This window comes from Dendronalium sp. ChiSLP03b, from assembly GCF_034531165.2.
Lineage (GTDB): Bacteria > Cyanobacteriota > Cyanobacteriia > Cyanobacteriales > Nostocaceae > Dendronalium > Dendronalium minutum.
The window spans coordinates 115,343-160,716 of the sequence record NZ_JAVRBR020000027.1; the positions used below are offsets into that span (position 1 = coordinate 115,343).

The 45,374-nt window shown below is 42.9% G+C and carries 42 protein-coding genes (1 of these 42 cut by a window edge); 17 read left to right on the top strand and 25 right to left on the bottom strand.

Annotation, left to right across the window (positions count from 1 at the left end; all coding sequences use genetic code 11):
• The 3 genes from RMY31_RS07220 to psb34 form a co-directional block, all read right to left on the bottom strand.
• Positions 1–1,539: the 5' portion of a tetratricopeptide repeat protein gene (locus tag RMY31_RS07220; RefSeq protein ID WP_322657842.1), read on the bottom strand. Its footprint begins 651 nt before the window's first position; only the first 1,539 of its 2,190 coding nucleotides appear in the window; it begins with the start codon at positions 1,537–1,539; its stop codon lies beyond the left edge, outside the window.
• Between the two features lie 25 nt (positions 1,540–1,564).
• The gene (locus tag RMY31_RS07225) at positions 1,565–1,711 is read right to left on the bottom strand and encodes a hypothetical protein (protein WP_322657843.1); all 147 of its coding nucleotides are present in this window, start codon (positions 1,709–1,711) and stop codon (positions 1,565–1,567) included.
• A 489-nt stretch (positions 1,712–2,200) separates the two neighbouring features.
• Positions 2,201–2,380: a photosystem II assembly protein Psb34 gene (psb34, locus tag RMY31_RS07230; protein WP_322657844.1), complete on the bottom strand. Its 180-nt coding sequence runs from the start codon at positions 2,378–2,380 to the stop codon at positions 2,201–2,203.
• A 132-nt stretch (positions 2,381–2,512) separates the two neighbouring features.
• On the opposite strand from psb34, the gene RMY31_RS07235 reads away from it, so the two are divergent.
• On the top strand, positions 2,513–2,698 hold the full coding sequence (locus RMY31_RS07235) for a hypothetical protein (protein WP_409877555.1): 186 nt from the start codon (positions 2,513–2,515) through the stop codon (positions 2,696–2,698).
• A 114-nt stretch (positions 2,699–2,812) separates the two neighbouring features.
• Here the strand turns inward: RMY31_RS07235 and RMY31_RS07240 are convergent, their stop codons facing one another.
• The 3 genes from RMY31_RS07240 to RMY31_RS07250 all read right to left on the bottom strand — a co-directional run bounded on the left by RMY31_RS07240 (position 2,813) and on the right by RMY31_RS07250 (position 5,795).
• The gene (locus RMY31_RS07240; protein ID WP_322657845.1) at positions 2,813–4,903 is read right to left on the bottom strand and encodes a thiazole synthase; all 2,091 of its coding nucleotides are present in this window, start codon (positions 4,901–4,903) and stop codon (positions 2,813–2,815) included.
• A 97-nt stretch (positions 4,904–5,000) separates the two neighbouring features.
• Positions 5,001–5,435 (bottom strand): hypothetical protein, encoded by a 435-nt coding sequence (locus RMY31_RS07245; RefSeq protein ID WP_322657846.1) that lies wholly within the window; start codon positions 5,433–5,435, stop codon positions 5,001–5,003.
• Positions 5,436–5,471: 36 nt separating this feature from the next.
• Positions 5,472–5,795, bottom strand: a complete 324-nt coding sequence (locus RMY31_RS07250; RefSeq protein ID WP_322657847.1) for a 2Fe-2S iron-sulfur cluster-binding protein — start codon at positions 5,793–5,795, stop codon at positions 5,472–5,474.
• 75 nt (positions 5,796–5,870) lie between these two features.
• Here RMY31_RS07250 and cimA point away from each other — a divergent pair, with 75 nt between their 5' ends.
• Positions 5,871–7,589: a citramalate synthase gene (cimA, locus tag RMY31_RS07255; RefSeq protein WP_322657848.1), complete on the top strand. Its 1,719-nt coding sequence runs from the start codon at positions 5,871–5,873 to the stop codon at positions 7,587–7,589.
• A 155-nt stretch (positions 7,590–7,744) separates the two neighbouring features.
• Here cimA and RMY31_RS07260 read toward each other — a convergent pair whose 3' ends face one another.
• The 7 genes from RMY31_RS07260 to RMY31_RS07290 form a co-directional block, all read right to left on the bottom strand.
• Positions 7,745–7,900 (bottom strand): hypothetical protein, encoded by a 156-nt coding sequence (locus RMY31_RS07260; RefSeq protein WP_322657849.1) that lies wholly within the window; start codon positions 7,898–7,900, stop codon positions 7,745–7,747.
• An 86-nt stretch (positions 7,901–7,986) separates the two neighbouring features.
• Positions 7,987–8,220 carry a hypothetical protein gene (locus tag RMY31_RS07265; RefSeq protein ID WP_322657850.1) on the bottom strand — a complete coding sequence of 78 codons (234 nt, stop codon included), beginning with the start codon at positions 8,218–8,220 and terminating at the stop codon, positions 7,987–7,989.
• Positions 8,221–10,011: 1,791 nt separating this feature from the next.
• Positions 10,012–10,221 (bottom strand): hypothetical protein, encoded by a 210-nt coding sequence (locus RMY31_RS07270; RefSeq protein WP_409877573.1) that lies wholly within the window; start codon positions 10,219–10,221, stop codon positions 10,012–10,014.
• A gap of 346 nt (positions 10,222–10,567) precedes the next feature.
• Positions 10,568–12,166 carry a hypothetical protein gene (locus RMY31_RS07275; protein ID WP_322657852.1) on the bottom strand — a complete coding sequence of 533 codons (1,599 nt, stop codon included), beginning with the start codon at positions 12,164–12,166 and terminating at the stop codon, positions 10,568–10,570.
• 536 nt (positions 12,167–12,702) lie between these two features.
• Entirely contained in the window at positions 12,703–14,205 is a 1,503-nt protein-coding gene (locus RMY31_RS07280) for a hypothetical protein (RefSeq protein WP_322657854.1), read from the bottom strand.
• 67 nt (positions 14,206–14,272) lie between these two features.
• Positions 14,273–15,043 carry a TIGR03943 family putative permease subunit gene (locus tag RMY31_RS07285; protein WP_322657856.1) on the bottom strand — a complete coding sequence of 257 codons (771 nt, stop codon included), beginning with the start codon at positions 15,041–15,043 and terminating at the stop codon, positions 14,273–14,275.
• A gap of 71 nt (positions 15,044–15,114) precedes the next feature.
• Positions 15,115–16,167 (bottom strand): permease, encoded by a 1,053-nt coding sequence (locus RMY31_RS07290; RefSeq protein WP_322657857.1) that lies wholly within the window; start codon positions 16,165–16,167, stop codon positions 15,115–15,117.
• Positions 16,168–16,940: 773 nt separating this feature from the next.
• Between RMY31_RS07290 and RMY31_RS07295 the strand changes: the two genes are divergently transcribed.
• Both RMY31_RS07295 and RMY31_RS07300 read left to right on the top strand, forming a co-directional pair.
• On the top strand, positions 16,941–18,299 hold the full coding sequence (locus tag RMY31_RS07295; protein ID WP_322657858.1) for a sensor histidine kinase: 1,359 nt from the start codon (positions 16,941–16,943) through the stop codon (positions 18,297–18,299).
• A 710-nt stretch (positions 18,300–19,009) separates the two neighbouring features.
• Positions 19,010–20,128 (top strand): hypothetical protein, encoded by a 1,119-nt coding sequence (locus tag RMY31_RS07300; protein ID WP_322657859.1) that lies wholly within the window; start codon positions 19,010–19,012, stop codon positions 20,126–20,128.
• Positions 20,129–20,147: 19 nt separating this feature from the next.
• On the opposite strand, the gene RMY31_RS07305 is transcribed toward RMY31_RS07300, so the two are convergent.
• The 4 genes from RMY31_RS07305 to RMY31_RS07320 all read right to left on the bottom strand — a co-directional run bounded on the left by RMY31_RS07305 (position 20,148) and on the right by RMY31_RS07320 (position 21,412).
• Positions 20,148–20,294, bottom strand: coding sequence for a WD40 repeat domain-containing protein (locus RMY31_RS07305; RefSeq protein WP_409877561.1), 147 nt, complete (start codon positions 20,292–20,294; stop codon positions 20,148–20,150).
• A 45-nt stretch (positions 20,295–20,339) separates the two neighbouring features.
• Positions 20,340–20,474, bottom strand: a complete 135-nt coding sequence (locus RMY31_RS07310; RefSeq protein ID WP_322657890.1) for a hypothetical protein — start codon at positions 20,472–20,474, stop codon at positions 20,340–20,342.
• A gap of 89 nt (positions 20,475–20,563) precedes the next feature.
• Positions 20,564–21,001 carry a hypothetical protein gene (locus RMY31_RS07315; RefSeq protein ID WP_322657860.1) on the bottom strand — a complete coding sequence of 146 codons (438 nt, stop codon included), beginning with the start codon at positions 20,999–21,001 and terminating at the stop codon, positions 20,564–20,566.
• Between the two features lie 180 nt (positions 21,002–21,181).
• Positions 21,182–21,412 carry a hypothetical protein gene (locus RMY31_RS07320; RefSeq protein WP_322657861.1) on the bottom strand — a complete coding sequence of 77 codons (231 nt, stop codon included), beginning with the start codon at positions 21,410–21,412 and terminating at the stop codon, positions 21,182–21,184.
• A gap of 357 nt (positions 21,413–21,769) precedes the next feature.
• Here RMY31_RS07320 and RMY31_RS07325 point away from each other — a divergent pair, with 357 nt between their 5' ends.
• The gene (locus tag RMY31_RS07325) at positions 21,770–22,117 is read left to right on the top strand and encodes a PAS domain S-box protein (RefSeq protein ID WP_322657862.1); all 348 of its coding nucleotides are present in this window, start codon (positions 21,770–21,772) and stop codon (positions 22,115–22,117) included.
• 11 nt (positions 22,118–22,128) lie between these two features.
• Positions 22,129–25,740, top strand: coding sequence for a PAS domain S-box protein (locus RMY31_RS07330; protein ID WP_322657863.1), 3,612 nt, complete (start codon positions 22,129–22,131; stop codon positions 25,738–25,740).
• 261 nt (positions 25,741–26,001) lie between these two features.
• On the opposite strand, the gene RMY31_RS07335 is transcribed toward RMY31_RS07330, so the two are convergent.
• From RMY31_RS07335 to RMY31_RS07370, 8 genes are all read right to left on the bottom strand, one after another.
• Complete coding sequence (locus RMY31_RS07335) at positions 26,002–26,151, bottom strand: DUF6760 family protein (RefSeq protein WP_322657891.1); 150 nt, start codon at positions 26,149–26,151, stop codon at positions 26,002–26,004.
• Entirely contained in the window at positions 26,145–26,525 is a 381-nt protein-coding gene (locus RMY31_RS07340; RefSeq protein ID WP_322657864.1) for a phage tail assembly protein, read from the bottom strand. The genes RMY31_RS07335 and RMY31_RS07340 overlap by 7 nt, the downstream gene beginning before the upstream one ends.
• Before the next feature lie 74 nt (positions 26,526–26,599).
• Positions 26,600–26,908: a hypothetical protein gene (locus RMY31_RS07345; RefSeq protein WP_322657865.1), complete on the bottom strand. Its 309-nt coding sequence runs from the start codon at positions 26,906–26,908 to the stop codon at positions 26,600–26,602.
• 47 nt (positions 26,909–26,955) lie between these two features.
• Positions 26,956–27,447 carry a phage tail protein gene (locus RMY31_RS07350; RefSeq protein WP_322657866.1) on the bottom strand — a complete coding sequence of 164 codons (492 nt, stop codon included), beginning with the start codon at positions 27,445–27,447 and terminating at the stop codon, positions 26,956–26,958.
• 133 nt (positions 27,448–27,580) lie between these two features.
• Positions 27,581–28,045 (bottom strand): phage tail protein, encoded by a 465-nt coding sequence (locus RMY31_RS07355; protein ID WP_322657868.1) that lies wholly within the window; start codon positions 28,043–28,045, stop codon positions 27,581–27,583.
• A gap of 63 nt (positions 28,046–28,108) precedes the next feature.
• Positions 28,109–28,597 (bottom strand): phage tail protein, encoded by a 489-nt coding sequence (locus RMY31_RS07360; protein WP_322657869.1) that lies wholly within the window; start codon positions 28,595–28,597, stop codon positions 28,109–28,111.
• 327 nt (positions 28,598–28,924) lie between these two features.
• Positions 28,925–30,598, bottom strand: coding sequence for a phage tail sheath family protein (locus tag RMY31_RS07365; protein WP_322657870.1), 1,674 nt, complete (start codon positions 30,596–30,598; stop codon positions 28,925–28,927).
• A gap of 80 nt (positions 30,599–30,678) precedes the next feature.
• Positions 30,679–31,209 (bottom strand): Pvc16 family protein, encoded by a 531-nt coding sequence (locus RMY31_RS07370; RefSeq protein ID WP_322657871.1) that lies wholly within the window; start codon positions 31,207–31,209, stop codon positions 30,679–30,681.
• A 419-nt stretch (positions 31,210–31,628) separates the two neighbouring features.
• Between RMY31_RS07370 and RMY31_RS07375 the strand changes: the two genes are divergently transcribed.
• The 11 genes from RMY31_RS07375 to tilS all read left to right on the top strand — a co-directional run bounded on the left by RMY31_RS07375 (position 31,629) and on the right by tilS (position 44,897).
• A complete protein-coding gene (locus tag RMY31_RS07375; protein WP_322657872.1) occupies positions 31,629–32,807 on the top strand; it encodes a sensor histidine kinase in 1,179 nt (392 codons plus the stop codon).
• A 195-nt stretch (positions 32,808–33,002) separates the two neighbouring features.
• Complete coding sequence (locus RMY31_RS07380; RefSeq protein WP_322657873.1) at positions 33,003–33,683, top strand: response regulator transcription factor; 681 nt, start codon at positions 33,003–33,005, stop codon at positions 33,681–33,683.
• Positions 33,684–34,052: 369 nt separating this feature from the next.
• Positions 34,053–34,427 (top strand): four helix bundle protein, encoded by a 375-nt coding sequence (locus RMY31_RS07385; RefSeq protein WP_322657875.1) that lies wholly within the window; start codon positions 34,053–34,055, stop codon positions 34,425–34,427.
• A 69-nt stretch (positions 34,428–34,496) separates the two neighbouring features.
• Positions 34,497–35,762, top strand: coding sequence for a DUF4255 domain-containing protein (locus RMY31_RS07390; protein WP_322657876.1), 1,266 nt, complete (start codon positions 34,497–34,499; stop codon positions 35,760–35,762).
• A 32-nt stretch (positions 35,763–35,794) separates the two neighbouring features.
• A complete protein-coding gene (locus RMY31_RS07395; protein WP_322657877.1) occupies positions 35,795–37,840 on the top strand; it encodes an ATP-binding protein in 2,046 nt (681 codons plus the stop codon).
• Positions 37,841–37,969: 129 nt separating this feature from the next.
• Complete coding sequence (locus tag RMY31_RS07400) at positions 37,970–41,260, top strand: DUF4157 domain-containing protein (protein ID WP_322657878.1); 3,291 nt, start codon at positions 37,970–37,972, stop codon at positions 41,258–41,260.
• An 18-nt stretch (positions 41,261–41,278) separates the two neighbouring features.
• Complete coding sequence (locus RMY31_RS07405; protein ID WP_322657880.1) at positions 41,279–41,797, top strand: YbjN domain-containing protein; 519 nt, start codon at positions 41,279–41,281, stop codon at positions 41,795–41,797.
• A 65-nt stretch (positions 41,798–41,862) separates the two neighbouring features.
• Positions 41,863–42,423 carry a Uma2 family endonuclease gene (locus RMY31_RS07410; RefSeq protein WP_322657881.1) on the top strand — a complete coding sequence of 187 codons (561 nt, stop codon included), beginning with the start codon at positions 41,863–41,865 and terminating at the stop codon, positions 42,421–42,423.
• Positions 42,402–42,635, top strand: coding sequence for a hypothetical protein (locus tag RMY31_RS07415; RefSeq protein WP_322657882.1), 234 nt, complete (start codon positions 42,402–42,404; stop codon positions 42,633–42,635). The genes RMY31_RS07410 and RMY31_RS07415 overlap by 22 nt, the downstream gene beginning before the upstream one ends.
• Positions 42,632–43,780, top strand: coding sequence for an alanine--glyoxylate aminotransferase family protein (locus RMY31_RS07420; RefSeq protein WP_322657883.1), 1,149 nt, complete (start codon positions 42,632–42,634; stop codon positions 43,778–43,780). The genes RMY31_RS07415 and RMY31_RS07420 overlap by 4 nt, the downstream gene beginning before the upstream one ends.
• 94 nt (positions 43,781–43,874) lie before the next feature.
• Positions 43,875–44,897: a tRNA lysidine(34) synthetase TilS gene (gene tilS / locus RMY31_RS07425; protein WP_322657884.1), complete on the top strand. Its 1,023-nt coding sequence runs from the start codon at positions 43,875–43,877 to the stop codon at positions 44,895–44,897.
• The last annotated feature ends 477 nt before the right edge of the window (positions 44,898–45,374 follow it).

The window sequence follows — 45,374 nt, forward strand, 5'->3', positions numbered from 1 at the left end:
CGCTTGCTGCAAATGCACAATTGGTTGATGGTATTGTGCGAGATGCCAATAAGCAGTACCTAAATTATTCTGACAAGCAGCATACTTTAATGGGTCAGTTTCGGCTGTACGGTAACGCAGTGCTTCGCTGTAAGCTGAAACTGCTTGCTGCCAATTCTCGGCTGGGTGAGAAAAACGGGCTAAATCACCGTAAGCTGTTCCCAAATTATTTTGCACCCGTGCGTAAGTTTCGGCGTGTGTCTGAGGTGAAATCAGCTTTAAAGCCAACTGATAAAATTCAATTCCCTGCTCTATGTAAGTTTGTCCCTCTTCGGAACTGTGTGGTGTGCGATACAGCATCCAGTAAAGTGTACCTAAATCATTTAAAATATCTGGCAGTTGTGGTGAGGCTTCATCGTGAGCGATCGCCTCTTGATAAGCAAGAATTGCCACCATTAAATTTTCTATGGTTGACTGTCCTTGCTCAATGCGAAGGCGATATAAGTTTCCCAACTGATGATAAGCTGCTGCTAGCGTTTCTTGTGAAGCTTCTTGTGAATGTAATTCCTCAATTTGCAACAAAATTTCTTGCGGTTGCCAGTTATCTTCTCTGTCTTCAGCCTTTGGATTAATCGTTGCTGTTACTAGCTGTGCTAATTCTTTACTAACATAAGACAACGACGATAGCGATAAGCTCTTATTCTCACTTGCTCTGTTAGCTACATATTCCTGCTGCTGTGGCTCATTTGCAGGTGCAGTTTCTTGTCTACCTGCTGTTGTCGGTATTTCTGACGACAAATTAAAATCATCTGCAAACTTGAGATTTGTGGCTGCTGCTTCTTTGAGTTCTGCTTCAATCGCTGATTCTTCCAAAATAGATTGCTCAAAATTCCCTAAGTCCAAACTTCTAGAAGTGGAAAAACGCTCCGGATAGTCTGAATTATGCGTCGTTGGTGTAGGTTCTCCAGCAAATACAAATATACCAGTACGCCAACGCCAAAACTGTGGAGCCGACTGCTGAATAGCAGACAACCAAGGACGCGATACCCACAACAGTAGGCTAGACTCAAGAAATCGGCTAAATTCTTGGCTAGAGAAATACTGTTCGCTTAAGCGCAAATTGTGTAAAAATAAACGCTGTACTGCTACAGGCTGCTTAGTTAGCTGTTCCACACCAACAATCTGAAATGTTGGTATTGGTAAAGGTCGCCCAGGCGTATCTTTTGATGCACCAACAATTGGTGGTGGATAGTTAGCTAGCCATTGATTTATCTGAGCTATGGGATTAGGCTCGCTTAAATTCAGCCGTAGAGTAACTAACCGCGGGTAGGCTGGAGTGCTAGTTGCCTGTCCATCTAATGGCTGATATAAAATTTGCCCAACTGGATAAGCTAAAGTGGAATGCAAACGAGCCGCCACTTGATTTCTCAAGTGTAAATCATCACATACCGCCAAAAATATTTGTCGCCGTAAGTCGAGACTAAGGGCAAGTTTTAGACGGTGATAAACTTGGCGGTTCCAAGCGAAATTATCGGAGTGTGCAGTATCATTCACGCTCATGGCGGCTAAAGAGCCAAAACAAAGTTTACATCCCCTCATACCAATTTTGGATTTTGCGAAAAGTTGAGCCAGTGCCTTGGACGGGTTTCCCGGCTTGAAGCAACTGGCGTTGCGTGCGGTGAGGGGGTCGCAGTCTTGGCGGTGAGGCAGTCCGATCTTGGGGAAACCCCAAGTGGAGGAACTGCCGAACCCGTAAGGGTTTCCGTCGATTGCGATAGCGCAGCGAAGCGCGAGTCTTTTCCCAAGGGGAGACGCTACGCGAACGAGCGTCACCCCCGAACCCGGAGGGGGGTTCCCCCGTTGAGCAAACTTTTCAAGACAGATTTTGGAGCCACGTATAGTTTCCCGGCTTGGGCAAAGTGGCGCGATGTGGATTAAAAGTCTTGATTACAAGGCTATTCCACAAATCTTAAACAATACTATTTACGCCATTTTGGTATGATAGAGCGCATTCAAATAAGCTAACAATCTTACTATGACTGTTATCAAGTAGATGTTACTCTACTCTGGATATATTGAGCTTTTCAGATTATGCAAAAATTAAGTATATAATTATACTTTAATATTATTGTAATTCTAACAAAAAATAAAAAACCAGGCTCCTACCAAAATGGGAACCTGAAAAATTAACAAAATTAAGTTTTATTAAAAAAGTTTTTGCTCAACTAAGATTAGAAACCGAGAAAGCGACAAAAATTAAGCCACCAACCAAAGCTGTGGCGGCCACTCCTAAGTAAATATAGGTACGTTTTTGCACCTCTGTAGGAGGTTCTGCTTGATAAATTTTTGGTTCCTTAGCAAAATTATTTAGAAGACCGCCTTCTTCCTTTGTATAGGGCATGAACCAGTTCCTTATTTCCTTTATTTATTTAATGTTACAGAAACATATATATTATGCTCTCATACTAGGGGACGAAATCTTTACATTAGTCAAAAGTCCAGATTCAACAATCCATAGTCTAAGCATTAGCTGTTGACTATTGAACGCCAGTTCGCTCAATGGGGAACCCCCAAAGTTCGCTTGGAGGGAAACCACGCCAGTTTACACAATCAGGAGGCAGTCCGTTCGGTCGCCAGACTTGTAGACGCGTCTACCCTGGGGAACCCTCTTCGAGGGAACGAGACCGACTTTGCCGAACAAGTTCTCCGTTCGCGTTAGCGGCGACCCTAAAAGAAGGAGTACCCGCAGGGTAGGAACTGCCGTGGGAACCCTCGCAAGCGGCTCCTCATGGCGACTTCTTTTTGCACGCAACTGGCTCCTGTTGACTATTGACTAACTAGTAATCGTGCCGGTGAGTGGTGAACTAGCACTTGCATAGTCTTTAATAGGCATCCTGCCGGCAAGGTATGCCAAACGTCCGGCGACTGTGGCTAAATTCATGGCATGAGCCATAACTGCTGGATTTTGGGAAAGAGCGATCGCACTATTAATCAATAAGGCATCTGCCCCTAATTCCATCGCCTGTGCAGCTTCTGATGGCGAACCAATGCCAGCATCTACCACCACTGGCACGCCAGCATTTTCAATGATGATCTGAATATTGGCGGTTGTCTTTAGCCCTTGTCCCGAACCAATGGGCGATGCTAGAGGCATGACTGTAGCACAGCCTACATCTTCTAAGTGCTTAGCTAACATTGGGTCAGCGTTGATATAGGGCAACACCACAAAACCTTCTTTCACGAGTTGTTTTGCGGCTTCCAATGTCCCAATTGGGTCGGGAAGTAAATATTTCGGATCGGGTATTACTTCTAACTTCACAAAATTATTATCTTCCTGTCCCAATAGCTTCGCCATTTCTCGCCCCAAACGAGCAACGCGAATCGCCTCGTCTGCGGTTTGACAACCTGCGGTATTAGGCAACATCCAGATTTTTGTCCAATCTAGTGCTTCGGCTAAACCTTCGTGTCCCGGTGCTTTGGTTTGCACTCTTCTTACTGCTACGGTGACAATCTGGCAACCACTAGCGGTAATGCTTTGCTGCATTTCCTCAATACTACGATACTTGCCCGTTCCCGTCATCAAACGAGATTGGAAAGTTTTACCAGCAATTACAAGTGTTGAGTCCTGAGTGAGAAGTGGGGGGTTTTCTGACGATACAATAGGGTGATGTCGATGTCCGTTGGAGAAATTGGCAGAGTGAGTGAGCATGGAGGTGGAAGTAGATGGCTGAGTATGGAAGCGAGAATAGTGAAAATTAGACAGTAGAGGATCTGATTTTTGTTCCCAAATTAAATCGGCAAGCAAAACTGCGGTTATGGGCGCAAGCAAAATGCCATTGCGGTAATGACCTGTAGCAAAGGTTAAATTTGGACAATGGCTAGCACCAAGGATAGGTAATTCATCGGGTGTGGTTGGGCGAAATCCCCACCAAAATTCTTGGATAGGATAATCCTGTAATTGGGGATATAGGCGAATTGCTCGTTGGAGTAAGCTTTGAATACCTGCGGGGGTGTTGTGGGGGGTAAAACCGACATCTTCGCTAGTTGCACCAATAATGAGCGCTCGCTCGCTCCTGGGCACGATGTAAATGTCTTGACCAAATAAAATTCGCTTTAAAGGCAATTCTGGTAAAAATTCTGGTACGCGCAAGCTGAGCATTTGCCCTTTGCGAGGGCGCACGGGTAACGGTAATAATTCATTTGACCAAGCACCTGTGGCTAAGACATAATGAGCAGCGCGAATTACTCCGGCATTCGTTTGCACGCCCGTCACTTGTCCTTGCTGCTGTAAAAATGCTTCTACTGTAATGCCGTCTTTGAGTTCAACACCAACAGACTCAGCGGCTGTCCAAAGTACATGTGCTAAAGCGCGATTATCAACTTGTGCATCTTCTGGATACCACCAACCACCAACTACTTCATCTCCCAATCCTGACTGATATTGATGAATAGCTGCTCGGTCTAACCAGTAAGCAGGTGACTCACGGGCGTGAGGAGAGGGAAATGAGGGAGATAAAGGGGATGAGGAGGAAATTGCTTCCCCTGCTCCTCTGCTCCTCTGCTCCCCTGCTCCTCTGCTCCTCTGCTCCCCTGCTCCTCTGCTCCTCTGCTCCCCTGCTCCTCTGCTTTCTTCATAAATGGGTGCTAAAATGCCACAGGGTCGATAACCAGTATTTAAACCGATCAAATCTTCTAGTTTGCGCGTCCAGTCTGGATATAATGAACGCGATCGCCAACATAAAGAATACATTGCCTCATCTGGGATGTTTTCCGCATCTGGTGCTAGCATCCCAGCGGCAGCATGAGTGGCAGCAGCTTGAAAATCACGGCAAAGCACGGTGACATGTGCCCCGCGCAGTTTGAGTTCAATGGCGATCGCCAAGCCAATAACGCCGCCACCGATAATTAAAATGTCACTAGTCATTAGTCACCGATCGTCAATCGTTAGCTATTTCTTATTAGTACATAACTAATAACTCATAACTAATAACTCATAACTTGTAACTAACGACTAGTAACGACTACCACAAAGCTCGAATCGGTTCGTTGTTTTGATTTGTTTCACTTGACGTGTCTGTTGATTGCACGTCGGTAGCGCTGGTATCTGGTGTATTCTCAGGAGATGAGAATGAATCATTGGGAGCGTTGTTTTGGGCAACGCTAGTCCTGTTTTCGGTAGAGTCGTTATTTTCTTGGGTAGAACTCGTTCTGTCTTCATTAGTGCTGAGTTCATCCTGGGCAACACTAGTTCTACCTTCAGTTGACGTATTATTACTCCTATTCCTGCTGGGAGCAGAGCTATTAACATTAATATTAGCTGGGAGGACTTGTGATTTTTTGCCAGTGGGAGTGTTACTGGCAGTTTGTTGCCCCATGGGAAAGTTGATGCCTAGCAATGTACCTAACAAAATCGCCAAGCCTCCAGCCATTAGAATTAGCGGTGTCCATCTACCCATTTTGTTTTGCTCCTTTGTAACCTAACCTTTTAGTTTCTATACTGTTTGAGAACCTTGACCCCAAAATCCGTCAAATTTTGTTACTGTCACATCGCCTAAAACCTTAGTTTGGCAGGCTAAACGCAGGTTTCTTGTAGGAGAATGGGGAGGAAGCGAACGCCGCGCTCGATCGCGCCAATTCACCACAGAAACTTCACCCTCTACTTTGACAGCACAAGTACCACAACTGCCAATTCCTCGACAGTTTATTACCTTAGCACCGCCATTGTAGAGGTCAATGCCATTTTGCAGCAAAATTTTTCGTAAGTTAGCTCCGCGAACGCACTCAATTGTTTTACCTTGAGCTAGTATCTTGGGCATTTTTCAATTACCAAACTGGCTTGTTGTAGTATCTTGGCACATTGCCTTAAAAATTGTCTCGAAAGTCCCTGTCTTATGACCACAAATCCCACACCTCAAATTTGGCTCTATGACACCACGTTACGGGATGGCACGCAGCGCGAAGGGTTATCAGTTTCTATAGAAGATAAGTTACGCATTGCTAAAAGACTCGATCTACTAGGAATTCCCTTCATTGAAGGTGGTTGGCCTGGGGCCAATCCAAAGGATGTTCAATTTTTCTGGCAACAACAAGAAGATCCGCTCAAACAAGCAGAAATTGTTGCTTTTTGTTCAACTCGACGACCCAACACCATTGCTGCTGACGAGCCGATGCTGCAAGACATCCTCGCTGCGGGCACGCGTTGGGTAACAATATTTGGCAAATCTTGGGATTTACATGTCACCACAGGTCTAAAGACGACTTTAGAAGAAAATTTGGCAATGATCCGCGATACCATCGAGTTTTTTTGCTCTCAAGGTCGTCGCGTCATTTACGATGCAGAACACTGGTTTGATGGTTACAAGCAGAATCAAGATTATGCTTTACAGACATTAGAGGCAGCATTCAAAGCTGGCGCTGAATGGCTAGTCCTCTGCGATACAAACGGCGGTACCTTACCCCACGAAGTTAGCCAAATCGTGCAACATGTAGTACTGGCGACTGGCGACTGGCGACTGGGAACTGGGAAAGGAGTAAGGAACCAAGGAAAACAGGTAGAGAGCGGAAAAGTTACCCGATCCCCGATCCCCGATCCCCAATCCCCAATCCCCAATCCCCAAATCGGAATTCACACTCATAATGATTCGGATATGGCAGTAGCTAATGCTTTAGCTGCTGTGATGGCAGGGGCAAGGATGGTACAAGGGACAATTAACGGTTACGGCGAACGTTGTGGTAATGCTAACCTCTGTTCGTTAATACCCAATTTACAATTGAAGCTAGGTTACAGTTGTATCGGAGAACACCAGCTCAATCAGCTTACAGAAGCTAGCCGTTTCGTTAGTGAAGTGGTGAACCTTGCTCCTGACGAACATGCCCCTTTTGTCGGACGTTCGGCTTTTGCTCATAAAGGCGGTATTCATGTCTCAGCAGTAGAACGCAATCCCCTCACTTACGAACACATTCAACCAGAACAAGTCGGTAATCGCCGACGCATCGTAATTTCCGAACAGTCTGGACTCAGCAATGTTTTAGCGAAAGCCCGTACTTTTGGGATTGAACTGGATAAACAAACGCCCCAAGCCCGGCAAATTCTCCAGCGCCTCAAAGATTTGGAGAGTGAAGGATATCAATTTGAAGCCGCAGAGGCAAGTTTTGCCTTGTTGATGCATGAGGCTTTGGGCGGTCGCCAGCAGTTCTTTGAAATCAAAGGCTTTCAAGTTCACTGTGACTTGATTGAGGGCAAAGAAACTAACAATGCCCTAGCCACAGTTAAAGTAGCTGTCAGCAGCAAGAATATTCTGGAGGCAGCAGAAGGTAATGGTCCAGTTGCAGCTTTGGATGCAGCTTTACGCAAAGCTCTGGTCAACTTTTATCCACAAATCGCTACTTTTGAGTTGACAGATTACAAAGTGCGAATTCTTGACGGACATACAGGCACCGCAGCGAAAACCCGCGTGCTAGCAGAATCAGGTAATGGTTATCAACGCTGGACGACTGTAGGGGTTTCGACCAACATTCTGGCAGCTTCTTATCAAGCAGTGGTAGAAGGATTGGAATATGGTTTATTGTTACATTCCCAAGCTGAAGCGGCGTTGAGAGCTTCGAGTTGAGGAGTAGAGGGGATGAGCAGGATGATGGAGATGAGGGAGGATTAGAGGTCAAGGGAAAAAATCTCTTTCTCCCTTTCTAGTCCCTACTCCTTACTCCCTATTCCCCATTTTCTAGACAGTGTTGGTTGGTCGGCCAGAAATCTCAAAACAGTAGCTCAATTGACAATCCCAGACAGATATTTATTGTCATTCTCACACCGAAAAAAGCGATGTCTAATAGCAAACCCTACGGGTGACACTCCTAACGTCGCTACCGCTACGCTAACGCCAGTTCCTTTATGCCGGGGAACCCGTCCACCGGACTGGCTCACGGCTTTGCGTCTAAGCAATTTGAGCCAAAATTTCTAAAAATTAATACACTTACACTACAGATAACCAGACACTTTCTACTTTGCATTTATGGAAAACTTTCCCAAGCTTGGCTAACCAATTTACTTAGCCAGCGTCGTTGCTGCTGATCTAGCACTGTGTCATCAGCTAGCACTTGAGCGGTTAATTCTTCCAATGATTGACCTTGAGAGCGAACAATTTTAATAACACCAGCGATCGCTGAGGCAACTAATTCTTCATCAATCGGCTTTTGTTGTAAGGCAAAAATTTCTTGAGGACTGTCTGGGATAGGATAATTCATGGCGTGGGTTTACAGAAATTCAAAATGAACAATAAATTAGACAAACTATTAAAAATTCTTTACTGAATCTTTACTCAAGTATTAGGGCGGAGTTTACCGCAATTTCTGCCTTTTTAAAATCTGTCTTAGTGAGTAGATTAATCGGAGATATCAGCAAAACATGAAAGAAATACTTTATTTAGAAGTTCCGATTCCGGATATGTCGGCTGTACGCAGCTGGCTACAAGCAGATTTTGAACCAGGAAATGGTGAAAAAGTGCTGACTCCAGATGGCTTTCGCCTCAGAATAACTACTGAAACTACAACTGCTGGTGCTGCCATTTCCGAAAAATTACCGACAGAGCTTTCTGTATTTGTCTGGTCAGTGCAGCGCACCACATATCTGAAAGTTTTCCGTTGGGCAGATCGACCCTTTTCTGGAGAAGGGCAAATCCTGCAACGCCTGAGCGCTGAAATCAGAAAGCGCTTTCCGCATAATTACCCAGAACCACCAAAGCTTGATTCTAGGCAATCAATTTTTGAATCACTATCGCCTTATTACCCCCTCACCGTCAAATATTTTCAGCAAATGCCCAACGGGGAATATGACCTCAAGCGTGCCTACTGGTGGGAGCAAAGATGGCGCGAAGGAGTACGTAATCCTCGACAGCCCCGGCAGGTGGTGTTTTCTGGTAAAGGGCACTGGGGACTGGGGACTGGGGACTGGGACAAAGAAAATCCCAATCTCCAATCCCTAATTCCTAATCCCCAATACGACCTGATCTACATCGGTGGTGCATTAGGTGCTATCCATGCGGCAGTCATGGCCAAATTGGGATATAAAGTGCTACTGGTGGAGCGAATGCCTTTTGGGCGCATGAACCGAGAATGGAATATTTCTCGTGATGAAATTCAAAGTTTAATTAATCTTGGTTTGGTGACATCTGCCGAGCTGGAAACTGTAATTGCTAGAGAGTATAAAGATGGATTTAATAAATTTTTTGATGGCAATAATCCAGCTAAACTGCGATCGCCTGTTTTGCACACACCCACAGTCCTGAATGTAGCTTTAGACTCTGACAAATGGCTGCAAATGTGCGGTCAAAAGCTGCGGGCAGCAGGCGGAGAAATTTGGGATGAAACAGAATTTATTTGTGTGGATATTGATGCATCACAAGTTGTTGCTACAGTCAAGCATTTACCCAGTCAAAAAGAGCAACAAGTGAGGGGGCGGCTGTTAGTAGATGCCATGGGAACCGCCTCCCCCATTGCTTGGCAATTAAATGGGGGTCGTGCCTTTGATAGTGTCTGTCCAACGGTGGGAGCGGTTATTGAGCGCGGGTTTGAGCCTGGAGTTTGGGATTCCCAGTATGGAGACGTGCTTTACAGTCACGGAGATATTTCGCGGGGAAGACAGTTGATTTGGGAACTGTTTCCTGGAGTGGGTGAAGAAATGACGATTTATTTATTTCACTACCACGAAGTCAATCCCGACAATCCTGGTTCCTTGCTGGAGATGTACGAGGATTTTTTCACGATTTTGCCAGAGTATCGCCGTTGCGATGTGGACAAGCTGGTGTGGAAAAAGCCGACATTTGGGTATATTCCGGGTCATTTTAGTGTAGGAAGTAGCGATCGCACAATTGCCTTTGATAGATTGATTGCGATCGGTGATGCTGCATCTCTCCAGTCACCTCTTGTCTTCACGGGCTTTGGTTCTCTAGTTCGCAACTTAGAACGCTTAACAACGCTATTAGATACCGCCCTCGAGCATGACTTGCTGAGTTTTCGTCACTTGAACCGCATTCGCGCTTACCAAAGCAACGTTTCCGTAACTTGGCTATTTTCCAAAGGCATGATGGTACCGATGGGGAAATTTTTACCACCCCAGCGGATTAACTCTATGCTCAATACCTTCTTTGGACTGTTGGCAGACGAGCCCCCAGAAGTAGCAGATAATTTCATCAAAGATCGGTGTGATTGGTTAACCTTCAACCGCCTAGCACTCAAAGCAGCTCGCAAAAATCCTGCCTTGTTGTTATGGATTTGGCAACTTGCCGGGCCAAAAGATTTAATACGCTGGCTTGGTAATTATTTCAACTTCGGTCGTCATGCTTTAGTTAGCGCTTTATTGAGTAAATGGTTCCCGCGCTTCCTGAGCGAAATTAAACCTTGGCTCGAACCCCGCTATCCCGGCTTATGGTTGCGGCTGTTAGTTATTCGCTACGCGATCGCAACTGGTAGACCGCGATCGCGAAATCAAGTAACAACAGTCAATTCAGAAGCCATAATTCAAAAGTCTAAAGCGAGAATTCTCAATTAGATATTAGTCAGTGGTCAGTGGCAAAACACAACTGACAACTGACAACTAACTATTAGGACGAAAATTCGGCAATTCCACTGATGATAATGATGTGCGTCCCTTAGGTGGACGCTCTGGATAAACTACTGGTGAAGGCGATTGATTTTCGTAGGTAGAGTTATCATCTGATTCTTCAGGCAAATCAGTCTCCGATAATTCCATTTGATTCAATTGCAAGGCTTCAGACAAATCATTCTCTGGTTCTTCACCAGTTTTCTGAGTCAGAGGCAAAGTGAAGGATAGTGATGAGTTATTTATTGGTGAAAGTGTAAAATCTTCCGCTAACGAAGGATAAGTAGTTGTGGGTGTGACTTCTCCTTCAGATGCTGCCAATTGCCCTTTTGGTGAAATTTCTGCTTCTTCGTCATCCTCAAGGGTTGTTGCCCAAGTCTCCCAGACAGGCGTATCAGGTTGATTGCTGTCTAAATTTATTTCAACAGTAGGCGATGCTGATGATGCAGCTGAAGGCTGGGAAGTGAAAAACATTTGGATGAGACTATCTAGTTGCTCATCTAGTTTTGATGACCCAAAAGATGAAACAGTTTCTGGTGTAGTCGGAGAATCGTCTTCTGGTGTAGTCGGTTTATCAGTTTCTAAAGAAGTGGGTGGTTGAGAGGGAGTAGGCGTGTTTTCTTTATTCGGCCAGCTCCAAGGAGATGATGGATTAGGAGTGGGATAATTGCTTCCATATGAGGATGGTGTAGAAGATTTACTCCAAGGATGCTCGATTTTATTAGTAAAGGATTCTGGTTCTGCTGACCAAGGTCTGATGGGTTGCACGTTGGGAAACAAAGACCGAGCTTTTTTAGAGAATCTTGTTTGATGACTGGCTGTGTGGGCGGTATTATTTGCTGTTTCGTCTAGGGAGTCATAGCTGGGAACAGTTGTATCTAAACATTTTTCCAGCGCTGCCTTAAATTGCAGGGTCTGGCGTTGTTGACGCATCAGCCTAGTACGTAACTCTCGACAAGCATTTTCTGATTGCAATACCTGCTGAGATTGTTCGTTATAGTTAGTTTGTAGTAACGCACATTCCCGTTCTAACTGAGCAAGGCGCTGTTGGCTAATTTGTAATTGTGCTTTATAAGTATCGATAAATATTTCTTGACGTTGAACAGTTTGTATAGCGGTTTCTAACTGTTGAAATAGAGACTGGATTTGTTCTTGAGCTGCGGCAAGTTCTTGAGCTTGTTGGTTGAGCATCGACTCAGTAACGCTGGAGCGCCTTTTCTGCCACTCCAAAGCTTTTGCTGACTCAGCTAGGTCATCTTTGAAATGCTCTACTTGCTGATACAAGTGATTATTATCAGCACGTAACTCCTCATTCAATGCCAGCAGTTTTTGAAATTCAGCATCGATGAGTGTTTGTTTTTCGTTGTCCGGTTCTGCAACCCAGTCCGGCTGAGTTGGATCTGTCGGGGATGTGACAGCTGGCGGCTCGTGCTGTTCATCTTCTGCTGGTTTGAGGAGTGGCAATTGGGATGCCGTATTTTCAGAAGGCACGACTGAGTAAAAAGGACAGCTAGCCTGCTCCGATTGTAGTGAATTAGCAGAATTGAGAAATTCCATCACAGCCCTTTTGTTTGAGGTGTCAGCTTCATTCATCACTCTTGACCCACCCACTTAAAAATGTTTAGCAGTGCTAGCTTTAGCATTGCTGATGTGTCCGCTCAGGGTTTGTTCTAGAGGCCAAGTTGAAACCCTGAACATGAGTAATTAATCATTAGTCGGTGTTCCCCATTTTGCATCTAGACCTAATGACGTTATAACATTCTAATGTCATCCCCCGTCAACCTTAGTAATGGCGGGGGTTGTAGTTCAAATGCTACCAATGTACGGCTTTTAGTACAGATGCCAAGCAAAGGTTTTATGCGGCATTGCTTTGGTAAACATTTAATTGGTAGTAGCTTTCTGGTCAAACTTCATGCGCTAGAGAGACATTAGCACTGTATACAATTTAACAAACACTTTGCTCCCAAAAAATAACTAATTTTGAGAATTGAAATCAGGAGCAGAGGGCAGGGGGAGCAGGGGAAGCAGGGGAGGCAGGGGAAGCAAAGGAAGCAAGAAGAATAACAACTGATAACTGACTCTTGTACAGACGCGATTAATCGCGTCTGTACTCCTAACTCAACACTCTTTCAGGGCAACCAACGGGGATGAAATCCCACTAAAGGAAGTTTTTCTGGTCTGATTGAGTTAATGGCAGCATCGTCGATCGGTAATAAAGGCATGAACCATAAGCTACTGCTAGCGATCGCTTCTCCATCATCAGTTGTTAAAGTGTTTGCTGATGATGCATCGGCATTGGTTTGTGGCTTCACTTGGTCAAATAACAAGCTCGAACCATCGGGCGATATACTCATTTGCACATTTCGCTGGTCGATGGGTAGCACCAACAGAGGTTTCTGTGCCCCAGTTTTCAAATCAATTGCCACTACATAAGGTTGTTCTACGTATTCTGCCTGTGATATCAGTTGTGTTAGCAAGCAGTAGAGAGTGGAAGAAGCGGGAGCAGGATAAAATTGGCAGTCGATAATGGAACCTGGTGTTTTTAACAGAGGTTTCTGGATGCCTTGGTTAGTCACCAAAAACAAATCTCGCGTGTAATCTGTGTTGAATTTCACCATGGCAGCTTGTGAGCCATCTTTAGAGAAAGCTTGCACTAGCCCAAACTGTGGTAGAAAATCTAAGGGTTTATTAGCATCGCCTTGTATTGGTAAGATGGCTGCTCCTTGACCTTGAGCAACCGCTACAGCTTTACTATCAGGAGTGATGATAAAGTCTCCCCCTGGTTGGCTTTGTAGGCGCTTAGGGGTGGGCTTTTCTTCTGATTTGTCACTGGTTGCTGGCATAAACCATAACCCAAAGTCGCCAGGATTAGCTTTGTTCCCCCGTTGGACGACAATAGTTTCCCCATCAGGAGACAAGTCAAATTTCAGGTTTTGATAGTCTTTATTATCTAAAGTCAGGTCAACTTTACCCGGTGGTTGTGCTTGTCCAGATTCCCCTGCAATGCCTGTTGTCACTGTGTACAACTGCGCCGAAAGTAAGTCTTGACTTTTGGAACTGCGAGCCGAAAATAAAATTCGATCCCCATCTGGAAATGGCTTAAAGTCCATGACAATTAGGTCTTTGGGGGTCAGTACTTTTAGTTGCCCTTGGGTCAAGTTGTAGAGAATTAATTGTCCCTGGTTTTCTGGATCTGCTCCTATATAGCTAATGATGCGATCGCGCGTGCGAAAGTTGCCTGTAAAAGGTTGTATTACTCTATTTTTACCTTCTATAGAAGAAAATTTATCTTTCGCTCCCTGCAATTTCACTTGATAATTGATGCCATATGTTGCCGGGGACTTGAGTGTATAGACCATCCGCCGCCCTGCCCAACTAAATTTACCTTCTACGTCATCTGGATAAATTTTTAAGTTATCCTCTACACTTTTTGTGTCCATTGGGCGGCTAAAGGTGAGGGTGAAGGCTAAATCTTCTGCTCCAATTTGTTGATTTTGCCAGCTAAAATCCCGGACGCGAGCTGTTACTACATCACCTTGCATTATTAAAAAACCAATCAGCAGACTCAGCAGCAATATTAGTGCGATCGCCACGCGATCTAGTGGTTGGATAAATGCTTTATTAGTAGACATTGGTCAATAGTCAAGGGTCAATGGTTAACGGTCAACGGTCAATGGTCAATAGTTAGTTGACTCTTGACTAATAACTGTAAGGATTCTCTGGTTGAGGAATCTTTTTGAGAGAGGTGGCGGCAATGGTGAGTTGGCGTTTACCTCCTAATTCTTCTGTGGTCATTTGTCCTTCTACTTCCAGCCAAGTATCAGCAGCATACCGCTCTTGATTAGCTGGTAGTTTGACAGGTAATCCCACAGGATATGCATCTGCTGCACAGCAAGATAGGACAAATCGCGCCAAGAATAAATATTCCTTGCCTACATTTGGTGGTTGGATAACGAATCCCTGAACTTTGACTTTTTGTCCTGTATATGAATCTGGTTCGGGGTAGACGTTGAGGGTGCGTACCCAGTCTACAAGCGATCGCTCTTCTGGTCGCACAGAAGCTCGAAAGGCTTGGGGTTTGACGCGTGTAGTTGATACTAAATCAGCTACATCTTGCTGAAGTACCTTGTCACTGGCAAAAACTTGCGGTGCGATCGTGAACCCCAGAATTGCTGCCGTCAACAAAAAGCCACTACCCCAACCAGGGGCAAATAAACTAATATGTTGGGTACTTGGCACAATGTCACGCCGCCGTCGTCGCCAAAGTTCTTGCCCTTTAAAGCAACCAACAAGTATCAAAGTTATACCAGTAACTATCACTAACCAAAAGTAATTTGGGTGAATCAACAGGTTTAGCTTACCAGTCAGCCAATATCTCAACAGCAAAATGCCCCAAGCTGTAATTGCGATAACATCCAGCCAAGGTAATAAAAGATTTGGGATTTTAGATTTGGGATTTTGGTTAGTCATTGGTCAAGAGTCAAGAGTAGAGACGTACCATGGCGCGTCTGTACAAATCAGTAGAAAATAACAACTGACAATTAAAGAACATGCAAGTTCATGAAGAGAGTGAACAAAAATGTCAATTGTCCTGCTAAGGCAAATAAGTAAAAGACAGTCCTGGGTTTAAAAATAGATAACATCAACCCAACACTTTTAATATCAATCATTGGGCCAAATACCAGGAATGCTAACAAAGAACCACTGCTAAAAGTTGAGGCAAAAGATAGGGCAAAGAATGAATCGACTGTAGAACAAATTGACACTACTACAGCTAATATCAACATGACTACAATTGAGGTAATAGGGCCAGCACCCAGACTGAGGATTAATTCACGAGGGGCTAAGACTTGAATTGCCGCAGCGATCGCACTTCCTAAAACCATCACACCCCCCAATTCTCGCAATTCTTGGATGCTGTTATCCATTAGTAGGCGCAGTTTATCTGCTAAAGGTTTATGAGAAGAGGCTATAACGTTTTCCTGTCCTAAACTAGTGTCCATCCGTGTGGATAAACCTGCTTTCCCTCCTAAGATATAAGTCCCGGATTGCAATAAACTGGGTGCAGTTGCTTGGGGTTGTACTTGGTAACGTTTCCCACGGCGTTTGGTTTCGGGTTGTACGGGTGGATTAAACTTCAGATATCGAGCGATCGCAGGTTGGACGATAGGAATCAAATCTTTTTGAAAACTGAAGACAAAACCGACAATTGTGGCGATTAATAAAGAAAATACAACTCGCAAAACCACTATTTCTGGCTGATCTCGAAATGCCGTCCAAGTTGCCCAAATCACAATTGGGTTAATCGTTGGTGCTGCTAGCAAAAAACCAATGGCTACAGGCGTGGGTACTCCCTGCATCAGCAACCGCCGCGCTACCGGCACATTACCACACTCACACACCGGAAACAAAAAGCCAATCATACTGCCGACTAAAGCACCCAATAACGGATTTGTTGGCATTCTTTCTACTAGTTTGCGCTCATCAATAAACAACAGCAGCACACTAGAGAAGAAAACCCCGAGAAGCAAAAACGGCATCGCCTCGACTAGCAGACTCAGAAATATAGTGAAACCATTGTTCAGTTGATTCATGGGCTTCGCAGTCAAAAGCGGTTTGGAGTTTTTAAGTTATGCTTTGTCATTCTATCGAAATGGGGATCAAAAGCATGTATGGACAGTTCAGCATTATTGAAACAGCAAATTGGTATTTGGTTTATAGTGGTGCTGACACGCTAATGATTGCCAGTTAGTCATAGATTGTGATTTTACCTGAGTGCATCTACTGATGATAACCATTTTTAAGATTGTCCGCTTTCCAAAATAGTTCCAAGTTATCGGGGAAAGCATCTAGTCGCATAATGCTTAATTACATAATATTTATACTTGCTGTGAGTAGGCTAGTTAGTATGTTAACTTCTATGCATTTTTACAAAGGATTCATAGTTTTTAAACATTTGGGGATCGCTATTGGTTGCTAGCAACCATGTTTTTGCCCATTTATCAAAAAATTGAATATAAGCTGTGGTTGATTTCTACTATAAAAAGTTTCAAACTACAAGTCTGAAGCAAACTAAATATTGTTAGTTGTGAGTCAGTGTGGTCTTGGGGTCTCCCCAAGTGGAGCATCTGGCGTGGTTTCCCCCATAAACAACTGACGTTAGCGTAGCGGTAGCGACGTTAGGAGCGTCACCCGTTCGGCGAAGCCGTTCTCGTTCGCGCATCGTCTCCCCTTGGGAGAAGAGTAGGGTCAGCTGTTATTTCTCGCTCATCTTCCTCATCCCCTGTGTCTTGATGGCATAAATGCTGACAGAGGCTAGAATATTAGCTTATTCTTTGCCAGTCTTTTTTATACATCAGGGTATCCAGTGCCACAAGAATTTAGTTGCTTAATATCATCGCCAGTTTTGTCTGTGGGTAGCGATCGCGATCTCGGTTTGGAGTCAACTCTCCAAGAACTGCCAATGTACAATTTTCAGGTGGAAATTAGTTGTACTGGTGCGGAAGTTGCTAATTATTTTGAAAAACACCCACTTCTACCAGGGGTAATCTTGCTAGAACAAGGAAAATTCATTGGCATGATTTCAAGGCGGCGACTGCTGGAATTTTTGATTCGCCCTTACGGGCAAGAGTTATTTGTCAAAGAAGGGTTGGATGTTCTCTATAGTTATGCGCGGACAGCTATTTTGCTGCTTCCCGATACAACATCGATTTTGACAGCGATGCAACATACTTTGAGGCGATCGCCTGAATTTTTGGCAGAACCAATCGTAGTACAAACAGCTGCTAATACCTACAGATTATTAGATATGCATGACTTGAATCTTGCTTCTTGGCAAATTCAGGGAATAGAAACTCAGGTGCGATATGAACGCAGCCAAGCCCAAATGATTCAAAATGATAAAATGGCTAGTCTTGGGCGATTAGTAGATGGGGTAGCTCACGAAATTTTAGACCCAGTGGGGTTTATTTGGGGTAACTTAACTTATGTTTCTAACTACAGCCAAGACTTGTTAAAGTTAATTGCAGCCTACGAAAAAGGTTTACCTAGTACTTCCGAAGCGATTAAGCAACTTAAAGAAGAAATTGAATTTGATTTTTTAGAACAAGATTTATCAAAAGCACTTACTAGTATTCGCACTGGTGCAGAAAGATTAAAAAAACTTGTCGCTGGATTACAAAACTTCTGTCATATTGATGAAGTTTATCCCAAACCGATGGATTTACATGCTGGTTTAGATAGTATTATTTTATTAATTAAAAGCCGTTTAAAAGGAGAAATTGAAATTATTAAAAACTATGGTAAACTGCCACCAGTCTCTTGCTTTATGGGTCAGTTGAATCAAGTTTTAATGAATATTTTGATTCAATCTGTGGATGCTTTGCTCGATGAAGCCGCACGACAGCAACTACATTTAGAAAATACTAAAACTTTTAATAAACCTAGAATTGAGATTAATACAGCTGTTATTTCTCAAGAAGCAACCAAACCAAATGCACCAGATTCTCGCTGGGTTTCAATTTGTATTGTTGACAATAGTTCGGGGATGTCTCATGAATCACAACAGCAAATTATAGAGTCTTTCTCTGTTAAAAAACGAGCTGATAAAGAAACTAGTTTGGCAGTAAGTTACCGAATTATTACCGCCAGACATGGTGGTAAATTGAATTTCCGTTCGCAACTGGGTGTAGGCACTGAATTTGAAATATTACTGCCCTTAGTTTGATTGTGTAAGCTTCTACTTAGAGAAATAAGATATTAAGAAATCATATATATTTTATTTTTAAATATCTTCTGACTTGATATAGAAATCATATTTGATTTTTGAAAAAAACTCAGTACACTTCTACTCCCTTTTTCCTGCTCCCTGTTCCCTACCTACGCCAATAATTTCAAAAATCAAACCGTATTCCTATAGTAGTTAGTTAATGTTTTGCATGGTACTTTATTGCTTAGGGAGCAGTAGGAGCATGGGAAGTAATTTATATTAGAATAAATAGTTATTCTAGCTCCTTTAACTATAGTGTATTTCATTCATTTTAAAATGAATGAAATACACTTAGTAGTATAGATACAAAAGTTTCCGTTCCTAAATATAGGACTCCTATTTAATTTTTTAAAAAACTCAGTACACTTCAAAGAGCCTTCTTTTCTCTTCCCTGTTACCTCCCTAAGCAAGTAATTTCAGAACTAAAACCGGATTTCTATATATAATCTATTCAATTAAGAAGCTTATAACTACATAATTGAGGTTTTGGCAAGATGGAATATACTGATAATTAAATATTTTATAACTCAACTATTTTTGGAGATTTTAGATACTTTAAACAATCTTTAATTAAATTTTTTTAAGTATTGTTAAAATATATTTATTATGAAATAATTCAGGTCTTCAAGATTTTTTAAATAACACTAAGGTAATAAATAAAGTTTGTTATGAAAGAGGTTTTAGGGAATACTTTTAAACCAGCTTCTGATATAGAAAATAATACTGTAGAATCTTTAGCACAACAATGGGCTAAAAAGTATTTGCAGAATCTTCAAGTTGATACCAGCAATCTACAAAGTTACAATCGACTGAATTTGTCAGAGTTATTGTCGTCGTCGGGACGAGAGAAAACTGCCCAAAAAATAATGGTATCTTTACGGAGTGTTAGTGCCAAAGCCTGGAATAAAACAGAGGCGTTGCTATCGAAGGAGGTCAAGCGGCATCGCATAGACCCAAACATAATTAATCCGTGGGAAATTGCGGCAGATTCATTTAAGATTTACCAAAAAGCTTTGGATGTGTACACTCAGCAGTCAGAGTTGCGACCCCTTTCTCTGGTAATAAAATTAGCCCAGGAAGATAATTCGCTGGATGAACGAGCGTTAGAAGACTACACTGAGCAAGTAGCTCCTAATCAGCTGGCTACGGTAATTGGTGCGGATATGGGAGCAATCAGAAAGAAATATACGAGTATTGACCCCAGAGTTATCGGCTTTGTGAGTATTCAGTTTCATTACACTAGCCAAATGCTTATAGAACCACTTGATTCTGTAGAGCGATCGCTTATTGGTGCATACTTTAAAGTCATTGATGACCATCTATATATGCCATTGCAACGTGCTTATGAGGCAGCAGCGGAGCATGATTTTGATTCCACCGTAATGTCTGCGGTGCAACAGCTTTTGCCAGTTAGTACACAAATAGCCAAGAACATTTGCCAAAGTGTAATTGAACTTTATCCAAATTACCACTCTCTATCTGGTAGATTGAGTGATTCAGTGGTGAAAACCTCTAGTATCCGAGATGTAGAGATGTTTCAAGTCTACCTATGGGTATGTGCTTTAGAAGGAAGCATCGCTGCTGTCCAACAAGAGTTATTTCCTTTATGTGTCATGCTCTATCCTCCATTAAAAGTGGAGTGGGATCTAATTCGCCACATGCTGTATTTGCTGGGGCAGGAAATAAAGTCTCGCTTAACTCCACAACAAGCTAACACCTTAATGCCATATTTTCAGGCGTTATGGCATATGTTTTCTCCAGAAGTGTTTGATGAACTTGGGTTATGAGTAGGAGACAGAAGGTGAGTCAGCACGGTCTTGGGGAGCCGGTGAGGTCGAAACTGCCAGTGGCGAAGGTTTGTCCATCGGGACTCCATGCCATTGACAATACCCAACTTGTATGATCTTGCCAAGTATGCAGGCAGTGACCTGTGCGGGTATCCCATAATCTCACCGTACGATCGCTACTACCAGTGGCGAGGGTGTTTCCATCAGGACTCTATACTACCGACCAAATTGCACTTTTATGTCCTTGCAATGTATTAAGACATTGGCCTGTGCGGGTATCCCAAAGTTTCACTGTTTGGTCACAACTGCCAGTAGCAAGGGTGTTTCCATCAGGACTCCATGCCACTGACCAGACGACATCTGTATGCCCCAGCAAGGTATTGAAGCATTGACCAGTGCGGGTGTCTAATAGCCTGATTGTGCGATTGACAAAGGTTAATCAGATTGCCGCCACCGTAGCCGGACAAGTTGTTTTTCGATGAGCGATCGCCAACTTAAAGACTCTAATGCTTCTAATATTTCTCCTTTGGAAACTGTGGGAATAATGTCTGCTTGCAACTCGCTAATAGTTGTCCATTCCCGATTAATTGCCAACCAGCACATGATGCTTTCTTCTAAGGGAAAAAGCCGTTGGCACTGTTGATCGAGCAGACGACGAATTCCGTTAAAAACTACTGTCTCTTGCTCTAGAAATTCCTTAATTTTGCCATCAAACAAGTCGCAAATTGAGGTGGCAACAATTTTTAATGCTAGAGGAGTATTGCTGTAGCGATCGCATAATATTTGCTTTTGCACTGGTGTTCCTGATAGTCCTTTTGCCCGAACTATGGCTTGTGCTGCCTCTTGCGATCCCTGTAGTGTTAGAGAATGCACAGCTAACTCTACTCCCTCAAAGGCAGCAATTTATGCTTGTCTACAATCCATTGCTGTAACGTGTTAAGTTCTGTTGTGCGTCCGTAGAACGCAGAAACATCTATCGCTTCTCCCCAATCGCAACGTTTATTTACAATCTCTACTGAGGATTTTACGGTTACTGATGCCGGTGGTACGGCATTACCTAACTCGACGATCGCTTGCCAATCTAGATTTAATTTCAGGCAAATTTTGAGAAAATTGGAATAATCTACAGCTTTTCCAGTGAAAAAACTTGCTGAAAGTTGCTAAAGCTAGTCCTAATTCTTCCGAAAAGCTTTTTTGGCTGGAAAAACCATTGCGTTTGAGAGCTAATCTAACGTTTTCCAGACATTCGGGGCGAACTTTGAGCGATCGCGACATCCGTAACATAGATTAACAGCGTGTAAATACTTATTTATCTTACTTGAAAGTTAGTAATAAGTCAGTATATTCTCAGTCTGGAACTTAGTCATCAGCAGGTTTTAATGGATTGGTAAAGTAGTAAACGTTTTTTAGAAGGCAGGAGGCAGGACGTGAGTCCAGCTTCCATCTCGGCAGAAGCCTAGACGGAAGACTGACGAACCCGAAGGGCAGGAGACAGAAGTCAAAAAGAGGATAAGAGGATAGGGAGCGGGGGAGATAGGGAGAAAGAAGCCAATTTCAATACAGTTTTTACCCTCCGCCCCTCTGCCTCCACTCATCGCTCAACATCTAGTTCCAACTCTTGATTCTTAAAGTAAAGCAACCATGAAAACTTTTGATGAAATGAAACAGGAAATAGATGTACCCGTCGTGATGACAGATAATCATGGTCTAGTCACTTATGTGAATGACTGCTTTACCTCTATTTTTGGTTGGAGTACGGATGAAATTAAGGGACAAATTATTACAGTAATTATTCCTAAAAGTTTTCATGCACCCCATCATCTGGGATTTTCGCGTTTTTTAACTACAGAACAGTCAAGTATACTAAATCACCCACTTCGCCTGATTGGAATTGCCAAAAATGGAAAAGAAATTCCAGCGGAGCATTTAATCGTGGCAGAAAAACACCAGGGAGTGTGGGCGTTTATGGCAATTCTGCGTCCTCTTTAAGGAGGTTGTCCATGGGTGCTGATTTAACGGGTTTGGTCGAGCAATTGCGGGCGACTCTGGGCAAAATGGAAGTGGCACTAGGGGCGATCGCTGATGCTATTGTTTGGACAGGTAAAGATGGAAAGGTACAGTGGTGTAATGCTGCTTTCGACCAGTTAGTGAATAAACCCCATATTTTAGTTATGGGCGAGAATTTGATCGATCTATTACCTTTAAAACAAATAGGTCAACTTTTGCCACCTGAGTCTTACCCTAATGTACAAGTTTTGAGGGGAGAATATCAAGCAACCGAATACGAATTTCAGCAAAGCGTAGCAAAAACAGGTCCAACGCAGTTCAGCAGCCAATCCTTAGCAATTCAGGAACGATGCCAACATCGCTGCCTAACTGTGGAGATTATGGGAAATGCTGTAGAACTGCCTGATGGCAACAGGTTAGCTATATTAGTGATTCGCGATGTATCGCAAGCAAAGCGTTTGGCAGCAGAACGCTTCTCAGCAGAACAGAAACGACAAGAATCTTTATCTTTACTCCAAGCGACGCTAGAATCCACTGCTGATGGTATTTTAGTCGTCGATAACGATCTTAACGTTCCAGTATTTAATCAAAAGTTCCTCCAGATGTGGTCAATGCCCGAATCGTTAATGTTACCAGAAAGGGGCGATGAACGATTGAGGTTCATGGCTGCACAGATGCGAGATCCACAAGCCTTTGTTGCTAGAATCAAGCATCTTTTCTTTGATTGCCCCAAACAAGAAGCTTTGGATTTGCTGGAATTTAAGGATGGGCGGATAATTGAGCGCTACTCCCAACCCCAATGGCATGGTAATCAAATCAATGGTCGGGTGTGGAGTTATAGAGATATTACTGAATGTAAGCGAGCTGAAGTAGCTTTAAGTGAAAGTGAAGCTAAATACCGTCGCATCGTCGAAAATGCCAATGACATAATTTCTTTGATTGATATAGACGGTAGAATTTCATATATTTCTCCAAATTTAACTAATCTGACTGGGTACGATCCTACTGAGGTCAAGGGAGACTACTTCATCAACTTCATTCATCCTGATGACCAGCAAAAATTTTTAGTAGCTGCGTACAGATTAGTCACAGCAGATGAAAAGCAATCTGGAATCGAGTACCGAGCTAGACTCAAAGATGGTGGTTGGCAGTGGCAAACTACTAACTTAGCGATGTCACAAGATACTAATGGCAACTCACTGATTATCAGTGTGGCGCGTGTGATTACCGAGCGCAAACAAGCAGAGGAAGCCTTAAGTCGAAGCGAAAAAAAGTTTCGCCATATTTTTGAGAATTCTCAAGTCGGCATCTTCCGTAGCCGAATTGAGGATGGACTAATTCTAGAAGGCAATCAACGCTTTGCCGAACTCTTAGGTTACAGTTTCGTCAAAGATGCCATTGGGAAAAGTTTAACTATTGAGTTTGATGCAAACAAGAGCGCTTATCAACAGATGCTAGCTGAACTGCGTGAAAAAGGCGTAGCGAACAATTTTGAAATTCAGTTTCGTCAACACAATGGCACAACACGCTGGGGACTATTTTCATCACTACTGAATCTTGAAGAAAACTGTATTGAAAGTGTAGTCACAGATATTACTGTTCGCAAACAAGCCGAAGCGGCACTTCAGTACCGCGCTCAGGTAGATAGCTTGGTTAATAGTATTTCTCGACATTTTATTGACCAAGATGTAGATACTGCCATCGATTTTACCCTGCGATCGCTCGCAGAGTTTACAGGAGCAGTACGCAGCTGTATTTTTGAATACTTTGAACCAAAAATAGAGTTTCAATTAATTCATGAGTGGCGTACCGCTGGTATTAACTACTTACCTAACACTGCTAAAACAATTGCTGTTGAGCCATTTACCTGTTTCTACAGCCAGATTCTCAATGGTAAACCAACCCAAGGCTTACAAGTTTCCCGTGTTGTAGATACAACTCTAGAGGTGGCAACGAACCAAGAATTGATTCAATCTGTAGTCTTTGTACCGATAATTCACTCAGATATAGTGGTGGGACTACTGGAATTAGAAGCGATGAACTCCTCTAAAACGTGGAGTCAAGATGAAATTAGTTTACTGCAACGAGTGAGTGAATTAATTGCGATCGGGCAATCTCGCTACCAAGCAGAAGAGGCACTGCGAGTTGCCAAAGAAGCTGCTGAAAATGCCAATCTTGCTAAAAGTACTTTCTTGGCAAATATGAGCCACGAACTCCGCACTCCTCTCAACAGCATCTTGGGATTTACCCAGCTCATGAGTCGCGATTCCGCTATCAATTCTTCTCAGTTAGAACATCTGGAAATTATTAGTCGCAGCGGGGAATATTTGCTGACCTTAATTAATGACGTGTTATCCATGTCGAAAATTGAGGCAGGTCGAATGACACTCAGCGAAAATAGTTTTGACCTATATAGTCTGCTTGATTCTCTGGAAGAAATGTTCCGATTCAAAGCAGAAGCCAAAGGCTTACAACTGATTTTTGAGCGTAGCCCCGAAGTGTCTGCATATGTGCATACAGATGAAAGTAAATTGCGGCAAATTTTGATTAATCTCCTTGGTAATGCTCTAAAATTTACTCAAGAAGGGGGAGTAACACTGCGCGTTAGAACAAAAACTCCTAATCCCCATTGCCCTATTTCCCAGTCCCCAGTCCCTAGTCCCCAGTCGCCAATCCCCACTTACCTGCATTTTGAAGTTGAAGACACTGGTCTTGGCATTGCTCCCCACGATTTAGAAAAGTTGTTTAAACCTTTTATCCAAACAGAAACTGGTCAAAAATCTCAACAAGGAACAGGTTTGGGTTTAACCATTAGCCAACAATTCGTGCGTCTTATGGGGGGAGATATCACTGTTAAAAGTACTTTAGGTCAAGGAACTATTTTTTCTTTTGAAATCCAGATTAGTCCAGCAGAAGTAGCTGAGGTTCAAACTAAACAGCTAAAACGACGAGTAATTGGTCTAGAGCCTAATCAACCCAAATACCGTATTTTAGTAGTTGAAGATAAAAGAGAGAACCGCTTACTCTTAGTTAAGATGCTGACATCACTTGGCTTTGAGGTACGTGCCGCTGAAAATGGTCTAGAAGGGGTAAGCCTCTGGAAAAGCTGGGAACCACATCTGATTTGGATGGATATGCGGATGCCAGAGATGGATGGGTATGAAGCAACAAAACAGATTAAAGCCCATTTAAAGGGTCAGGCTACCGTAATTATTGCTTTAACTGCTAGTGCTTTTGAAGAGGAGCGATCGCTGATTTTGTCTACAGGCTGTAACGACTTTGTACGTAAGCCCTTCCGCGAGGAAGTCATTTTGAATAAGATGGCTAAATATTTGGGGGTGCGTTATGTCTATGAACAGGAAACTTCTCACCAAGACCAATTAAAAGAAAATTCTGAGCTTGAGCTTTTATCTTTAGAAGAAGCTCTGGCTTTGATGCCTTCTGAGTGGGTGTCAAAGCTACACCAAGCGGCACTATGTACCAATGAAAAGCTGATTTTCAGCTTGCTTGGAGAAATTCCTGAAGAATCTGCTCATCTCACAAACACCCTAGCTAATTGGGTCAATAACTTTCGCATTGATAAAGTTATTGACCTGACGGCGTGAGCAGGGGTCTGGCAGAATCGGCAAGCAACCACAGGCAGCCAAGCAATAAGTAGATAAAAATATTTACAGTCATTGCGAGCGCAGCGAAGCAATGACATTATACAGCTTATGTGAGTTGGAGGCTGAAAGGACACAGTCTCGTTCATAGGGTAGAGCTTACCATTAAAGCGAAGGCTAAAACCTTTGATATTGCTTGGGAATTTTTAACTCACATAAGGCGTATTGTGTAATTAATTATGTTTACCTACTTAATCTACTAGCTTATTTTTGCTGCGTAATCTTGGCAATTTCTCCAACCCAGCGCTGACGGTCTGGATGTTCTAAATTTAAAATATCTTCTAAACTCCAGTGGAAATGAAATGCAATACAGGCTACCTCCTCATTCAGCGTATCCGAGGGGTAGCCTACGATTCCCCCGCTAAAGCTAACTCCACTTGAAACTGACTATTGCATTGAGGACACTGCACAGGAATATAAGCATTACCCTGCTGATTAATGCGATTGTAAAACTCTCGTAAATAGGCCAGATCCCGCGAAAAAAGATTTTCTAATAAATCGGTAGTTATCTCTGATAAATTGCCCAAACGAATAATAACTCGTGATAACATCACAATCACTCCATAAGCTGAATTATCCTGAGCAACACGGTTTTTTTGGAGATAGATTTCATCTTTTGCGGTTGCCAGACGCATCACACCCTGACGATGTATGTTCCCATCTGCATCTACCAATCCTCTAGGAAGAATAAAGGTGAATTCTGTGTGAATTGTGTGTTTACTATCCATAAATTTAATGTATAAGTATAAAGCAAGAATTAATAACTATTTTCTGCTTTTGTCTTTGACTTTCACCTTATAGCTTACTCTTGACTTTCTTTCTCTTCTAGTTCATTAATTTGACGATAAAACTGCTGCAAATAACTCAGGTCACAAGCAAAAAAATTTTCTACTACCGCAGGTGTCACTTCTTCCAACGCCCCCAAGTGAGTAATCACGCGAGATAAAATAATTACCGTCGCGTAAGCTGGATTCAATTTTACACGAGGGTCACGCAACGGCACAATTTCATCCATTGCTCTAGATAAACGCATCACACCTTTGCGGTGCAAATTGCCGTCTGCATCCAGATATCCTTTGGGTAAAGTAAATTCAAATTCAGTTTGTAACATTCGGTGTTAAGCTAACGTGCATCCTAGCAGCATCAAGTGAATAAAGATTAGCTGACTTGAACCCGCTTTAATTCTTCAACCACAACCTCTATCTCCTCAATTTCATGTTCGCTACCAGCAGCTTGAACATCAGAAATTGTATATCCAGTAGGCCAAGCATTTTTGAACTCCAATCTAAACTGCTCATTAGCCGCTTGATTGTAAATTACTAAAGAACCATCTCGCCTTTGTTCGCCCCATTTTCCTTCCTGGACAGCCGCTAGCCATTTCCACATAGTCATGGAAATAGTTAGACCTCGACGCAGAACTATATTGGAATAAGTCACGTTTCCAGGAATTTTAGTGCGGATAATTCTTCCATTGGTCTTTCCATTTTTGCCCCAAGTTTGAGGTGTCACTTCTGAGATTTCTATTACCTGTTGGGTGGTCTTAAAACCTTGGCATTCCATAAAGTAAGCATCAACTGGTTCTTGACTGCCATCGAGCTTTAGTTCTAGATAAAAACGGCTATTCGTCAGGATTTCTGGAAAATCTGACATAATCATTACCTCCTAAAAATAGGAAAAAAAGAAGGATGAATTAATAAATTATCGGTATTAATCTAAAAAGCAAGTGTACTAAAAAATTAGATTTATCGATATTTATTATGTGGAATAATTTCATCCTTCATCTTTACTTTTTACGTTCAAAGTAGGTAAAGCCAACTGTTACCGTTTCTGTGAGTAAATCTCCACTACCAGCTGTAAAATCTCCTGTTGCATAGCTGGTAGGAAAGACATCTGTAAATTCGTACTGAACTTTTTCGTCCTGTCCATCATAGATAGCAAGTTTTCCTAATTTACGGTTCTTGCGACCCTCTGCTTTACCTCCTGAAAGAGCTTCGGCATGGCATTTGTTGTACCAATCAAGCAGTTGTTTGGAGTCAGCAGTTGCTACACACTCAATGGTAATTTCAGAGCATTCTACGCCGCCAATAGTAGCCTGTGTCTGGGTTTTTCCGTCCTTAGTTACACCAATAGGTGCGTCGCCACCAGCAACTGTCATTTTCATTTGCATACCACTGATTTTCTGTATCAGAATCTCAGTGAGTCCATCAGCTTCAAAGTAAAACTTGGCATTAGAGATAAACTCTGCCATAAAAAAACCTCCAGACAACTAGGTAATAATTGATGTAATTAATCAGAAAAACCAGATTTAAATCTATTTTGTGCGATTTATATTTTCACAAGTTAGAGTGTAAGTTTCTTCGATATAGTCGTTGCCATTCACATCCAAATCTCCAATTTTATACTCAGATGGCCAAGCTTCTTTTAAATCCCAGCGCAGAACTTCTTTACCATCAGTATCATAAGCAACTATAGAGCCTGTTTTCTTACTTTCTAACCATTTACCTTCGCCCTTTTCAGCTTTGGGCATACACTTTTTAAACCAAGCATACATTTTCTTACTGGTGCTATCGCTATCACCACTCATCAGAGTTGAAACTTCAATTGTAAACAGTCCTTCAAAACCGGCAGAGTTAATCTGTCTAATTGTTGTTCCACCTTTAGTAGACATCAAAGGTTTATCTTGACCTTTGACTTTTGCCTCAAATTTGACACCACCAACTTTGCTAAAAGCCATATCAGTCATACCATCAATTTCAAAGTAAAAATTACTGGCAGCAATTGGTTTAAGTTCACTAGGCATGATAACTCCTTACTTGTTTTCGCAGATTTTTGTGTCGATAAAGAAGAAGGGTAAGGGGTAATACCAATTCGTAATTCGTAATTCGTGAAGCAGTACGGTCTTGGGGCCTCCCCAAGTGGAGTAACTGCTGAACCCGAAGGGTAATTCGTAATTAAGAAAGTCAGATTTAATCTGGGTTTATATTCTTTGAATCTGTAGCCTTCTTTTCAAAAATTGGTATAAAGGGTGTTTCTTCTGTTTCTTTCCCCTACACCCCACAACGCCAGTCGCCTCAAGTCGGGAAACCCGCCCACGGCGCTGGCTCCCCTTACACCCCTACACCCACTTTTATTGATTAGGTGCCCATTGACTAAAGCGGAAGATGACAAATTCCGCAGGTCTGACTGGACAAACACCAACTTCGATGTACAAACGACCCAGCATCATGGTTTCGTGAGTGTTGATGCTAGCGTCGCACTTGACGTAAAAGGCTTCCGCAGCCGAAGCGCCGAACAAAGCACCTTCTCGCCAGAGTCTTTCTAAGAAGTTACTGACGGTACGGGTGACACGTGCCCACAAATCTTGGTCGTTAGGCTCGAATACTACCCATTGAGTACCTAGTTCAACGGATTTCTCGATATAACTCATCAAGCGGCGAACGCTGATATAACGCCATTGCACATTATCCGGTTCTACCAAAGTCCGAGCCCCCCAAATGCGAATTCCTCGGTTGGGGAAGGTGCGGATACAGTTGATGCCCAAGGGGTTCAACAGTTCTTGTTCGCGCAAGTTGGTTTCATAGGCTAAACCAATTACACCTCTAGGTGTATCATTAGCGGGGGCTTTATAGACACCCCGCGTTTCATCTGTGCGACACCAGACCCCCAACATGTGACCAGAAGGAGGAACCAAAATCGGTCTACCACCGTTACGGGGGTTGGGTACTTTAATCCAAGGGTAGTAGAGGGCGGCAAATTGCGATCGCCGATTAAATGCACTCAACCACTGGGCAATATGCTGCGGCTTCACCTGAGTTGGAGATACCGCCGTACCACCACCCTTGCACGGTGGCGGGTCTAGCACTACCATCCGGTTGGGGGCCGTATTTTCGCACAGACTAACCATTGTCTCCATAATCCCATGCACCTGGTCGAGATCCAAGATGCTATTTTGATATGCTCGCAACAAGTCAGGGAAGGCAATCATGGTAACTTCGTCAATCTCAAAGATACCTTGCATACCGGTGCGATCGTCGCGTACCCCTTGCACATCTCGCGGGAAACGGTCTGGGGTAGATATCACTGGTGGCGGACTCACCTCATAGCTACCATTGGCCGGACGACGCGATAGAGGTTGTCCGGGTGTCTCTAAGTCAAGCGCATTGACAAACTGAGACTCTTGGAGAGCTGTCAAAACATAAGTACCTGTTTCTGCTTGAACTTCCGGGTTCATCGACAGATGGTCGTACTCTTCTAGAACTTCTCCATTCCGGCTAATCACAACTTTAAAGAATTCACCAGTATTTAACGGTGGTTCTGCTTCTGGGTTTTCTGGCGGACGAGGCTGACTTTCGGTAATCGCAACATTCAATCGACCCTCTTCCCCAGTTTGGTCATTTTCACCTTCAGCAGGCTTGAGGGCAAATTGTAAAGAGGGACGATTACCTGTAGTACGAATCTTAAGAGCAGTTTCCTCGGCAGGTGGTGGCTGTGTACCTGGAAGTTTGGTACCAATACTTGCTACCCAACAGCGTCCTCCGCCATTCAGAAACCAACCATTAACGGCAAAGGGTAAATAAGCATCGAAATCTGTATAACCATCAGAACCTTGTTTGGCATAGTATTCCAGATACTCATTCCACGATGTCACCAACATCGGTTTAAACAATTCGGCATCACCACGCACATCTTCGGTAAAGCCGATAAATCCAGCAATATTAGTACTCACACCCTCTATGGGGCGACTACCTCGGTCTACTTCTTCGACGTATACACCAGGAGCAAAGTAATCTAATCTAGGCATAGTGGCTGATTTTCCTATAAAAGAGGAAGGATGAAGATGAAAAATGTTCGACAAAGCTAAGGGCGAACATCCTTCATCCTTCAGCCTTTCTTGAGCAACATTTCCTCGTTGGTCTTGGTTAGGAGATTGCTTTGCAGATTAAAGGGAATTGTCAACGTCACATACAAAGCTGGACGTAATGGAACACCCAAAGCACTCCACAAAGCAGCAGCATCAATGGGATGCACAGCAGAAACGGTCATTGACAATTCGCCATGACCGCGTAGTGCTGGAGCTAATACCTCCTCTTGTAGAGAGTGGTGATGTAACAGTATTATCAATACCTCTGACAGCAGACGTTGTTCTCCCAAACTGGTGAAATCCCAAGCACTCACCAGAAATGACACATCAAACCATCTAAGTGGGGACATCGATAACCCCTGCTCAATTGGATGACGACAAACCGATTGCTGTATATAAACATTTTCTCGGATGTTGTAACAGTATAAATTCAGCCTAGGGTTTACATTCTGCTCCACACCAGGGTGGTTGAAATCAATTTGCTCTGTACTGAGCAGGGAAATTCCGTCAGCTAAAATTTCTGCTAAAGTCTGGGTAGCAGCTGGGATCATAAAACACAACAGCAGGGTTCCTTAAATGCTCTGTACATGCATTACAGAGCCATTAAATATACGCACTTAAAATCCATGTACTGAGGGTGGAGCGTCCTTGCCAGAGTTCCTAATCTAGGCAGCAAAGAGAACTTTATTTGCTACCTACACTATGAGAGAGCGAAGGGCTTATAAAACTCAATAAACCTTTTCTGGGCTAGCTATTCATAGCTTAGATACCTAGCAGTCTAGTGGTTATTAGACTTTGGTCGATATTCTAAAATAATTGTTTCAATTACATCAATTGCGAGTTTGAGCATATAAGCTATATTAGTCCGTATTTATACAGTAAGAAGCATAATTTCCTTATGCGGAAAATATCGGAGGGCTTGTAGCATCCGCAACGCTTTTTGCTATTAGAGTATGTGGGAGAGTAAAAGATGAAGGCTGCTACCCAAAATTTGACTGCTCAGATGCCTTTACCTTCATCTACGCACAATTTACCAAGTAAGTTGTCGGAAGTTGATGTTAATAAAATTTGCCAACTCATTGTTCAACAGTTAGCGGCCCTGCTGCCAACTGTGGCTGTCTGGACTGTATATTACAATTTAGATACGGGAAAGCGCCAATTAGTGGCGGAATGTATGCAAGAGCAAATGGCTTCCGCTCACGCAATACCCTATTTGAGGACTGGCTACTTTGGATCCGAGCATCACCTGAATTCATATCTGCAACAAGAAAAATGGTTGCTAGAAGATTTACCTTTTCTTGAAATCGTTGAATTCAAGGTGACACAAGAGTATTACGTCTATGTTTGCTGTGTGGGCGAACAAAGTGTAGGAACAGCGGAATATATACTTATATGTACTGCTGAGATACTTTCACCCGGACAGCAACAATCACTACTTGGCAATGCTCAGCTGCTGAGTCAGTATTTAGTAATGTATAAAGAGCGATCGCGTCACATCACAGAAATTGCATCTTTATCTCAAGCACTGGGACGAACAGAACATCAACTGCGGAATCCTTTAGCATTAATTAATTTGTATGCTGAAAATCTCCGCTTGGCTTTGCCATCAGGCTGCTTGCAAGAACAGGCAACACTCATTCGCCAAACAGTAGATCGACTCAGTGCTAAGTTGACGGATTTACTTTACTACGGGCAACGAGCAAGATTGCAGATTGGGCAACATAATTTACAAACAATTGTTGCTGAAAGTATTCAAGGTCTACAACCCTGGTTAGAACAGAAAAAATTACAAATCCACTATCCCGATAAACCCGTGCATGTGACAGTTGATAGTTGGCAGATAAAACAGGTTTTTGACAATCTATTAGCTAATGCAGTTCATTTCAGTCCTGATGGTGGGACAGTGAATTGCAATTGGCATGTGTATAATCATGAAGTTTTAGTGGAAATTTGCGATCGCGGTTCGGGAATTTCCCAAGAAGACTTAACGCAAATCTTCAAACCTTACTATTCTCGGCGTTTAGGTGGCACTGGTTTAGGATTAGCGATCGCTCAGAAAATCATTCTCGATCATCAAGGCAACTTATGGGCAGACAATATTCCTGAAGGTGGCGCTCAATTTTCCTTCACTTTACCAATTAAAAGGTAAAAGTAAAAAAGAAATATTTCTTTATCACAACTTGGGGACATAACTATGATTTATAGAACAAGGTAAAGGATAGAAAACCACCTCTATCCAGCTTTTTTGTGTTTTTTAATTACGAATTATAAATTACGAATTACGAATTACGAATTACGAATTACAAATTAGTATCACTCCCTTTAATAAACCAGGGGAACTACCATGAATGGTACAAAAGAGCTAGTTTCAATTCTGCTTGTAGATGATGAACCACACTTTCGGCAAGGGATACGCACTTTATTAAACTTTTATAACAATAGCAGTTGTGTAGATTTAAATATTGTTGGGGAAGCAGCCTCTGTTGAACAAGCTGTGAAGTTAACCACAGAGCAACACCCATCTCTAATTTTGCTAGATTTGGAATTGCCTCCAGAAGATGGAATTACCGCCTTACACCGTTTTACAGAATTATCTTATAAAGGCAAAGTACTAATCTTGTCAGGACATCAGCAAGATGATTGGGTATTTCGAGCTATGCAGGCTGGTGCCTGGGGTTACGTATTTAAAGACCAATTAGCTACCCAACTATACGAAGCTATTACCACTGTAATTAACAATAAAGTATATTTACCTCCAGAAGTAGCAACTGGCTTTTTTCGTTTATTTCACTATTACACAGGACAATCTCTGACTGCCGGTACTAGAATTCAGTTAACCGAACGAGAACGAGAAGTATTAAATTGGTTAGTCCAAGGAGCTTCTAACGAACAAATTGCCAGACACCTTTACATTACAGTTGCTACCGTTAAAGCTCACTTAACAGCCATCTTTGAAAAATTAGGTGTTGCTAGTCGTACTCAGGCAATTGTCAAAGCTTTAAAGATGGGTTTGGTTTGCTCTTAGAGAAAGGGTGTAGGGGGGTAGGCGGGCTGACAGGTGTAGGTTTTTTACGTTTTGTTCCTAAAACCCTGGTTTTAGTGTGTAAGGGTGTGGGGGTGTAAGGGTGTAGGGGTAGAAGAAATGATTATTATAGCGTTAGTTTTATAGTCATTACTCATTGCTTGATTAAAAACCTACACTTGTGAAGGGAAGGGGGGTAGGGGTGCAGGGGAGAAAAACTACAGCTACACGCACTTCTAGAAAGCGGCTGATAGGCGGCGTACCACCTGCTATGAATGAAATAAAACATCTTAATTCCCCCCTACGCCCTTACACACTCACACCCTTACACCATATTTCCTAACAGTGTAGAGTGAAGAAAAAATTGAACTGATGAAAGAATCACCAGTAAGGTCGTATCGAGATTTGAAAGTTTGGCAAGAGGCAATGAATCTTGGTGAGTCTTGTTATAAATTAACCAAAGCATTTCCCAAAGAAGAAACTTATGGGATGATTATACAGATTAGGCGAGCGGGGGTATCGATTCCAGCTAATATTGCTGAAGGTTATGGAAGAAGGACGCGTGGCGAATATATCCAATTTCTGTACATTGCTCAAGGTTCACTCAAAGAACTAGAAACACATTTATTATTGTCCATTCGTGTCGAACTAACTTCATCGCCAACTATTACTTCTGTTCTCAATCAATGTGAATCAGCAGGCAAACTTTTATTACTCCTAATTCGCGCGCTGGAAAACAAAGGTTAGAGGTGTCAACAATTCTTTACCCACCTACACCCCACACCCTTACACCCCTACACCCTTATCTTCTCACCAATGAGTAATTATTTAGCCATTGCCACTGTAACTGCTACTCTACAAAGAACATTGCAGGCCTGTGTACAAGTAGATGTCGATGGTGCAAGGGCGACAACTGTCAGACCCGATCGCTTAAATAGTGCTTCGCCAGAAACTGGAGTTAATATTTATCTTTACGATATTTTGCAGAATAATGCTTGGCGTAGTGCGGAATTGCGACATCGCCACTCTGACGAGAAGTATACTAAGCAACCGCAAACAGGTTTGGATCTGTATTACTTACTGACTTGCTATGGAAATGAGGTGGAGTTGGAACCGCAGCGCCTGATGGGAAGCGTCGTTCGCACCTTGAATAGTAAATCAATTTTTACTCAGGAGATGATTCGCGAAACTGTTGCAGACTCAACTTTTACCTTCCTAGCAGGTTCTAACTTGGCCGAGCAAGCTGAGACGATCGCTATTTCTCCTGTCGATCTAAATGTCGAAGAAATATCCAAAATTTGGTCGGTATTTTTCCAAACCCCTTACTCTCTATCAGTTGGTTATAAGGTCAGTCTAATTTTGATCGATAGCGGTGAGATACTCAAAAAACCTTTACCCGTACGCAATCTTCAGCGTCACGTTACACCATACCAGCCAGCGATCGCCCAAATTAAAGTAGTAGAAGCACTATCTAACCTTTGGCAAACGCAGCTGACAACAACGCCGTTGATTCTTGCTACCAGCACCTTGTTAATTCAAGGCAATAAGTTAAGTGCAGACAATACACAAGTACGTATTGGTGATGTCAAGACAATCCCACAAACAGTCACAGATAGACAAATTGCTTTGGATCTCTCCTCAATACCCGTAGAATCCTTACGAGCGGGTGTTCAGAGTTTACAGGTAATTCATCCTCAGCAACATGTTAGCTCAAATGTCGTGCCAATTTTGTTACGCCCAACTATTCAAGAAGTTACAGTGTCTAATTTACAAGGTAGGGGTAATGACACGCGATCGGCTGATGTCACAGTGCTAGTTAATTTTACCATTGATAAAGCTCAGCAAGTAACTTTGGTACTAACTGAACTTTCACTTTCACAATTTGCGGGATACTCCTACGATCAAACTAAGCATCGGCGTGGCAATTCCCACTCAATTACCTTTGCAATTACTGATTGTTTGCCCGGAACTTATCTAGTACGCCTGATTGTAGATGGTGCAGAAAGTCTTTTTACAGTCGATACAGACCCTAAAAGTCCCACATTCGAGCAGTATATCGGGCCTGTAGTAGTGATTTCCTAAGGAGGTAGGAGATAGGAGCCAGCAGTTATTTTATGGAAAATGATTTATTAACTCATAGCTTACAACTTCCAACTGATGATGCCAAATGGCAACAAGCTAACTATAGTTATTTGATGAATGCACTGGCTATAGTCCGCAATGCATTAGAGTCACAAGGAAAAGAAAACAACTTCACACCAGCACTCAGCACTGATAACGCACTTAGCACTCTTTGCAATATTTTTGGTTTGAGCAATTTTGAGCGTAATGTATTACTGCTGTGCATTGGTATGGAATTAGATGCAAATTGGGGGTTTTTATGCGCCAATGCTAAAAGTGGTATTACACAACCCTACCCAACTTTTATGCTAGCTATGGCAGTGTTACCGCAATCGCATTGGAGTGCTTTTACACCTAATGCACCTTTGCGACGCTGGCAGTTAATTCAAATTGCAGAAGGTTCTGCCCTTAATCTCAGTCCACTACGAATTGACGAGCGAGTGTTGCATTATGTAGTCGGTTTGAATGATTTAGATCGAAGGTTGCAGAATATTGTTAAGCCGCTACAAATGCAGAGTACAGGTAATGTAGCATCCCATTTGCAGCTAGCCGAACAATTAGCAACAACGTGGGCACAAATAGACAAAGAAGCAGTATTACCAGTCATCCAATTATATGGAAATGAAGTAGCCAGTAAAAGAGCGATCGCTGCTACAGCCTGCAAGTTTCTCAATCTCAACTTACACCTCATGTCTGCTGGGGCGATTTCCAGCCTCCGCCACAACGAGATGAACGACTTGTTACACCTATGGGAACGCGAAGCCATCCTGAATAATAGTGCTTTGTTACTCGATTGCGATGAAGTGGATAGCACAGAGCCAGCTAGAGAAAATGCGATCGCCCGTTTAATTGAAAATATCTCTAGTCCTTTAATTATTACCAGTCGAGATAGACAGCGAACATTCCAACACCCCCTAATTAACATTGAAGTCTCCAAACCCAGCACTATCGAACAACGCGCTATCTGGCAAGATGCTTTAGGTGAAGCAACAGCCAGCCTTAACGGACATGTAGAAACCTTAGTATCTCACTTCAGCCTCAGTACCTCGACGATTTATACAGTTTGTGCCGAAGCTAGAGGGAGATGGGGGGCAGGGGGGCAGAGGGGCAGAGAGGCTGGGGAGCAGGGGGAGAAGTCTTGTACAGACGCGATTAATCGCGTCTGTATTCCTAACTCCTCACTCAGCACTTTATTATGGGATACCTGCCGTTCTCAAGCTCGTTCAGGTTTGGATGAGTTAGCGCAACCGATTGAAGTGGGTGCTACTTGGGATGATTTAGTTTTGCCAGAAGCACAGCGCCAAGTTTTACGGGATATTGCTGCTCATGTGCGACAACGGGCTAAAGTATACGAACAATGGGGCTTTGGCAGTAAAGGCGGACGCGGTTTAGGCATTAGTGCCTTATTTGCTGGTGCTAGTGGTACTGGTAAGACAATGGCAGCAGAAGTGATTGCCCATGAACTGCGCTTGGATTTGTATCGTATCGATTTGAGTTCTGTCGTTAGTAAGTACATCGGTGAGACTGAGAAAAATTTGCGACGAGTGTTTGATGCAGCCGAAGCTGGAGGAGCAATTTTGCTCTTTGATGAAGCAGATGCCTTATTTGGTAAGCGCAGCGAAGTTAAAGATAGTCACGATCGCCATGCCAATATTGAAGTTGGCTACTTGCTGCAACGCATGGAAGCCTACCGGGGTTTGGCAATTCTCACTACTAATTTAAAAGGTTCTTTAGATCAGGCATTTCTGCGCCGGATTCGCTTTATCGTCCAGTTCCCCTTCCCCGACGCTAATCAGCGTACTGAAATTTGGCAGCGTATTTTTCCCCCACAAACACCTACCCAAGACTTAGATGCTAGTAAGCTGGCACGGTTAAATGTGTCTGGTGGTAATATTCGTAACATCGCTTTGAATGCAGCATTTTTGGCAGCAGATGCAGGCCAGCCAGTCGAAATGAAACATATTTTACAAGCAGCTAAGAGTGAGTATGCCAAGTTGGAACGTCCGTTGACAGATGCTGAAGTCAAAGGCTGGATTTGAAAAAGTGAAATTTAATTTGTGAAAAATAGTGGCGATCGCTAGCTGATTCTTTAAATATAGTGCAAAATTTATTACCAGCTATTGCTAGATGACAAACCGCTATTCTAAAACACTGAGAGGATTGAGTAAATGTATAGCAGACAACATAAAATAGCTAAAACTGCCAAGTCCTCTGACATCTCAGTGTCAAATCAGTTTGCACCGCGTGGTTTTGTCGTTCAGCCCCAACTAGAGGAAGTCAGTACACAACAACAGGAAACACTAGATTTACAAGCTGAATCAGCAAGAGAAAAACAGTTTGGTAATGGCTTACCTGATGTATCTATATTTACTCGGAATCTCACTTCGCCATCAACGCCACGTCTACAGATGAAACTGAACATTGGACAGTCACAGACAGTTCAGCGTCATCAAGAAGAATCAGACAAAGAATTACAGATGAAACCTGATGTACAACGCCATCAGGAAGAAGACGAATTACAGATGAAGCCTAATAATTCTTCATATCTGCAACGGCATGGTGATATGCCAGAAGAAGATGAAGCTATTCAAAGACGGGTAGAGAATAACGGTAGCTTCGACGCAGGTAATAACTTAGAAAGCCGAATTAGAAATCAAAGCAGTGGGCAACCCCTAGATGCTGGGGTGCGTGCTTTTATGGAGCCTCGGTTTGGTCATAGCTTTGCTGATATCCGAGTGCATACCAACAGCGAAGCAGTGCAGATGAATAAAGAATTGCACGCCCAAGCTTTTACAAATGGTCAGCACATTTACTTTAATGAAGGCAAATATAACCCTAACTCTGGCAGTGGCAAAGAGTTATTGGCTCACGAACTAACCCATACAATTCAGCAGACGGGCGGTCATAGTTTACAGCGTCAGGTAGAAGCAAATTCTTGTAATGTCGGCTGTCAATGTTCATCTTGTCTTCCGACTAGTTCAACAATTCAGCGCCAGATTTCTCTAATTCCATCGTCAGGTACGCAAGATTTATTAAGCCGCAGATTAACTGATGTCGTTCAACGCCATGCAGATGCCGCCCATAGTAGGGGTTGTCAATGTTCCAATTGTAGTGCTACGGGCATTCAAATTCAGACAAAGCTAACGGTTGGGGCACCAGGAGATCGATATGAGCAAGAGGCAGACCAGATCGCGGCTCAAGTGATGCGAATGCCAGAGCCACAACAGGCTGATTCAATTCAACGCCATGAAGAACGGCACGCAACAAAGCCTTCGACAACTACTGACTCAGTTAGGGTAGGGCGCGATCGCCTGCAACGTCAAGCGATCGCCCATCCAGTTTCCGTGCAGCAGTCTGCCCCGAATACAATTCAACGGCACTCTGCCTACGAACATTATCTGCTAGGACAAGTTGAGCCTTCCCAACTGGCGAATATTCCTATGGTGCGGGAGATTCCGCAATTAGAGAAACAATTGGATACTTTAACTAAGCAAATCGAGAAAGAGAATAGCGAAGAAAACTGGAAACAAGCAACGCTTTTGACTAATCAGTTAGAAGAAGCAAAAGCCAAAAAAGAAGATGTCAAACACACCCTGATGCAGGAAATGGATCGTCTTGTGAAATGGAAGGATAATCCAAAAGCAGTGGAAGTTGGCAAAACTGTGACAGAGAAAGGAGAGGCTGCACAGGATGCCGATACAGAGATTGTCGAAAAAGGCAAAGTGAAGAAAGGCAAGGATGACAAGTGGCAAGTACCTTACGTAATAATTCCTTGTCAGGATGGGGAAATAGTTGCTACTTATAGTGAAATTAATACTTTGCCTGACTTGTTTGGGAACCCGGAAGCGATCGCCAAGACTCCGAAGGCTAATGTATTTTCTTTACTGCAAGGGGTACGCCAGCAAAGCTACATTGAACTGGATAATATTTATAAAGAGTTATTTGGTCAGTCCAGATCGGAACTACATAACAAAGTCAAAGTGGATGATGACTTTACCCAAGCTCAAGGCCCAAGAGCGCAAGCTGTTGTAAATAAAGCTTATGAAGTCCGCACAGAGTCACAAGTTAACGACGCAACCTTCCGACAAGGTGATGAAAGTGAAGCATATTTTGCTGCCTTAGAACGCAACGCTTGTCACTTTGCACCTGAAAGCTGGACGAGTTGGGAAAGATATCATACCAAAGCCAGAGAACTTGCTAACCTAGCATTAAATGGTAAAAGATTTGTCCAAAAGGCACAAGATATGGGTCTGCCAGATGCAGCAGCCCAATTAGAGGAAGAAGTTGCAGATTATACTAATCAAGCTTTGCTACAAAATGCTTTTGGCGAGCATTATCTGCAAGATTCATTTGCGGCTGGGCATTTAATTAATAAGACCAAGATCATGCAATGGTTCGTCGCATGGCTGAATAAACAAGATAAAGGTCTTGGTACTTTTGACGAAGCAGAATCAGACTGGGCAATGGTTAGCTCAATTGCCAGCGAAGATTTGCAATCTAATCCGCAAGCACTGCACGATCGAATTGTGCGGGGAGAGATTGTTTCTTTTGAACAGCTAAATACAGCAATGGGCGCACAAGTTAAGCCAGAAATTGTATTTATGATGTGGTGGCGAAATGCGGCTGCTCAACACGGAAGTATGAAGCATTTGACTCCAGACGAAGCAGCAGAATATTGTTCAATATCTACAGTGCAAGGTAATTCAGATGCTGCTGAAACCTTAATGCAGGCACTAGTTAGCAGTAACTTTGCTAAAGAAAAAGTTGATAAAACACTGGGGAACAAACTTAGCTTTGGTAAGGCTGGTAAAGCAAAAGCAGTCTATTCATTAGACGAAGCACAAGTAAACGTAGTCAAAGCGCAAGGGGGTTCTCCTTACAAGTCGAAAGTAGCACAACAGGCGGAAGACAGCGAGCAAGAACATGATTTTGAGGCGGAAGCTGAAGAATTTAATGCTGTTGCTTACAATAGCTTTTTAAGTAATGCCTATGTCCAAGGTGCAACTAAATTTTTCCATGACAAATATTGTAAGGAAGGACTAAAAGTTTACTCCAGGGGTGGTGAGTATTTACATATGATTTATGGAGATAACAATATGATGAAAGCGGGAGGTCAAAAGGGAGTGCAATTCTCAGCAGAGACTTCCCAAATGTCGAGAGAAGCAATTTTTAATATTGTGAATGGTGAGTCTGATAAAGCAGCATCAATTGACACAATTAAAAACCGTTTCCCAGGATATGCAATTGATGAGGGTGCGACTTTACCCCTCGATAAATGGAATGAAATGCTCAAAGCGCGTGGCGAAGCTGGTTTATTTAAGAAAGCAATGGATAATGGGGCGCTGACAGTCTATAAGAAACAAAAGGGCATTTCTAAAGGTCATGCAATGGATTATGAAAAGTTGACCCAAGCTATTGAATCAGAAGCCGCTGAGGCACAACACGACGAAGGATTTTAAATTTTTGAGCGTGTAAAAATGATGACTCAAACTAACACAAACGTTAATACCTCAACTATTACGAATTCAGTTTTTGAGGTTGTTATCAAGTTCTTTCAAGACAATAACTGGTCATTTTCTCAGCACGAAACAGAACCCATTCTCAAAATGAATTATCAGGGTGAAAATGGCGAATGGATATGTACTGCTAAGACACGAGAAGAACATCACCAATTTATTTTTTATTCATCTTTGCCTGTGAATGTGCCAGAAAGTAAACGTCTGGCTGTGGCTGAGTTTTTGACGAGAGCTAATTTTGGCTTGATTGTTGGTAACTTTGAAATAGATTTAAACGATGGAGAAGTACGTTATAAAACTTCTAGTATTGAGGCTAAAGACAGTAGTATCAGTACAGATTTGATTGGGCAGTTAATTTTTGCCAATGTCATGATTATGGATCGATATTTGCCGGGGATTATGTCTGTAATCTATGCTAATGTTTCACCAGAAGCGGCTTTGATTCAAGTTGAAGGATTAGTTATTTCTGAAGATGTGTAGGGATGGCGATCGCTCCTCAAATCAGCCTGCTAAACTAAAAACACATCTCGCAGCATTCAGGAGCCATGAGCGCCACAACTTCTCAACTCACCCTAGAAGAGTTTCTGAAGCTCCCAGAAACGAAACCAGCCAGTGAATATATTAACGGTGAGATTATTCAAAAGCCAATGCCAAAAGGCAGACACAGCCGCTTGCAAGGTAAACTTTGTGCTGCTGTCAATCAAGTTACAGAAGAACAGAAAATTGCCTATGCCTTTCCTGAATTGAGGTGTAGTTTTGGTAATTGCTCAATTGTCGCTGATGTAGCAGTCTTTAAATGGGGGCAAATACCATTTACTATTAACGGTGAAGTTCCCGATAACTTTGAACTTCCACCAGACTGGACAATTGAAATCCTTTCTCCAGAACAAAAACCGAACAAAGTAATTGGCAACATTCTTCACTGTTTGAAGTATGGTAGCCGTTTGGGATGGTTTCTCGATCCTGATGACTTAAGTATTTTGGTATTTTTACCAGACCAACAGCCGATGTTATTGCAAGGTGAAGATTCCTTGCCTACTTTAGAAGAAATTGAGATTAAACTAACTGTGAATCAAGTTTTTGGTTGGTTAAAGATGGCTGGTTAATCTTAACTTTTAGCGTAAAGTTTAATGCCTTTGCCGAAGTATCAGTATACGATGCGGCAATCAAAGCGATCGCTGACTACTGTAAAATAACTTGGGTTTTAAAGGTCAACTCTTTGCAGGTGCGATCGCTCTTCAAGCGATCGCGATATTATACCCTTACCCCCTTCATACCCTCACATCCTTTTTTTCGTCTGGGCGAAGACAGATTATGACCTCAACAATTTCAATTAACGACAGTCAGCGCTTACAGCTCAAACCTCTAGAAGTTCCATCCCGGCTGCTGTTGGGGCCAGGCCCTTCAAATACCCATCCCGAAGTTCTGCAAGCGATGAATACCTCACCAGTAGGGCATCTTGACCCAGCTTTTTTAGCACTGATGGATGAGATTCAGTCCCTGCTGCGCTACGTATGGCAAACAGAAAACCCGCTCACTATTGCTGTCAGTGGTACGGGGTCGGCTGCTATGGAGGCAACTATTGCCAATGCTACAGAACCCGGTGATGTAGTTTTAATTGGTGTCGCTGGTTACTTTGGTAATCGCCTTGTGGATATGGCTGGACGGTATGGGGCAGATGTACGAACCATTACCAAACCTTGGGGACAAGTCTTCACTTTAGATGAACTGCGAACTGCTGTAGAAACTCATCGTCCGGCAATTCTAGCTTTGGTTCATGCTGAAACCTCCACTGGCGCGCGTCAACCTTTAGAGGGAGTGAGCGAACTGTGTCGGGAATTTGGCACATTGCTATTAGTAGATACCGTGACGAGTCTGGGTGGCGTTCCCATATTTTTAGATGCTTGGGGAGTTGACTTAGCTTACAGTTGTAGCCAAAAAGGTTTGGGTTGTCCGCCTGGTGCTTCGCCCTTTACCATGAGTCCGCGTGCAGTTGAGAAATTGCAACAACGCCGCACAAAAGTGGCAAACTGGTATTTAGACATGTCATTGCTAGGCAAGTATTGGGGTAGCGATCGCACCTATCATCACACAGCACCCATTAACTTGTACTATGCATTGCGGGAAGCATTGCGTTTAGTTGCCGAAGAAGGACTAGCAAACTGCTGGCAGCGTCATCAAAAGAATGTAGAGTATCTCTGGGAAGGATTAGAGGACTTAGGATTGAGTATGCACGTTGAGCGAGAGTACCGACTGCCAACCCTTACCACTGTTCGTATTCCAGAGGGGGTAGATGGTAAGGCAATTGCCCGACAGTTACTAAACGAACATAGCATTGAAATTGGTGGCGGTCTTGGCGAACTAGCTGGTCAAGTTTGGCGTGTGGGACTGATGGGCTTTAATAGTCGTAAAGAAAGTGTTGACCAACTTTTAGCAGCATTACGGCAAGTTTTACCAAGGTAGGGGACTGGGAGAGAGGACGCAAAGACACGGAGAGTTCTTTCCTCGCGTTTCCTTCATCTCCCGCCTGCCCTACAGCTTAGTATGAAAACCCACAATGGTATGGACTTCTCTACATGCAAAGATACATCGCACGATCAAATCGCGCTGTTTATTTGAGCGGAAACAACGGCTATTAGTAGCTGTTTCTGGCGGACAAGATTCGCTGTGCTTAATCAAATTACTGTTAGATTTGCAACCAAAATGGGGATGGCACTTAGGTATCGCTCACTGCGATCATCGCTGGCGTTCTGACTCTCAAGCTAATGCCAATCATGTAGAAGATTTAGCTAAGACTTGGGGTATATCTTTTTACTTAGAAACAGCGAAGGAAGCTTTAAATAGTGAAGCTGCGGCCCGGAATTGGCGATATCAAGCTTTAAGCGCGATCGCCCAAGCCAATAATTACCAATATATTGTTACAGGACACACAAAGAGCGATCGCGCCGAAACTTTGCTTTACAACTTAATTCGTGGTACTGGTGCTGATGGTTTACAAGCCTTGACTTGGCAACGTCCCTTAACTGCTGACGTTATGTTAGTGCGTCCACTTTTAGAAGTCACTCGCTTACAAACAGAGCAATTTTGTCAAGAGTTTGATCTGCCGATTTGGGAAGATTCCACTAATCAAGATGTTAAGTACGCCCGCAACCGCATCCGCCAAGAGTTGATACCGTATTTGCAAACAAATTTTAACCCTAATGTCGAATCAGCTTTAGCTCAAACAGCCGAACTTTTGCAAGCGGAAGTGGAATATTTGGAACAAACCGCCCAGCAGTTGCGGGAAGAGGCGATGGAAAGTAGAGACGCGATTAATCGCGTCTGTACAAGAGTGGGGGATATTGTTTCTTTAAGGTTAAATCGTCGGGTGTTGCAGAAAGCACCGCTGGCGCTGCAACGTCGTGTGATGCGACAGGTGTTGCAAGAAATACTTGCTGATGCGCCCAATTTTGAACATATTGAAAAACTAACAGCTTTAATTACAGCGCCAAACCGATCGCAAACCGATCCCTTTCCTGGTGGTGCGATCGCTCTAGTACAAGGTAACTGGATTATTATTAAAAGTGATTTTAACACTTAACCTAACATTTCTCTGTAACCTTTTCTATTCAAATGTAGCCAGCAATTCAAGGTGCGTTAGCCTACGGCATAACACACTGGATTATTATTAAGAGTGATTAATTTTTTAACCGTTAACACTTAACCAAACATTTATCTGTAACCTTTTGTATTCAAATGTAGGGTGCGTTGTCGCGCAGCGTAACGCACCGCCAATAATTCAAGGTGCGTTAGCCTACGGCATAACACACCCTACTGGCATGGCAAGGCTAAAATGTTGCATTAAAAATCTCTGAAAAATTGAAGTTTAGACACATAATCGAATTTTTCTATTGCACTACTTTAGCCTTGACACGCCACTACTGGCGTGTCAAGGCTAAAATGTTGCATTAGAATCGCCTGTTTCATCGGTTTCAAAAATTGGATAAAGATGTTTAAGTTTGACACGCGCGTCTTCAGTAGTAAAACGCCAAATTACTTTACTGGCGGTACAGTTGCG

What these genes read in the sequence shown, in the direction of transcription:
- RMY31_RS07405 (WP_322657880.1), top strand. Translation starts at nt 41,279, where the DNA reads ATGATGACTCAAACTAACACAAACGTTAATACCTCAACTATTACGAAT.
- RMY31_RS07240 (WP_322657845.1), bottom strand. Translation starts at nt 4,903, where the DNA reads ATGACTAGTGACATTTTAATTATCGGTGGCGGCGTTATTGGCTTGGCG.
- RMY31_RS07300 (WP_322657859.1), top strand. Translation starts at nt 19,010, where the DNA reads ATGAAAGAGGTTTTAGGGAATACTTTTAAACCAGCTTCTGATATAGAA.
- RMY31_RS07330 (WP_322657863.1), top strand. Translation starts at nt 22,129, where the DNA reads ATGGGTGCTGATTTAACGGGTTTGGTCGAGCAATTGCGGGCGACTCTG.
- RMY31_RS07280 (WP_322657854.1), bottom strand. Translation starts at nt 14,205, where the DNA reads ATGTCTACTAATAAAGCATTTATCCAACCACTAGATCGCGTGGCGATC.
- RMY31_RS07345 (WP_322657865.1), bottom strand. Translation starts at nt 26,908, where the DNA reads ATGTTACAAACTGAATTTGAATTTACTTTACCCAAAGGATATCTGGAT.
- RMY31_RS07350 (WP_322657866.1), bottom strand. Translation starts at nt 27,447, where the DNA reads ATGTCAGATTTTCCAGAAATCCTGACGAATAGCCGTTTTTATCTAGAA.
- RMY31_RS07355 (WP_322657868.1), bottom strand. Translation starts at nt 28,045, where the DNA reads ATGGCAGAGTTTATCTCTAATGCCAAGTTTTACTTTGAAGCTGATGGA.
- RMY31_RS07325 (WP_322657862.1), top strand. Translation starts at nt 21,770, where the DNA reads ATGAAAACTTTTGATGAAATGAAACAGGAAATAGATGTACCCGTCGTG.
- RMY31_RS07370 (WP_322657871.1), bottom strand. Translation starts at nt 31,209, where the DNA reads ATGATCCCAGCTGCTACCCAGACTTTAGCAGAAATTTTAGCTGACGGA.
- tilS (WP_322657884.1), top strand. Translation starts at nt 43,875, where the DNA reads ATGGTATGGACTTCTCTACATGCAAAGATACATCGCACGATCAAATCG.
- RMY31_RS07390 (WP_322657876.1), top strand. Translation starts at nt 34,497, where the DNA reads ATGAGTAATTATTTAGCCATTGCCACTGTAACTGCTACTCTACAAAGA.
- RMY31_RS07275 (WP_322657852.1), bottom strand. Translation starts at nt 12,166, where the DNA reads ATGAATGAAGCTGACACCTCAAACAAAAGGGCTGTGATGGAATTTCTC.
- RMY31_RS07340 (WP_322657864.1), bottom strand. Translation starts at nt 26,525, where the DNA reads ATGGATAGTAAACACACAATTCACACAGAATTCACCTTTATTCTTCCT.
- RMY31_RS07290 (WP_322657857.1), bottom strand. Translation starts at nt 16,167, where the DNA reads ATGAATCAACTGAACAATGGTTTCACTATATTTCTGAGTCTGCTAGTC.
- RMY31_RS07395 (WP_322657877.1), top strand. Translation starts at nt 35,795, where the DNA reads ATGGAAAATGATTTATTAACTCATAGCTTACAACTTCCAACTGATGAT.
- psb34 (WP_322657844.1), bottom strand. Translation starts at nt 2,380, where the DNA reads ATGCCCTATACAAAGGAAGAAGGCGGTCTTCTAAATAATTTTGCTAAG.
- RMY31_RS07380 (WP_322657873.1), top strand. Translation starts at nt 33,003, where the DNA reads ATGAATGGTACAAAAGAGCTAGTTTCAATTCTGCTTGTAGATGATGAA.
- cimA (WP_322657848.1), top strand. Translation starts at nt 5,871, where the DNA reads ATGACCACAAATCCCACACCTCAAATTTGGCTCTATGACACCACGTTA.
- RMY31_RS07385 (WP_322657875.1), top strand. Translation starts at nt 34,053, where the DNA reads ATGAAAGAATCACCAGTAAGGTCGTATCGAGATTTGAAAGTTTGGCAA.
- RMY31_RS07265 (WP_322657850.1), bottom strand. Translation starts at nt 8,220, where the DNA reads ATGAATTATCCTATCCCAGACAGTCCTCAAGAAATTTTTGCCTTACAA.
- RMY31_RS07365 (WP_322657870.1), bottom strand. Translation starts at nt 30,598, where the DNA reads ATGCCTAGATTAGATTACTTTGCTCCTGGTGTATACGTCGAAGAAGTA.
- RMY31_RS07285 (WP_322657856.1), bottom strand. Translation starts at nt 15,043, where the DNA reads ATGACTAACCAAAATCCCAAATCTAAAATCCCAAATCTTTTATTACCT.
- RMY31_RS07410 (WP_322657881.1), top strand. Translation starts at nt 41,863, where the DNA reads ATGAGCGCCACAACTTCTCAACTCACCCTAGAAGAGTTTCTGAAGCTC.
- RMY31_RS07320 (WP_322657861.1), bottom strand. Translation starts at nt 21,412, where the DNA reads ATGTTACGGATGTCGCGATCGCTCAAAGTTCGCCCCGAATGTCTGGAA.
- RMY31_RS07375 (WP_322657872.1), top strand. Translation starts at nt 31,629, where the DNA reads ATGAAGGCTGCTACCCAAAATTTGACTGCTCAGATGCCTTTACCTTCA.
- RMY31_RS07245 (WP_322657846.1), bottom strand. Translation starts at nt 5,435, where the DNA reads ATGGGTAGATGGACACCGCTAATTCTAATGGCTGGAGGCTTGGCGATT.
- RMY31_RS07400 (WP_322657878.1), top strand. Translation starts at nt 37,970, where the DNA reads ATGTATAGCAGACAACATAAAATAGCTAAAACTGCCAAGTCCTCTGAC.
- RMY31_RS07360 (WP_322657869.1), bottom strand. Translation starts at nt 28,597, where the DNA reads ATGCCTAGTGAACTTAAACCAATTGCTGCCAGTAATTTTTACTTTGAA.
- RMY31_RS07420 (WP_322657883.1), top strand. Translation starts at nt 42,632, where the DNA reads ATGACCTCAACAATTTCAATTAACGACAGTCAGCGCTTACAGCTCAAA.
- RMY31_RS07250 (WP_322657847.1), bottom strand. Translation starts at nt 5,795, where the DNA reads ATGCCCAAGATACTAGCTCAAGGTAAAACAATTGAGTGCGTTCGCGGA.